Annotated in this window: 52 protein-coding genes and 1 pseudogene (2 of these 53 running past the window's edge); 21 read left to right on the top strand and 32 right to left on the bottom strand. The window is 71.8% G+C overall.

Features of this window, described 5'->3' with window-relative positions; translation table 11 throughout:
• Both ASD48_RS20480 and ASD48_RS20475 read left to right on the top strand, forming a co-directional pair.
• Window positions 1–1,212 carry the 3' portion of an aldehyde dehydrogenase family protein gene (locus ASD48_RS20480; protein WP_057603074.1) on the top strand. 240 nt of this gene lie to the left of the window's left edge, so only the last 1,212 of its 1,452 coding nucleotides appear in the window; the start codon falls outside the window, past its left edge; the stop codon is at window positions 1,210–1,212.
• Window positions 1,202–2,116, top strand: coding sequence for an aldehyde dehydrogenase family protein (locus ASD48_RS20475; protein ID WP_057603073.1), 915 nt, complete (start codon window positions 1,202–1,204; stop codon window positions 2,114–2,116). The genes ASD48_RS20480 and ASD48_RS20475 overlap by 11 nt, the downstream gene beginning before the upstream one ends.
• An 84-nt stretch (window positions 2,117–2,200) precedes the next feature.
• Here ASD48_RS20475 and ASD48_RS20470 read toward each other — a convergent pair whose 3' ends face one another.
• Window positions 2,201–2,608 (bottom strand): hypothetical protein, encoded by a 408-nt coding sequence (locus ASD48_RS20470; protein ID WP_057603072.1) that lies wholly within the window; start codon window positions 2,606–2,608, stop codon window positions 2,201–2,203.
• A gap of 56 nt (window positions 2,609–2,664) precedes the next feature.
• Between ASD48_RS20470 and ASD48_RS20465 the strand changes: the two genes are divergently transcribed.
• The gene (locus ASD48_RS20465; RefSeq protein ID WP_079073874.1) at window positions 2,665–3,372 is read left to right on the top strand and encodes a uridine kinase; all 708 of its coding nucleotides are present in this window, start codon (window positions 2,665–2,667) and stop codon (window positions 3,370–3,372) included.
• Window positions 3,373–3,643: 271 nt separating this feature from the next.
• On the opposite strand, the gene ASD48_RS20460 is transcribed toward ASD48_RS20465, so the two are convergent.
• A complete protein-coding gene (locus ASD48_RS20460; RefSeq protein ID WP_020130995.1) occupies window positions 3,644–4,387 on the bottom strand; it encodes a SigE family RNA polymerase sigma factor in 744 nt (247 codons plus the stop codon).
• 430 nt (window positions 4,388–4,817) lie between these two features.
• Here ASD48_RS20460 and ASD48_RS45335 point away from each other — a divergent pair.
• The 6 genes and pseudogenes from ASD48_RS45335 to ASD48_RS20435 form a co-directional block, all read left to right on the top strand.
• Window positions 4,818–5,206, top strand: a pseudogene (locus tag ASD48_RS45335) (methyltransferase); the annotation flags it as partial.
• A 4-nt stretch (window positions 5,207–5,210) separates the two neighbouring features.
• Window positions 5,211–5,888, top strand: a complete 678-nt coding sequence (gene afsQ1, locus ASD48_RS20455) for a two-component system response regulator AfsQ1 (protein ID WP_028807033.1) — start codon at window positions 5,211–5,213, stop codon at window positions 5,886–5,888.
• Entirely contained in the window at window positions 5,885–7,528 is a 1,644-nt protein-coding gene (locus ASD48_RS20450; RefSeq protein WP_057603070.1) for a HAMP domain-containing sensor histidine kinase, read from the top strand. Before afsQ1 ends, ASD48_RS20450 begins: the two co-directional genes overlap by 4 nt.
• A 5-nt stretch (window positions 7,529–7,533) precedes the next feature.
• Complete coding sequence (locus ASD48_RS20445) at window positions 7,534–8,160, top strand: hypothetical protein (RefSeq protein WP_057603548.1); 627 nt, start codon at window positions 7,534–7,536, stop codon at window positions 8,158–8,160.
• Between the two features lie 176 nt (window positions 8,161–8,336).
• Window positions 8,337–8,888: a VanZ family protein gene (locus ASD48_RS20440; RefSeq protein WP_057603069.1), complete on the top strand. Its 552-nt coding sequence runs from the start codon at window positions 8,337–8,339 to the stop codon at window positions 8,886–8,888.
• A gap of 95 nt (window positions 8,889–8,983) precedes the next feature.
• The gene (locus tag ASD48_RS20435) at window positions 8,984–9,187 is read left to right on the top strand and encodes a PspC domain-containing protein (protein WP_020131001.1); all 204 of its coding nucleotides are present in this window, start codon (window positions 8,984–8,986) and stop codon (window positions 9,185–9,187) included.
• A gap of 85 nt (window positions 9,188–9,272) precedes the next feature.
• Here ASD48_RS20435 and ASD48_RS20430 read toward each other — a convergent pair whose 3' ends face one another.
• On the bottom strand, window positions 9,273–9,626 hold the full coding sequence (locus ASD48_RS20430) for a hypothetical protein (protein WP_057603068.1): 354 nt from the start codon (window positions 9,624–9,626) through the stop codon (window positions 9,273–9,275).
• 138 nt (window positions 9,627–9,764) lie between these two features.
• Window positions 9,765–10,928 (bottom strand): adenosine deaminase, encoded by a 1,164-nt coding sequence (locus ASD48_RS20425; RefSeq protein ID WP_057603067.1) that lies wholly within the window; start codon window positions 10,926–10,928, stop codon window positions 9,765–9,767.
• Window positions 10,929–11,041: 113 nt separating this feature from the next.
• Between ASD48_RS20425 and ASD48_RS20420 the strand changes: the two genes are divergently transcribed.
• Window positions 11,042–11,815 carry a prolyl oligopeptidase family serine peptidase gene (locus tag ASD48_RS20420; RefSeq protein ID WP_057603066.1) on the top strand — a complete coding sequence of 258 codons (774 nt, stop codon included), beginning with the start codon at window positions 11,042–11,044 and terminating at the stop codon, window positions 11,813–11,815.
• A gap of 36 nt (window positions 11,816–11,851) precedes the next feature.
• On the opposite strand, the gene ASD48_RS20415 is transcribed toward ASD48_RS20420, so the two are convergent.
• Window positions 11,852–12,826 (bottom strand): LysR family transcriptional regulator, encoded by a 975-nt coding sequence (locus tag ASD48_RS20415; RefSeq protein ID WP_057603065.1) that lies wholly within the window; start codon window positions 12,824–12,826, stop codon window positions 11,852–11,854.
• A 63-nt stretch (window positions 12,827–12,889) separates the two neighbouring features.
• Between ASD48_RS20415 and ASD48_RS20410 the strand changes: the two genes are divergently transcribed.
• Both ASD48_RS20410 and ASD48_RS20405 read left to right on the top strand, forming a co-directional pair.
• Window positions 12,890–14,176 carry an MFS transporter gene (locus ASD48_RS20410; protein WP_057603064.1) on the top strand — a complete coding sequence of 429 codons (1,287 nt, stop codon included), beginning with the start codon at window positions 12,890–12,892 and terminating at the stop codon, window positions 14,174–14,176.
• Window positions 14,177–14,551: 375 nt separating this feature from the next.
• Window positions 14,552–15,568 carry a sigma-70 family RNA polymerase sigma factor gene (locus ASD48_RS20405; protein ID WP_057603063.1) on the top strand — a complete coding sequence of 339 codons (1,017 nt, stop codon included), beginning with the start codon at window positions 14,552–14,554 and terminating at the stop codon, window positions 15,566–15,568.
• Here ASD48_RS20405 and ASD48_RS42140 read toward each other — a convergent pair.
• From ASD48_RS42140 to ASD48_RS20365, 9 genes are all read right to left on the bottom strand, one after another.
• Complete coding sequence (locus ASD48_RS42140; protein WP_157880658.1) at window positions 15,452–15,838, bottom strand: STAS domain-containing protein; 387 nt, start codon at window positions 15,836–15,838, stop codon at window positions 15,452–15,454. The genes ASD48_RS20405 and ASD48_RS42140 overlap by 117 nt on opposite strands.
• A 62-nt stretch (window positions 15,839–15,900) precedes the next feature.
• Window positions 15,901–17,184, bottom strand: coding sequence for a thymidine phosphorylase (locus ASD48_RS20400; RefSeq protein WP_057603547.1), 1,284 nt, complete (start codon window positions 17,182–17,184; stop codon window positions 15,901–15,903).
• Between the two features lie 115 nt (window positions 17,185–17,299).
• Window positions 17,300–17,716 (bottom strand): cytidine deaminase, encoded by a 417-nt coding sequence (locus ASD48_RS20395; RefSeq protein ID WP_078889945.1) that lies wholly within the window; start codon window positions 17,714–17,716, stop codon window positions 17,300–17,302.
• A complete protein-coding gene (locus tag ASD48_RS20390; protein ID WP_057603062.1) occupies window positions 17,713–18,975 on the bottom strand; it encodes an ABC transporter permease in 1,263 nt (420 codons plus the stop codon). The genes ASD48_RS20395 and ASD48_RS20390 overlap by 4 nt, the downstream gene beginning before the upstream one ends.
• Complete coding sequence (locus ASD48_RS20385; RefSeq protein ID WP_057603061.1) at window positions 18,975–20,093, bottom strand: ABC transporter permease; 1,119 nt, start codon at window positions 20,091–20,093, stop codon at window positions 18,975–18,977. The genes ASD48_RS20390 and ASD48_RS20385 overlap by 1 nt, the downstream gene beginning before the upstream one ends.
• A complete protein-coding gene (locus ASD48_RS20380; protein ID WP_057603060.1) occupies window positions 20,090–21,751 on the bottom strand; it encodes an ABC transporter ATP-binding protein in 1,662 nt (553 codons plus the stop codon). The genes ASD48_RS20385 and ASD48_RS20380 overlap by 4 nt, the downstream gene beginning before the upstream one ends.
• 286 nt (window positions 21,752–22,037) lie before the next feature.
• Window positions 22,038–23,090 (bottom strand): BMP family ABC transporter substrate-binding protein, encoded by a 1,053-nt coding sequence (locus ASD48_RS20375; RefSeq protein ID WP_057603059.1) that lies wholly within the window; start codon window positions 23,088–23,090, stop codon window positions 22,038–22,040.
• Window positions 23,091–23,321: 231 nt separating this feature from the next.
• Window positions 23,322–24,398 (bottom strand): BMP family ABC transporter substrate-binding protein, encoded by a 1,077-nt coding sequence (locus ASD48_RS20370; protein ID WP_057603058.1) that lies wholly within the window; start codon window positions 24,396–24,398, stop codon window positions 23,322–23,324.
• 290 nt (window positions 24,399–24,688) lie between these two features.
• Window positions 24,689–25,981 (bottom strand): amidohydrolase, encoded by a 1,293-nt coding sequence (locus ASD48_RS20365; RefSeq protein ID WP_057603057.1) that lies wholly within the window; start codon window positions 25,979–25,981, stop codon window positions 24,689–24,691.
• Window positions 25,982–26,289: 308 nt separating this feature from the next.
• Here ASD48_RS20365 and ASD48_RS20360 point away from each other — a divergent pair, with 308 nt between their 5' ends.
• On the top strand, window positions 26,290–26,541 hold the full coding sequence (locus ASD48_RS20360; RefSeq protein ID WP_057603056.1) for a hypothetical protein: 252 nt from the start codon (window positions 26,290–26,292) through the stop codon (window positions 26,539–26,541).
• Between the two features lie 51 nt (window positions 26,542–26,592).
• Here the strand turns inward: ASD48_RS20360 and ASD48_RS20355 are convergent, their stop codons facing one another.
• The 4 genes from ASD48_RS20355 to ASD48_RS20340 are packed head-to-tail and all read right to left on the bottom strand — an operon-like array spanning window position 26,593 to window position 31,288.
• The gene (locus ASD48_RS20355) at window positions 26,593–27,684 is read right to left on the bottom strand and encodes a hypothetical protein (protein WP_057603055.1); all 1,092 of its coding nucleotides are present in this window, start codon (window positions 27,682–27,684) and stop codon (window positions 26,593–26,595) included.
• 43 nt (window positions 27,685–27,727) lie between these two features.
• Window positions 27,728–28,666 (bottom strand): N-acetylneuraminate synthase family protein, encoded by a 939-nt coding sequence (locus ASD48_RS20350; RefSeq protein ID WP_057603054.1) that lies wholly within the window; start codon window positions 28,664–28,666, stop codon window positions 27,728–27,730.
• 13 nt (window positions 28,667–28,679) lie between these two features.
• Complete coding sequence (locus ASD48_RS20345; RefSeq protein ID WP_057603052.1) at window positions 28,680–29,927, bottom strand: N-acylneuraminate cytidylyltransferase; 1,248 nt, start codon at window positions 29,925–29,927, stop codon at window positions 28,680–28,682.
• A gap of 20 nt (window positions 29,928–29,947) precedes the next feature.
• A complete protein-coding gene (locus ASD48_RS20340; protein ID WP_079073872.1) occupies window positions 29,948–31,288 on the bottom strand; it encodes a DUF6716 putative glycosyltransferase in 1,341 nt (446 codons plus the stop codon).
• 198 nt (window positions 31,289–31,486) lie between these two features.
• Here ASD48_RS20340 and ASD48_RS20335 point away from each other — a divergent pair, with 198 nt between their 5' ends.
• The 3 genes from ASD48_RS20335 (at window position 31,487) to ASD48_RS20325 (ending at window position 35,358) form a co-directional block, all read left to right on the top strand.
• Window positions 31,487–32,467 carry a glycosyltransferase family 2 protein gene (locus ASD48_RS20335; RefSeq protein ID WP_057603048.1) on the top strand — a complete coding sequence of 327 codons (981 nt, stop codon included), beginning with the start codon at window positions 31,487–31,489 and terminating at the stop codon, window positions 32,465–32,467.
• A complete protein-coding gene (locus tag ASD48_RS20330) occupies window positions 32,467–33,819 on the top strand; it encodes a polysialyltransferase family glycosyltransferase (protein WP_057603046.1) in 1,353 nt (450 codons plus the stop codon). The genes ASD48_RS20335 and ASD48_RS20330 overlap by 1 nt, the downstream gene beginning before the upstream one ends.
• A 390-nt stretch (window positions 33,820–34,209) precedes the next feature.
• Window positions 34,210–35,358, top strand: a complete 1,149-nt coding sequence (locus tag ASD48_RS20325) for an acyltransferase (protein WP_199875881.1) — start codon at window positions 34,210–34,212, stop codon at window positions 35,356–35,358.
• A gap of 93 nt (window positions 35,359–35,451) precedes the next feature.
• On the opposite strand, the gene ASD48_RS20320 is transcribed toward ASD48_RS20325, so the two are convergent.
• Both ASD48_RS20320 and ASD48_RS20315 read right to left on the bottom strand, forming a co-directional pair.
• Entirely contained in the window at window positions 35,452–36,792 is a 1,341-nt protein-coding gene (locus ASD48_RS20320; RefSeq protein WP_057603045.1) for a polysialyltransferase family glycosyltransferase, read from the bottom strand.
• A complete protein-coding gene (locus ASD48_RS20315; protein ID WP_079073871.1) occupies window positions 36,789–37,772 on the bottom strand; it encodes a glycosyltransferase family 2 protein in 984 nt (327 codons plus the stop codon). The genes ASD48_RS20320 and ASD48_RS20315 overlap by 4 nt, the downstream gene beginning before the upstream one ends.
• A gap of 206 nt (window positions 37,773–37,978) precedes the next feature.
• Between ASD48_RS20315 and ASD48_RS20310 the strand changes: the two genes are divergently transcribed.
• On the top strand, window positions 37,979–39,715 hold the full coding sequence (locus tag ASD48_RS20310) for a hypothetical protein (RefSeq protein WP_057603043.1): 1,737 nt from the start codon (window positions 37,979–37,981) through the stop codon (window positions 39,713–39,715).
• Window positions 39,716–39,796: 81 nt separating this feature from the next.
• Here ASD48_RS20310 and ASD48_RS20305 read toward each other — a convergent pair whose 3' ends face one another.
• The 4 genes from ASD48_RS20305 to ASD48_RS20290 all read right to left on the bottom strand — a co-directional run bounded on the left by ASD48_RS20305 (window position 39,797) and on the right by ASD48_RS20290 (window position 43,368).
• Complete coding sequence (locus ASD48_RS20305) at window positions 39,797–41,065, bottom strand: NAD(P)/FAD-dependent oxidoreductase (protein WP_057603041.1); 1,269 nt, start codon at window positions 41,063–41,065, stop codon at window positions 39,797–39,799.
• Window positions 41,062–41,583 carry a GtrA family protein gene (locus ASD48_RS20300; protein WP_242432665.1) on the bottom strand — a complete coding sequence of 174 codons (522 nt, stop codon included), beginning with the start codon at window positions 41,581–41,583 and terminating at the stop codon, window positions 41,062–41,064. The genes ASD48_RS20305 and ASD48_RS20300 overlap by 4 nt, the downstream gene beginning before the upstream one ends.
• Window positions 41,573–42,598: a glycosyltransferase family 2 protein gene (locus ASD48_RS20295; RefSeq protein WP_199875879.1), complete on the bottom strand. Its 1,026-nt coding sequence runs from the start codon at window positions 42,596–42,598 to the stop codon at window positions 41,573–41,575. Before ASD48_RS20295 ends, ASD48_RS20300 begins: the two co-directional genes overlap by 11 nt.
• Before the next feature lie 119 nt (window positions 42,599–42,717).
• Complete coding sequence (locus ASD48_RS20290; protein WP_057603037.1) at window positions 42,718–43,368, bottom strand: TetR/AcrR family transcriptional regulator C-terminal domain-containing protein; 651 nt, start codon at window positions 43,366–43,368, stop codon at window positions 42,718–42,720.
• A gap of 76 nt (window positions 43,369–43,444) precedes the next feature.
• Here ASD48_RS20290 and ASD48_RS20285 point away from each other — a divergent pair, with 76 nt between their 5' ends.
• Entirely contained in the window at window positions 43,445–44,782 is a 1,338-nt protein-coding gene (locus ASD48_RS20285; protein WP_057603035.1) for an FAD-dependent monooxygenase, read from the top strand.
• Between the two features lie 63 nt (window positions 44,783–44,845).
• Here ASD48_RS20285 and ASD48_RS20280 read toward each other — a convergent pair whose 3' ends face one another.
• Window positions 44,846–46,426 (bottom strand): methylmalonyl-CoA mutase family protein, encoded by a 1,581-nt coding sequence (locus tag ASD48_RS20280; protein WP_057603033.1) that lies wholly within the window; start codon window positions 46,424–46,426, stop codon window positions 44,846–44,848.
• Window positions 46,427–46,670: 244 nt separating this feature from the next.
• On the opposite strand from ASD48_RS20280, the gene ASD48_RS20275 reads away from it, so the two are divergent.
• Window positions 46,671–47,501 carry a L,D-transpeptidase family protein gene (locus tag ASD48_RS20275; RefSeq protein ID WP_107104356.1) on the top strand — a complete coding sequence of 277 codons (831 nt, stop codon included), beginning with the start codon at window positions 46,671–46,673 and terminating at the stop codon, window positions 47,499–47,501.
• 215 nt (window positions 47,502–47,716) lie between these two features.
• Here ASD48_RS20275 and ASD48_RS20270 read toward each other — a convergent pair whose 3' ends face one another.
• The 5 genes from ASD48_RS20270 to ASD48_RS20250 form a co-directional block, all read right to left on the bottom strand.
• Entirely contained in the window at window positions 47,717–48,919 is a 1,203-nt protein-coding gene (locus ASD48_RS20270) for a hypothetical protein (protein WP_057603032.1), read from the bottom strand.
• Window positions 48,919–49,578: an RNA polymerase sigma factor gene (locus tag ASD48_RS20265; RefSeq protein ID WP_057603031.1), complete on the bottom strand. Its 660-nt coding sequence runs from the start codon at window positions 49,576–49,578 to the stop codon at window positions 48,919–48,921. The genes ASD48_RS20270 and ASD48_RS20265 overlap by 1 nt, the downstream gene beginning before the upstream one ends.
• Before the next feature lie 292 nt (window positions 49,579–49,870).
• Window positions 49,871–50,716 carry a hypothetical protein gene (locus ASD48_RS20260; protein ID WP_057603030.1) on the bottom strand — a complete coding sequence of 282 codons (846 nt, stop codon included), beginning with the start codon at window positions 50,714–50,716 and terminating at the stop codon, window positions 49,871–49,873.
• A gap of 94 nt (window positions 50,717–50,810) precedes the next feature.
• Window positions 50,811–51,443, bottom strand: coding sequence for an RNA polymerase sigma factor (locus tag ASD48_RS20255; protein WP_057603029.1), 633 nt, complete (start codon window positions 51,441–51,443; stop codon window positions 50,811–50,813).
• Between the two features lie 447 nt (window positions 51,444–51,890).
• Window positions 51,891–52,295 carry a hypothetical protein gene (locus ASD48_RS20250; protein WP_057603028.1) on the bottom strand — a complete coding sequence of 135 codons (405 nt, stop codon included), beginning with the start codon at window positions 52,293–52,295 and terminating at the stop codon, window positions 51,891–51,893.
• Window positions 52,296–52,432: 137 nt separating this feature from the next.
• Between ASD48_RS20250 and ASD48_RS20245 the strand changes: the two genes are divergently transcribed.
• On the top strand, window positions 52,433–52,903 hold the full coding sequence (locus tag ASD48_RS20245) for a hypothetical protein (RefSeq protein WP_057603026.1): 471 nt from the start codon (window positions 52,433–52,435) through the stop codon (window positions 52,901–52,903).
• 9 nt (window positions 52,904–52,912) lie between these two features.
• Here the strand turns inward: ASD48_RS20245 and ASD48_RS20240 are convergent, their stop codons facing one another.
• Both ASD48_RS20240 and ASD48_RS20235 read right to left on the bottom strand, forming a co-directional pair.
• Window positions 52,913–53,467, bottom strand: coding sequence for a hypothetical protein (locus ASD48_RS20240; protein ID WP_057603025.1), 555 nt, complete (start codon window positions 53,465–53,467; stop codon window positions 52,913–52,915).
• Window positions 53,468–53,619: 152 nt separating this feature from the next.
• Window positions 53,620–55,218, bottom strand: a complete 1,599-nt coding sequence (locus ASD48_RS20235; protein ID WP_057603023.1) for a glycoside hydrolase family 20 protein — start codon at window positions 55,216–55,218, stop codon at window positions 53,620–53,622.
• Window positions 55,219–55,467: 249 nt separating this feature from the next.
• Here ASD48_RS20235 and ASD48_RS20230 point away from each other — a divergent pair, with 249 nt between their 5' ends.
• Window positions 55,468–55,793, top strand: partial view of a 2-oxo-4-hydroxy-4-carboxy-5-ureidoimidazoline decarboxylase gene (locus ASD48_RS20230; protein WP_057603021.1) — the 5' portion only. Its footprint extends 214 nt past the window's final position; only the first 326 of its 540 coding nucleotides appear in the window; it begins with the start codon at window positions 55,468–55,470; its stop codon lies off the right edge, out of view.

The raw sequence follows: 55,793 nt of genomic DNA, 5'->3' as shown, positions 1-55,793 counted from the left end.
TCCGCGCTGCCGGGCTCGGAGCGCGCCAAGTACCTGTTCCGCATCGCCCGGATCATCCAGGAGCGCAGCCGCGAACTGGCCGTCCTGGAGACGCTGGACAACGGCAAGCCGATCAAGGAGACGCGCGACGCCGACCTGCCCCTGGTCGCCGCGCACTTCTTCTACTACGCGGGCTGGGCCGACAAGCTCGGCCACGCGGGCTTCGGGGCGGACCCGAAGCCGCTGGGCGTCGCCGGCCAGGTCATCCCCTGGAACTTCCCGCTGCTGATGCTGGCGTGGAAGATCGCCCCGGCGCTCGCCACCGGCAACACGGTCGTCCTGAAGCCGGCCGAGACCACCCCGCTGTCCGCCCTGTTCTTCGCGGACATCTGCCGCCAGGCGGGTCTGCCCAGGGGCGTCGTCAACATCCTCCCCGGCTACGGCGACGCGGGTGCCGCGCTGGTCGCGCACCCGGACGTGAACAAGGTCGCCTTCACCGGCTCCACCGCCGTCGGCAAGGCGATCGCCCGGCAGGTCGCGGGTTCGCACAAGAAGGTCACGCTCGAACTGGGCGGCAAGGGCGCCAACATCGTCTTCGACGACGCGCCGATCGACCAGGCCGTCGAGGGCATCGTCAGCGGCATCTTCTTCAACCAGGGCCAGGTCTGCTGCGCGGGCAGCCGGCTCCTCGTCCAGGAGTCGATCCAGGACGAGCTGCTGGAGTCGCTGAAGCGCCGCCTCGCCACCCTCCGGCTCGGCGATCCGCTCGACAAGAACACCGACATCGGCGCGATCAACTCCGCCGAGCAGCTCTCGCGTATCACCTCGCTCGTCGAGCAGGGCGAGGCGGAGGGCGCCGAACGCTGGTCCCCGGCCTGCGAACTGCCCACCTCCGGCTACTGGTTCGCCCCGACGCTCTTCACGAACGTCACCCAGGCGCACACCGTCGCCCGCGACGAGATCTTCGGCCCGGTGCTGTCGGTCCTCAGCTTCCGCACGCCGGAGGAGGCCGTCGCCAAGGCCAACAACACGCCGTACGGCCTGTCGGCCGGCATCTGGACGGAGAAGGGCTCCCGCATCCTCGCGGTGGCGAGCAAGCTCCGCGCGGGCGTGATCTGGTCCAACACGTTCAACAAGTTCGACCCGACGTCGCCGTTCGGCGGCTACAAGGAGTCGGGCTTCGGCCGCGAGGGCGGCCGCCACGGCCTGGAGGCGTACCTCGATGTCCGATAAGACCGACAAGACCGATCAGCAGCAGCGGCTCAGCGTCTTCAAGACCTACAAGCTGTACGTCGGCGGGAAGTTCCCGCGTTCCGAGAGCGGCCGGGTGTACGAGGTGACCGACGCAAAGGGCAAGTGGCTGGCCAACGCACCGCAGTCCTCCCGCAAGGACGCCCGGGACGCGGTCGTCGCCGCGCGCAAGGCGTTCGGCGGCTGGTCCGGGGCGACGGCGTACAACCGCGGCCAGATCCTCTACCGCGTCGCGGAGATGCTGGAGGGCCGCAAGGGCCAGTTCGTCCACGAGGTCGCCGAGGCCGAGGGCCTGTCGAAGTCCAGGGCCGCCGACCAGGTCGAGGCGACGATCGACCGCTGGGTCTGGTACGCGGGCTGGACGGACAAGATCGCCCAGGTCGTAGGCGGCGGAAACCCCGTCGCGGGCCCGTACTTCAACCTCTCCTCGCCCGAACCGACGGGCGTGGTGGCGGTCCTGGCACCGCAGGAGTCGTCCTTCCTGGGCCTGGTCTCGGTGCTCGCACCGGTGATCGCGACCGGCAACACGGCGGTCGTGATCGCGAGCGAGCGCTCCCCGCTCCCGGCGCTGTCGCTCGGCGAGGTGCTGGCCACCTCCGACGTGCCCGGCGGGGTCGTCAACGTCCTCTCCGGCCGTACGGCGGAGATCGCGGCACCCCTCGCCTCCCACCAGGACGTCAACGCGATCGACCTGGCGGGCGCCGACGACGTGCTGGCGAAGGAGCTGGAGATCGCGGCGGCCGACAACCTGAAGCGCGTCCTTCGTCCACAGCCTGTGGACGACTGGTCGGCCGCTCCGGGCACGGACCGCATGACGGCCTTCCTGGAGACGAAGACGGTCTGGCACCCCACGGGCTCCCTGGGCGCCTCGGGCTCGTCGTACTAGACAGGCCCTCGGGCCCGCGAGACGCGGAAGCCGCGTCGCCCCTCCGTCCGGGGGCGGCGCGGCTTCCGTCCGTGCGGACCGGCCTCAGCCGCCCAGCGCCTTCGTCACGTCTCCCAGCACCGGGACCGTGCCGATGGACTGCGCCTGCGCCACCGGCCCGGTGAGCATCTGGGAGGTCAGCGGCTTGAAGTCGGCGAGCTGGGTGCCGACGCCGTTGTCGAGCGGGTCGACGCCGGTGCCCGCGAGAGGGTTGGGCTTGAGGCCGGTGACGGCGCCGGTGACGTACGTCAGGGAGCCGAGCGCCCCCTGCACGCCCGCCTGCGGGTCGAGCCGACCGGCCGAGCCGGGCTTCGTGCGCACCACGTCGACGGCGGGCTCGCCGGTCGCCGCGGCGGCGGTCCCGGCGCCGGCGCCCAGCGCCACCCCGGCGGTCGCGAGGGCGGCGAGGACGCGCCGGCCGGTGGAGGTCTGGGGGGAAGCGTGTCGGGCCATCGGTGCCGCCTTCTGATGCGCAAGGTGATCAGGTCGACACGAAGGGTAGTTGAGGTGTGACGCGCGCATCAAAGCCGACCCGCGGGGTCGTTGACGGCCCAGGGGATGCCTCACACTGGTGTCCCGTGACGTCCCCTCCGCCCATACCGACGCGAGTCGTGCTGCTCTGCGGCCCTTCCGGCTCCGGCAAGTCCCTGCTCGCGGCCCGCTCCGGCCTCCCCGTGCTGCGGCTCGACGACTTCTACAAGGAAGGCGACGACCCCACGCTGCCGCTGGTCGACGGGAGTTCCGACATCGACTGGGACCACCCCGGCTCGTGGGACGCGGACACGGCCGTCGCCTCGATCGTGGAACTGTGCGGCACGGGCCGTACGAACGTTCCCGTCTACGACATCTCGCTCAGCGCGCGCACCGGCGCGGACGCGATCGACATCGGGCGGACCCCGCTGTTCATCGCGGAGGGCATCTTCGCCGCCGAGATCGTGAACCGGTGCCGCGAACTGGGCGTCCTGGCCGACGCGCTGTGCCTGAGCCGCGGCCCGGTGAAGACCTTCCGCCGCCGCTTCCTGCGCGATCTGAAGGAGGGCCGCAAGTCGGTGCCCTTCCTGCTGCGCCGCGGCTGGCGGCTGATGCGCTCCGAGCGCTCGATCGTCGCCCGGCAGACCGCGCTCGGGGCGCACGCCTGCGACCGCGACGAGGCGTTGGGCCGCCTGGCGGCAGCGGCGACGGGCCACCACGCCCCGACGGCGCGTACGCCCGCCTAGGACGCCCGCACCGGCGCGGAGCGCACACGCCGGAAGCGGACACGCGGAGCGGACACGCAGAAGCGGGACTGGATGGACCCCCCGGCCCTCCAGCCCCGCTTCCTCGGTGCTCCCCCGTGTCCCCCCGGGGTGGTGCTTCCCCCGTGCTTGCGCGGTACCGCTCCGCCGACGTCCCCCGTCGGGCCCCCCGGTACCGCTTCCCCCGTGCTTCCCCCGTGTTCCCCCGTTCACCGGCTCCCCTGAGCGGAGCCGGGCCTTCCCCCGTTCACCCTCAGGCGACAAGCTCCCCGAAGGCGTCTTCCTCGTCACGGCCGAAGCTGAGGACCTCGTCCTCGCGCAGCCGGCGGAGCGACCGCCAGATGCTGGACTTCACCGTGCCGACACTGATGTCGAGGATCTCCGCGATCTCCGGGTCGGTGCGGCCCTCGTAGTAGCGCAGGACCAGCATCGTCCGCTGGAGTTCGGGGAGCCGGGCCAGCGCCTGCCACAGGACCGCGCGCAGCTCGGTGCCGCGCATCGCGTCCGTGTCGCCGGCCGTCTCCGGCAGCTCCTCGGTCGGGTACTCGTTCAGCTTGCGGCGGCGCCACGCGCTGATGTGCAGGTTGGTCATCGTCCGGCGGAGGTATCCGCCGACCGCGGCCTTGTCACTGATCCGGTCCCACGCCCGGTACGTCGAGAACAGCGCGCTCTGGAGCAGGTCCTCGGCCTCGAAGCGGTCGCCGGTGAGGTGGTAGGCGGTTGCGTACAGGGAGGCGCGGCGCTCCTGGACGTAGGCGGTGAACTCCGCCTCGGTCAGCGAGCGACGCTCCCCCGTGTCCTCCCTGTACGCGGCTCCCCCGTGAGCCGCCTGTTCCCCCGTGTCGACCACCGTCATGAAGGTGGTGTGCTGGCGCCCGGTGCCGCGAGCGCACCCCCGCCCGCTCACGGCACCGGACTTCTCGGAACCCCGGTGCACGTCGTGCAGACGCGTGACGACTGCGACTGCGTTGGTGCTCATACCGTGCAGCGTGTTCATCTCGCGCCCCCCGTCGTGGACTTCCGGTGTTCGGTCTCCTGCGCCGGTCCGGCTCCGCTGTGTTTCCGCGTCGCCTTGTCCGTGACCAAAAGATTGCCCGGGGCACTTCATCGCCGTGTCCGCCGACTGTCACAGACCTGTCACAGGGGCCTGTCACGACCACTCCACAGACCGCCCACAGGCTTTCGCGGTACGGCAGTTGACCTGGTCCGCGCAGGTCGCCGCGGGACCCTGCCGGGGTGACCCTCGGCAGGGTGCTGTTCGACTCCGCCTGCGCGCTTCGACGCGGACGCGGCAGCGGCCCCCGGCCCCGCGCCCCGCCCGTACCTGCGCGGCGGTGCCGGCCCGGCGGCTCGGACTGGAGGGGCGGATCGTGGTGGCTCCGGGGCTGTAGCCGGGCGGGGGTGGCGCGGCGGACGGTCCCGCGTCCGGCCGTGCCGATCTCGTGGTCTGCAATCCGCCGTGGCTGCCCGGCCGGCCGGCCTCCGCCCTGGAAACGGGGGTGTACGACGAGGACAGCGCGACGCCGGGCGGGTTCCTGGCGGGTCTCGGCCCGACCTGCGGCCGGGCGGCGAGGGCTGGCTGATCATGTCCGACCTGGCCGAACACCTCGGTCTGCGCACCCGCGAGGAGCTGCTCCGACTCGTCGAAACCGCAGGTCCGCGGGTTGTGGACCGTACCGATGTACGGCCCCGGCACAGGCGTTCGCGGGATGCGTCCGACCCTCTGTACGCGGCCCGCGCCGCGGAAACCATCTCCCTCTGGCGCCTCACCACCTACCCACAGGTCGAACGACAGCCCCCTCATGGGCCAGAATGAGCCCGTGCCTTCCCTGTTGCTGATCGAGGACGACGACGCCATCCGTACGGCCCTGGAGCTCTCACTGACGCGCCAGGGACACCGGGTGGCCACCGCTGCCAGCGGTGAGGACGGTCTGAAGCTGCTGCGCGAGCAGCGGCCGGATCTCATCGTGCTGGACGTGATGCTGCCCGGCATCGACGGATTCGAGGTGTGCCGGCGCATCCGGCGCACCGACCAACTGCCGATCATCTTGCTGACCGCGCGCAGCGACGACATCGACGTGGTCGTCGGGCTGGAGTCCGGCGCCGACGACTACGTCGTCAAACCCGTGCAGGGCCGGGTGCTGGACGCCCGGATCCGGGCCGTGCTGCGGCGCGGGGAGCGCGAGTCGAGCGATTCGGCGACGTTCGGCAGTCTCGTCATCGACCGCGCGGCGATGACGGTGACGAAGAACGGCGAGGATCTCCAGCTCACGCCGACCGAGCTGCGGCTGCTGCTCGAACTGAGCCGGCGGCCGGGGCAGGCGCTGTCCCGGCAGCAGCTGCTGCGGCTGGTGTGGGAGCACGACTACCTGGGCGACTCCCGGCTGGTGGACGCCTGTGTCCAGCGGCTGCGGGCCAAGGTGGAGGACGTGCCGTCCTCCCCGGTCCTCATCCGTACCGTGCGCGGCGTCGGCTACCGCCTGGACGCCCCTCAGTGACTCAGCGGCAAGGGGGGTTCCGCGGCTGGTCCGCGGCGCGCAAGGGAAGACTTTCACGGCTGCGTTTCACCAGCCTGCGGCTGCGGCTCGTCGTCGTCTTCGGGGCGGTGGCGCTGACCGCCGCGGTGTCCGCGTCCGGCATCGCGTACTGGCTCAACCGCGAGGCCGTGCTGACCCGTACCCAGGGTGCGGTGCTGCGGGACTTCGAGCAGGAGATGGAGAACCGGGCGGGTTCGCTGCCCGAGCATCCCTCGCAGGACGAGCTCCAGCACACCGCCGGGCAGATGGCCAACAGCAGTCAGCGCTTCAGTGTGCTGCTGGTGGGCGAGGACGCGAGCGGCAAGACCGTCTACGGCAACTCGGGCGGCCTGAACGGGTTCTCGCTGGACGACGTGCCCGGGGCGCTGCGTACGGCGGTGAACAAGCGGCAGGACGTCACGGGCGGCAACAAGGCGCCGTACCACCTGTACTGGCAGCGGGTCGTCGACCACGGGACGCCGTATCTGGTGGCCGGGACGAAGGTGAACGGGGGCGGGCCGACGGGGTACATGCGCAAGTCGCTGGAGCCGGAGGCCAAGGATCTCAACTCGCTGGGCTGGTCGCTGGGGATCGCCACCGGCCTCGCGCTGATCGGGGCCGCGCTGCTCGCGCAGGCCGCCGGGACGACCGTGCTGAAGCCGGTGCACCGGCTGGGCGTCGCGGCGCGGCGGCTCGGCGAGGGCCGGTTCGACACCCGGCTGCGGGTGTCCGGGACGGACGAACTCGCCGATCTGTCAAGGACGTTCAACCGGGCCGCGGAGTCCCTGGAGAAGCGGGTCGCGGACATGGCCGCGCGCGACAACGCCTCGCGGCGCTTCGTCGCTGACATGTCCCACGAGCTGCGGACTCCGCTGACCGCCATCACCACCGTCGCGGAGGTGCTGGAGGAGGAGCTGGACGCCGAGTCGGGCAGCATCGACCCGATGATCGAGCCCGCGGTGCGGCTGGTCGTCAGCGAGACGCGGCGGCTGAACAACCTCGTCGAGAACCTGATGGAGGTCACCCGCTTCGACGCCGGTACGGCGCGGCTGGTACTGGACGACGTCGACGTCGCCGACCAGATCACCCACTGCATCGACGCGCGCGCCTGGCTGGACGCGGTCGACCTGGACGCCGAGCGCGGCATCCACGCCCTGCTCGACCCGCGCCGGCTGGACGTGATCCTCGCCAATCTGATCGGCAACGCGCTCAAGCACGGCGGTTCGCCGGTGCGGGTGTCGGTGTCGGCGGCGGACGACGCGGTCGTCATCTCGGTGCGCGACCACGGGCCCGGCATCCCCGAGGAGGTGCTGCCGCACGTCTTCGACCGGTTCTACAAGGCGAGCGCCTCCCGGCCGCGCTCCGAGGGCAGCGGGCTGGGCCTGTCCATCGCCCTGGAGAACGCCCACATCCACGGCGGCGAGATCACCGCCGCCAACTCCCCGGAGGGCGGTGCGGTGTTCACGTTGCGGCTGCCCCGGGGAGTCCTGGAGGCGGCGGACCAGGGCGGCGAGGAGGACGAGCGGGCCGTGCGGCCGGGGCGGTCCGTGCCGTCCATGCCCGCGCAGTCCGGGAAGTCCGGCAAGTCGGGGCAGTCCGTGCAGGACAAGGGGGACGCGTAGTGACCATGCGCCGTGCGACGGTACGACGGCTGCTCGCCGTGCCCGTGCTGGTCGGCCTTGCCGGTCTGCTCACCGGCTGCGGGATCCGGGCGACCGAGGTGCCGACCGACTTCGGGCCCGCCCCCTCCCGGGCGCGCTGCTCGCTCACCGAGCCGGACGTGACGTCACAGTCCGCCCGGGCGGGCGTGCCGGTGCAGGTGTTCCTGCTGTGCGGGTCGTCGCTGGTGACCGTCGACCGGTCCGTGCGGGTGCCGGACGGCGCGGCGGACTTCCAGCGGCGGGTGCTGGTGGCCCAGGGCCTGCTCGACCAGCTCGCCGAGTCGCCGTCGGCGGGCGAGAAGGAGGCCGGGTACACGACGGACGTGCGCGGCGGCATGACGGTCGCCGGGCCCCGTGCGCAGGACCCCGACGACGCGCTGCGGCTGAGCACCGCGCCGGGGAACCTGACCTCGTACGCCCTCGCCCAGCTCGTCTGCACGTTCTCCGACTCGGCGGCGGCCGAGGGCGACGGCTCGGTGATCCTCGGCGGCCCCGGCTCCGACCCGCTGCGCCGCTACGAGTGCACCGACGAGGTCCGCTCCCGCCCCGGCAGCGCGGAGCCCCCGTCCTCGGCGGTCACCGGCAGCGGCTGATCCGGACCGGGCGTCCGGCCGGTGTGGCGGACGCCTCACGCGGTGCCCGGCGGCCGTGGTCGTCGCAGGTCACCGTCTGCCGGGAAGCGCGACCGGCCCGGCGGCGCGGGTGACTCGTGCCAGGTGCCGGGGGACGGGCCGGAACCGATCGTGCCGGGGGTCGCGTCTTGGGGGGCGTGCAGCGTCAAGGCTCCATCGGCGACAGCGCCGCTATCCGCATCCGCGCGACCGGGATTCTCCTCCTGGCCGCCCACCTCGTTTTCGTCGCCTGGGTCGCGCTGCGCCCGGTGAACGTCCCCTGGGTGGTGCCGGCCAACCTCCATCCGTTCGACGGGATCCGGGCCGACCTGAGACTGGGCTGGCCCGAGGCGGCGCGGCGGATCGGCGAGGGGCTGGGGCTGCTGGCCCCGCTGGGCTTTCTGCTGCCGCTGGTGCACGGCAGGCTCCGGGTCTCGCCGCTCGCCTCCCTGATCCGTACGGTCACGGCGGGCGCCCTGCTGTCCCTGGGCATCGAGCTGCTGCAGACCGGGGTGCCCGGTCAGGTCGTGGACGTCGATTCGCTGCTGCTGAACACCCTGGGCGTGGCCCTGGCGCACGTCGCGGTGGTGCCGGCGGCGCGCGCGTGGCTGCGCCGCAGGGACGAGCGCCGGGGGCGGGCCGCGGTCCGCCAGGAGGAGGCCGCTCAGGGTCTTACCCCGAGGATTCCCAGGGTCGGGGTCGCCCCGTAGAGCGACGCTTCGTCCCCCTTCGTCACCGTAGCGTGGAAGGCAGATGGAGGGGCCGCGAGGGCCGCCTCCGGCAGACGCTCGCGAAGGAGCCGCAGATGTCCAGCCTCGCTCGCCCCACCAACGGCCGCATGATCGGCGGAGTGTGCGCCGCGCTGGCCCGGCGCTTCGGCACCTCCGCGACCACGATGCGCGTGATCTTCGTGCTCTCCTGCCTGCTGCCCGGCCCGCAGTTCCTGCTGTACATAGCGCTGTGGGTGCTGCTGCCGTCGGAGGACAAGGCGGCGCGCACCGCCTGGTGACGGCCGTCCACAGCGACGCCGTCGGGGCGCGTCCGGTCTTCCGGGTGCGCCCCGACGGCGCGTCCTGCGTGACGGGCGGTGCCGTTCAGCCCAGCGGGATGCCGTTCACCGGGAGGCCGTGCGTGGGCAGGCCCTGGAGCGGCAGACCACCGAGCAGACCGGCGACGGGCGCGGTCGGCCCCTCGGCGAGCAGCTTCTCGGCGACCGGCTGGGCGGCGGCCAGGCTCGTGCCGAGCGCCGGCTGGGCCTGCGTCAGCACCTCACCGGCCGCGGGCAGCGCCGAGGTCAGGTTCTCCGCCGGCAGCGTCCTGGTGACACCGTCCAGGGCCTGCGTGGCGTCCGGAACGGCGGGGGCGGCGTTCGCGGCGCCCGCACCGACGGCGGCGAAGGCGGCACCGAGAGCGGCGACACCGAGGGTCTTGGCAGCAGACTGCTTCATGATGAATGCGTCCTCGAATGGGATACGGGGAACTGAGCGGTTCTCGACCGTAAACACGGAGAGGGGTCGGCGGCAAACATCGAAATGCGGACGGATGGTGAACACCCGCCCGCATTCCGCGCCCCGGAAAAACGCTACTCAGCCTTCCGTACCCGCAGAACCGCTGGTGGAGGCGGTCTGCTGGAACAGCCATTCGGACTTCAGCTCGGAATAACCGGGCTTGATCACGTCACTGATCATGGCAAGTCGTTCATCGAAAGGAATGAATGCTGACTTCATAGCATTGACGGAGAACCACTGGAGATCGTCGAGCGTGTAGCCGAACGCGTCGACAAGGTGCTCGAATTCCCGGCTCATGCTGGTGCCGGACATCAGACGGTTGTCCGTGTTGACGGTGGCCCGGAAGTGGAGCCGGCGCAGCAGGCCGATGGGGTGCTCGGCGTAGGAGGAGGCCGCTCCGGTCTGCAGGTTGGAGCTGGGGCACAGCTCCAGCGGGATGCGCTTGTCACGGACGTAGGAGGCGAGCCGGCCGAGCCGCACACCGCCGTCGGCGGCGATCTCGATGTCGTCGATGATGCGCACCCCGTGGCCGAGCCGGTCGGCGCCGCACCACTGGAGGGCCTGCCAGATCGACGGCAGCCCGAAGGCCTCGCCGGCGTGGATGGTGAAGTGGTTGTTCTCGCGCTTCAGGTACTCGAAGGCGTCGAGGTGCCGGGTGGGCGGGAAGCCCGCCTCCGCGCCCGCGATGTCGAAGCCCACGACCCCCAGGTCCCGGTAGCGGTTGGCGAGTTCGGCGATCTCCAGGGCGCGGGCCGCGTGCCGCATGGCGGTGAGCAGGGCGCCGACGCGGATGCGGTGGCCGTTGCGCCGGGCCGTCCGCTCACCTTCCCGGAAGCCCTCGTTGACGGCCTCGACGACCTCTTCGAGGCTCAGTCCGCCTTCGAGGTGCTGCTCCGGCGCGTAGCGCACCTCGGCGTAGACGACACCGTCCTCGGCGAGGTCCTCGGCGCACTCGCGGGCGACCCGGACGAGCGCGTCGCGGGTCTGCATCACGCCGACGGTGTGCGAGAAGGTCTCCAGGTACCGTTCCAGCGAGCCCGAGTCGGCGGCCTCCCGGAACCAGATGCCGAGCTTGTCTGGGTCGGTTTCCGGGAGTTGGGCGTACCCGGAGTTCCGGGCGAGGTCGACGATCGTGCCGGGACGCAGCCCGCCGTCGAGATGGTCGTGCAGCAGAACCTTGGGTGCCCGCCGGATCTGGTCCGAGCTCGGGGTGTTGCCCGCCTGGGTGCTCTGGCTCGTCATTTCCGCACTCTAACTCCTACGCGCGTAGACGGCGCGCTGTACAACTCCGCCGATACGTAACGGTGACCGCCCGGACAGGTGGAGTACAACAGCGCTTCTGACACTGTTCTGTCATGGCACAGGATGTGACGCCGGTTCGGACGGTCCGGCTGGGGAAGACGCTCGGCCCGGCGCCGACGGCGGTGAGCGGGGTGGTGCTGCTGCTCCCGGGAGGCGAGGAGGTGTCCAGCCGGAAACCGTCCGCCGTGTGGGCGGCCGCCTCCGTACGGGGGTTGGGGCGCAGGCTGGCCCGCGCGGGACGTGCGGAGGGCCTCGCCGTGCACGCCGTGCACTACCGCTACCGCGGCTGGAACGGCAGCGAGGCGCATCTCGCGGCCGACGCGGCCTGGGCCGCCGACGAGGCCGTACGGCGTTACGGAGACGTCCCCGTGTGTCTGACCGGCGTCGACATGGGCGCGCGGGCCGCGCTGCGGGCGGGCGGTCACGAGGCCGTCAACTCCGTGCTGGCGATCGCTCCCTGGCTGCCGGAGGAGGACATGGCCGCCCCACCCGAACCGGTGAAGCAGCTGGCCGGGCGGCGGGTGCTGATCGTGCACGGCACGAACGACGAGCGCTGCGACCCCGAGCTGTCGTTCCGGCTCGCGGCACGGGCGAAGAAGGCGAACCGGGACGTGTGCCGGTTCGAGGTGCACTCCGACGGCCACGGACTGCACCAGTACCGCGGTGAAGTCCTCGCGCTCGCCGAGGACTTCGTCATGGGCGCGCTGTTCGGCCGGGCGCTCTCCCGGCCGGTGGAGGACGCGCTCGCCGCCCCGCCGCCACTGGGACTGCGCATGCCGTTGGCCGTCGGGTTCGGCAGCTCGTTACGGCGCCCGGGCCGTCCCTGAGGCGCGGCACCTCAGTGCGGCAGCAGGTTGCCCCTCTCAGTGCGGCAGCAGGTTGCCCCTCCTCGACAGCAGGAACTTCTTGAAGGCCGCCACCGGCGGGGTGTCCGGATGGCCGTCCAGCCAGGCCACGCCGATCTCACGGGCGGCCCTCGGGGCCGTGACCGTCAGTTCCACCACTCCCGGGCGGGCCACGGCGGGCGGTGGCAGCAGTGCCACCCCGAGCCCCGCCGCCACCAGGCCGCGCAGGGTCTCGGCCTCCTCGCCCTCGAAGGCGATCCGGGGCCGGAACCCGGCCTCCTTGCAGAGGTCGTCGGTGATCCGGCGCAGGCCGTAGCCCGGTTCCAGGGTCACGAAGGTCTCGTCGGCGGCCTCGGCGAGGCGGACCCTGCGGCGGGCGGCGAGACGGTGGTCGGCGGGGACGACCAGGCGCAGCTTCTGCTCGTCGAGGCGGCGGGCCACCAGGTCGGGGGCGTCCGGGACGGGGGAGGTCAGACAGAGGTCCAGCTCCCCCGCCCGCAGCCGCTCGAGCATCGCCTCGCCGTAGTTCTGGACCAGGCTGAAGCGGACGCGCGGGTGATCGGCGCGGAAGGCGTGGATCAGCCCGGGGACGGTCTCCGCACCCATGGTGTGCAGGAAGCCGAAGGCGACCTTGCCGGTGGCCGCGTCGGCGTCCGCCCGGACCTCGTCGGCGGCCCGCTCGATCTCGCCGAGGGCGCGCTCGACGGAGGCGAGGAAGGTGCGCCCGGCGGGGGTGAGGGAGACCGTGCGGCCGTGCCGGGCGAACAGGTCGACGCCCAGGTCCTGTTCGAGGCGGACCATGGCCCGGGACAGCGTCGACTGCGGGACCTGCATCTCCTGCGCGGCGCGCGTGACGTGCTCGGTACGGGCGACCCCGGCGAAGTACGCGAGCCTGGGGGCCAGCGTCCTCGCCATGTCCGCCGTGTCGGCCGCCATGTCTTCTGTGTCACCGGACGGTGACAGGCGAGCCCCTGACCTCTGCTGATGCACCATGGGAACGATTATGTCGATTCCATGCATTGGACGGATGAGCGGGGGCCTACGTAACTTCGAGGCATGTCTCCCGCCAGTACCGGGGCGTCCACGATCGTGGGCGCCGCGTCCTCCGCTTCCGTCCCCTCCGCTCCCCTCTCCGCCGACTCCCGTCTGGCCCCCGGCGGCCCCGGCTACCGCCGGATGAGCTTCGCGCTCTTCCTCGCCGGTGTGGCCACCTTCGCCCTGCTGTACTCCACGCAGGCGCTCCTGCCGCTGATCTCCGGTGACTTCGGGGTGGCGGCGAGTCAGGCGAGCTGGACGGTGGCGGCGGCGACCGGCGGACTGGCGCTGTTCGTGCTCCCGATGAGCGCCCTGTCGGAGCGCTACGGCCGCCGTACGGTCATGACGGCCTCACTGGGCGTCGCGGTCGGCGTGGGCCTGCTGGTCCCGTTCGCGCCCTCCCTGGGCACGCTGGTCGTGCTGCGGGCGGTGCAGGGCGCGGCGCTGGCCGGTCTCCCGGCGTCGGCGACCGCGTATCTCGCCGAGGAGGTCCGGCCGAAGGCGCTCGTCACGGCGATCGGCCTGTTCGTGGCGGGCAACAGCGTCGGCGGGATGAGCGGGCGGGTCATCACCGGCTGGGTCGCGCAGGAGTGGGGCTGGCGGGTGGCCGTCGGCGTGATCGGCGCCCTCGCGGTGGCCTGCGCGATCGCCTTCCGTCTGCTGCTGCCGGCGCCCCGGCACTTCAAGGCGGGTTCACTGGCGCCGCGCGTGCTGATCGGCACGGTCCGAGAGCACCTCGCCAACCCGCTGCTGTGCCGCCTGTACGCGATCGGCGCGCTGTTCATGACGGTCTTCGGCGGCGTGTACACGGTGATCGGCTACCGGCTGACGGAGGCGCCGTTCTCCCTCCCCCAGGGCATCGTCGGCTCGATCTTCCTGGTGTACCTGGTGGGCACGGTGTCGGCGTCGACGGCGGGCCGGCTGGTCGGCCGGCTCGGCCGGCGCGGCGCACTGTACCTGGCGGGTGGCACCACGGCCACCGGACTGCTGCTGTCGCTGGCGGACTCCCTGGTTCTGGTCCTGCTCGGTCTGGTGCTGATCACGGCGGGCTTCTTCGCGGGGCACGCGGTGGCCTCCTCGGCGGTCAGCAAGACGGCGACGACCGGCCGCGCCCAGGCCTCCGCCCTCTACCAGTCCGCGTACTACATCGGCTCCAGCGCCGGTTCCACGGTCGGCGCGCTGGCCTTCCACTCGGGCGGCTGGGCCGGCACGGTCGGCGTGGGTGTCCTGGCGGTGCTCGGCGTCGTGACCATCACGGTGTTCGGGACCCGCGCGGCCCGCCGGGAGACGCTGGTCGCCGCTCACTGAACGTCCCGCGGTCTGCCCGCGGTCTCCCCTGCCCGGGGTCCTCCCCCTGCCCGGGGCCGGTGGTCGGCGGTGGCGCACAGCCTCCGCGCGACGACCGGTCCGCGCAGGGGGTTTTCGATGGAGTTCCGGATCGCTCGCGGTGACCTCGCCCAGGCGATTGCCCGGGCGGCACGCGCGCCGCCCGCCCGTACGCCCGTGCCCTTGCTTGCTGATGGCCGTGGAGCAGTTGGTCCGAGAGCGCCTTGCATGTGCCGTCCGCACGCCTTCCACCTGGGCTTTTGCCGACTCGGCGGGCCATTGTCAGTGGGCTGCGGTAGCTTCCGAAGTGCTGGGCGCGAAGACGCGTGACAGAACGGCCACAGGGGTGGGTGGACGATGGGCGACAGCACGGCGACGACGACCGACATCGACGTCGCACTGGAGAAGCACCGGACGGAACTGACCGGCTACTGCTACCGCATGCTCGGCTCCTCCTTCGAGGCCGAGGACGCGGTGCAGGACACGCTGGTCCGCGCCTGGCGGAGCTACGCGAAGTTCGAGGGCCGCTCCAGTCTGCGCTCGTGGCTGTACCGGATCGCGACGAACGTCTGCCTGGACATGCTGACGGCCGGCAACAAGCGGGCCCGGCCGATGGACCTCTCCGAGCCCACCCCGCTCGCCCGGGCGGCGCTCTCGCCCCGCCCCGACAACACCTGGCTGGAGCCGATGCCGGACGCTCGTGTGCTGCCGACCGTGGAGGACCCGGCCGAGGCGGCGGTCGCCAAGGAGTCGGTGCGCCTCGCGTTCATGGCCGCGCTGCAGCAGCTCCCGCCGAAGCAGCGGGCGGTGCTGATCCTGCGGGAGGTGCTGGCCTGGAAGGCGAGCGAGGTCGCCGAGCTGCTCGACACCTCGGTCGCCTCGGTCAACAGCGCGCTCCAGCGGGCGCGGGCGACCCTGTCCGAGCGGGAGACGGCCGGCGCCGACGCGGCGGTGTCCGACCCGTTGGACGAGGAGCAGCAGAAACTGCTCGACCGGTATGTGGCGGCCTTCGAGGGCTACGACATGACAGCGCTGACGGCCCTCCTCCACGAGGACGCCATCATGACGATGCCGCCGTTCGACCTGTGGCTGACCGGCCACGACGACATCACCGGCTTCATGACCACGCTCGGCTCCGCGTGCGAGGGCTCGCGCCTGCTGCCGGTCCAGGTCAACGGCCTGCCGGGCTTCGCCCAGTACAAGCCCGACCCCGACAAGGGCGGATTCACCCCGTGGGCGATCCAGGTCCTGGAGATCTCAGACGGCCGCCTCACCGGGTTCCACTTCTACCTCGACACCCAGCGCTGGTTCCCCCTCTTCGACCTCCCCCTCCACCTCGAAGCGGAGACCGACGAGGTCGAGCAGGGCGCGTAGCGCCGGGTCGGGGGCGCGCAGCCGGATGCGTCCCCCGGCCCGCCGTGCGGCCAGCTGGAGCCGCGCCAGCAGGTCGACGGCGGTGAGGCCCGGCGGCCCTATCCCGGCGACGTCACAGACGACGACGGCGGCGCCGGTGGCCTCCATCAGCGCCCGCGCGTCGTCGACGAGCCCGGTCACCCGGGGGCGGGTGACGGGGCCGGTCAGGGTGAACACGGGCGGTGTCGTCGATTCCACGATCGGTAGACCGGCGCGGGGCGCCCAACTCATCGGAGCGGGTGATCCGCAGTCGGGTGCTCGGCCGTCGGGTGATCCGCCGGAGGGGGATCGGTTCAGGCGATGCGCTCCAGCACCACCGGGGACGCGGTGAACCCGGCGTCGGCCGCGCCGATGTCGTACGAGCCCGTCACCGCCTCGAGTGCGTACGCGAAGCGCTCCGGGGTGTCCGTGTGCAGGGTCAGCAGGGGCTGGCCCTCCTTGACCGTGTCGCCGGGCTTGGCGTGGAGTTCGACGCCCGCGCCCGCCTGCACCGGGTCCTCCTTGCGGGCCCGGCCCGCGCCGAGGCGCCAGGCGGCGATGCCGATGTCGTAGGCGTCGAGGCGGGTCAGGACGCCCGAGGCGCCCGCCGTCACCACGTGCGTCTCCCTCGCCGTGGGAAGCGGGGCGTCGGGGTCGCCGCCCTGGGCCGCGATCATGCGGCGCCAGACGTCCATCGCCGAGCCGTCGGCCAGCGCCTTCGCCGGGTCCGCGTCCTTCACGCCGGCCGCGTCGAGCATCTCGCGGGCGAGCGCGATGGTCAGTTCCACGACGTCCGCCGGGCCGCCGCCGGCCAGCACCTCGACCGACTCGCGGACCTCGAGGGCGTTGCCGGCCGTGAGACCGAGGGGGGTGGACATGTCTGTCAGCAGGGCGACCGTCTTCACGCCGTGGTCGGTGCCGAGGCCGACCATCGTCGAGGCCAGCTCGCGCGCGTCCTCGATGGTCTTCATGAAGGCGCCGGTGCCGACCTTCACGTCGAGGACCAGGGAGCCGGTGCCCTCCGCGATCTTCTTCGACATGATCGACGAGGCGATCAGCGGGATCGCCTCCACCGTGCCCGTGACGTCCCGCAGCGCGTACAGCTTCTTGTCGGCCGGGGCCAGGCCGTCGCCCGCCGCGCAGATCACCGCGCCGGTCGTGTCGAGGACGTGCAGCATCTCCTCGTTCGACAGCAGCGCGCGCCAGCCCGGGATCGACTCCAGCTTGTCCAGGGTGCCGCCGGTGTGGCCGAGGCCCCGGCCGGAGAGCTGGGGGACCGCCGCGCCGCAGGCCGCGACCAGCGGGGCCAGCGGGAGCGTGATCTTGTCGCCGACGCCGCCCGTGGAGTGCTTGTCGGCCGTCGGGCGGGACAGCGCGGAGAAGTCCATGCGCTCACCGGAAGCGATCATCGCGGCCGTCCAGCGGGCGATCTCGCGGCGGTTCATGCCGTTGAGCAGGATGGCCATGTTGAGGGCGGCCATCTGGTAGTCGGCGACCTCGCCGCCGGTGTACGCGTCGATGACCCAGTCGATCTGCGCGTCGCTGAGCTCACCGCGGTCCCGCTTGGTGCGGATGACGGACACGGCGTCCATCGACAACTGCGTCATGGCTTTCCTTCCGGTGGTGCACCGTGGTGCGGGTGCACGGCGGTGCGGCAAGACGTTCCAGAAACCGCGCGGCCCCTCTGCGCCAGTCAGAGGGGCCGCGCGGGACTTACTTGGTGAGGTGGCCCGGCCCGAAGGCCTGCGGGAGCATCTCCGCCAGCGGCAGGATTCCCGCCGGCGTCTCCAGCAGCAGTTCCGGGCCGCCGAACTCGTAGAGCAGCTGACGGCAGCGGCCGCACGGGACGAGGATCTCGCCACGGCCGTCCACACAGGTGAAGTGGGTGAGCCGGCCGCCGCCGGTGTTCTGGAGCTCCGAGACCAGCCCGCACTCGGCGCACAGGCCGAGCCCGTAGGAGGCGTTCTCGACGTTGCAGCCGGACACGGTCCGGCCGTCGTCGACCAGGGCCGCCACGCCGACCGGGTAGCCGGAGTACGGGGCGTACGCCCGGGACATGGCGTCCCTGGCCACCGTACGCAGCTTCTCCCAGTCGACCGTGTCGGCGGATCCGGCGGCGGGCGGGGTCACTTGCCCTGCCCCTTCCGGTACGGCATGCCGTCCGCCTTGGGCATCCTGAGGGACTGGGCGGAGAGCGAGAGCACCAGCAGGGTGACGACGTACGGCGCGGCCGTCACGACCTGACGCGGGACCTCGTCCGTGCCGAGGTACCAGACGAACATCAGGGCCGAGACCAGCGCGGTGACGACGGCGGGGACGTACTTCTTCTTCCACGCCAGGTAGGCCGCGCCGAACACGAGCACGATCGCGAGCAGCAGGATCAGCGCGTGCACGTTGGTGGTGCCGCCGCGCAGGTTGAGGCTGTCGGTGTAGCCGAACAGGCCCGCGCCGAGGGCGAGGCCGCCCGGCATCCAGTTGCCGAAGATCATCGCGGCGAGACCGATGTAGCCGCGGCCCGCGGTCTGGCCGTCGAGGTAGACGTTCGAGGCCACGATGGACAGGAACGCGCCGCCGAGACCGGCGAAGCCACCGCTGATGATCACGGCGATGTACTTGTACTTGTAGACGTTGACGCCGAGGGACTCGGCGGCCACCGGGTTCTCGCCGCAGGACCGCAGCCGCAGACCGAAGGCCGTCCGCCACAGCACCCACCAGGTGACCGGGACGAGGGCGACGGCGACGACGGTGAGCGGTGACAGGTCGGTGATCAGACCCCCGACCAGTCCCGCGATGTCCGAGATCAGGAACCAGTGCTTCTCGTTGAGCGTGTCCAGCCAGCCGGACAGGCCGGGGACGTCGAAGGTGCCCAGCGAGTCGATCGGCGGGGACTGCTTGGAGGAGCCCTGCGGGGCGCCCTCGAAGGTGAACTTCGACAGGTAGCGGGTGGTGCCGAGGGCCAGGATGTTGATGGCCACACCCGAGACGATGTGGTTCACGTTGAAGGTGACGGTCGCGACGGCGTGCAGGACGGCGCCGAGCGCGCCGCCGATGATGCCGAAGGCGACGCCCGTCCACGGACCCCACTGGTAGCCGGCCCAGGCGCCGAACCAGGTGCCGAGGATCATCATGCCCTCGAGGCCGATGTTGACGACGCCCGCGCGTTCGGCCCACAGACCGCCGAGGCCGGCGAGTCCGATCGGGACGGCCAGGCGCAGGGCCGTGGACATCTGGCCGGTGGAGGTGATGCCGTCCGCGCCGGTGATGAGGCGGACGACCGAGGTCAGCACCAGAACGCCCGCGATGATCAGCAGGAGGACCGGGAGCGAGATCTTGCGGCCGCCCTTGCCGGGCTGCTTCGCCTGCGGCTTGGCGATGGTCGTGGTGCTCATCAGACCGTCACCTCCTTCTTGGTGTTCTGGGCGGCGGCGGCGAGCTCGGCGCCGACCCGCTTCTGCTGACGGCGCAGACCCCACTGGCGTACGGCCTCGTACGAGATGACGACCGCGAAGACGATGAGGCCCTGCATGATCGTGGCGATCTCCTTCTCGTACGCCACCGGGGTCGCGTAGTCGAGGGCGGGAGAGGCCTTGTCGAGGAAGGCGATCAGGAGCGCGGCGAAGGCGATGCCCACCGGGTTGTTGCGGCCGAGCAGGGCGATGGTGATGCCGGTGAAGCCGAGACCCGTGGGGAAGCTCAGGCTGTAGGTGTGGGCGTCGCCGAGCAGCAGCGGCAGGCCGGAGAGGCCCGCGATGCCGCCGGAGATGAGCATCGCGGTGAGGACCATCTTCTTGGCGTCGACGCCGGAGGCCGCGGCGGCGGTCTCCGACTCGCCGGTGGCGCGCAGGTCGAAGCCGAAGCGGGTGCGGTTGAGGACGACCCAGTAGACGATGCCGAGCGCGATGGCGAGGAAGACCAGGCCGTAGATCTCGCCGACGTCCGCGCCGAGGTCGATGCCGGGCACCCAGCCGGAGTCCTTCATGATGCCGGTGGTGTTGTTGTTGCCGACCTGCACGCCCCAGATGTTGTCGAGGGTGAGGTAGCCGATCAGGCTGGTGGCGATCGCGTTCAGCATGATCGTCGCGACGACCTCGCTGACCCCGCGGGTGACCTTCAGGACGCCCGCGATGCCGGCCCAGAAGGCGCCGGTGAGGACGCCGACCAGGAGCAGCAGCGGGATCTGCAGGAAGGACGGCAGGGCGATGTTCGCGCCGACCACGGCGGTCATCATCGCGGCGAGACGGTACTGGCCGTCGACGCCGATGTTGAACAGGTTCATGCGGAAGCCGATGGCGACCGCGAGGGCGGCGACGTAGTACATCGAGGCCTGGTTGACGATCAGGACCTGGACGTCGGAGTAGCCGGCCTGCTCCAGCATGAGCGTGTACGGCTCGATCGGGCTCTTGCCCGAGGCGATCAGCACGACCGAGGTCAGCAGGATCGCCGCGACGAGCGCGATGACCGGGCCGGCCACCGCGAGGAGCACGCGCTCCTTGTCGAACTTCTTCATCGGGCCTCGTCCTCCGGACCGGCAGCTTCCTCGGTGGTTTCCGCGTCGTCCACGTGTTCTTCGTCCACGTGTTCAAGGTGACCGGTCGCGGCGCCGGTCATGGCGGAGCCGAGCTCCTCCGGGGTGATGGTGGCGGGGTCGGCGTCCGCGACCAGCGTGCCGTTGTAGATCACGCGCAGGGTGTCCGACAGGCCGATGAGCTCGTCGAGGTCGGCGGAGATCAGCAGCACGGCGAGGCCCTCGCGGCGGGCCTCGCGGATGCGGTCCCAGATCTGGGCCTGGGCGCCGACGTCCACACCCCGGGTGGGGTGGGCGGCGATCAGGAACTTCGGGCTGTGGCTCATCTCGCGGCCGACGATCAGCTTCTGCTGGTTGCCGCCGGACAGCGATGCGGCGGTGACGTCGATGCCGGGGGTGCGGACGTCGTACTCCTCGACGATCCGGCGGGTGTCGGCCTGGGCGCCCTTGATGTTCAGCCAGAAGCCCTTGGCGTTGGGCGCCTCGGTGACATGGCCGAGGATGCGGTTCTCCCAGAGGGGCGCCTCCAGGAGCAGGCCCTGGCGGTGGCGGTCCTCGGGGATGTAGCCGACACCGGACTCGCGCCGCTTGCGCGTGTTCCAGGGGGTGATGTCCTCGCCGAGGAAGGCGATGGTGCCGGAGTCGGCGTTCTTGGTGCCGATCAGCGCGTCGATCAGCTCGGTCTGGCCGTTGCCCTCGACACCGGCGATGCCCATGACCTCACCGGCGTGGATGGTGAAGCTGACGTCGTCGAGGGCCTTCTTGACCTCGCCGCCGACAGCGACCTCGGGCGCGATCATGCCGCTGACCCCGCCGGTCGTGGGCTCCGCCTCGACGCCCAGGGAGGCGCCGCCGCTGGCGTACACGGTGAGGTTCGCGACCTGGATGACGGGCTTGTCGGTGACCGTGGACTCGGCGGTCTCCGGGGTGGGCAGCTCGCTGCCGACCATCATCTCGGCGAGCTGGCGCGGGGTCGTCTCGGCGGGGACGGCCGTGCCGACGGTCGTGCCGCGCCGGATGACCGTGATCTCGTCGGCGACGGACAGCACCTCGCCCAGCTTGTGGGAGATGAAGATGACGGACAGGCCCTCGGACTTCAGCTCGCGCAGGTTGTCGAAGAGCGCGTCGACCTCCTGCGGGACGAGCACGGCGGTCGGCTCGTCGAGGATGAGGGTCTTGGCGCCGCGGAAGAGGACCTTGAGGATCTCGACGCGCTGGCGGTCGGCGACACCGAGGTCCTCGACCAGGGAGTCGGGGCGCACACCGAGCCCGTAGCGGTCGGAGATCTCCTTGATCTTCTTACGGGCGTTGCCACCGATGCCGTACAGCTTCTCGCTGCCCAGCACCACGTTCTCCAGCACGGTCAGGTTGTCGGCCAGCATGAAGTGCTGGTGGACCATGCCGATGCCGCGTGCGATGGCGTCGGCGGGGCTGGAGAAGCTCACCTGGTCGCCGTCGATCGCGATGGTGCCCTCGTCCGGCTTCTGCATGCCGTAGAGGATCTTCATCAGGGTCGACTTGCCGGCGCCGTTCTCGCCGACGAGGGCGTGCACGGTGCCTTTGCGGACGGCGAGATGGATGTCGTGGTTGGCGACGACACCGGGGAAGCGCTTGGTGATCCCCGCCAGCTCTACCGCGATCGTCGACTGTGCGGTGAGCGGAGGGCTGCTGGACGCGTCGATGGCGCACTCTCCTTGGGAAAGGGGCCGCTCTACGCGCGTAGCGCCCCTGCTTTAAATAGTGCCCGGATCAGGTCGAACTTGAATGATCTTGATAGCCGCTGAGGGCATCCCGATCAGGGCTCGATCCGTTCCGAGCATTCTGCCGCGCGAACGGGGCGCGGGGAGGACATCCTTCCCGCGCCCGGTTCCGTGGCCGTAACGCTGCCATTACAGCGCTCCATTGGCCAAGGCCTCTGACGGAAGGTCAGGAGGTCTTCACCGTGATGGTGCCGTTCTTGATGCCCTCTTCGGCCTTCTTGATCGCGTCCTGGATCGCGGTGTTGCCGGCGAAGGCCGGGTTCGAGTCCGACACGCTCACGCCGCCGTTCTCGAGGCTGCCGCGGACGACACCGGTGGCCGGCTTGCCGTCCTCGACGGACTTGGCCAGCGTGTAGACGGCGCCCTCGACGTTCTTCATGGCCGAGGTGAGGATCGAGTCCTTGTACGCCTTCAGCGCGTCCTGCTTGTACTGGTCGGAGTCGACGCCGATGGCCCAGACCTTGTGGGCGTTGGCGGCCTTGATGACACCCTGACCGGACAGGCCGGCGGCGGCGTAGACGACGTCCGCACCGGCGTCGATCTGGCCCTCGGCGGCGCTCTCACCCTTGTCGGGGCTGGAGAAGCCACCCTCGGCGGCGGTCTCGGTCAGGTACTGCGACTTGACCGTGACGCCCTTCTTGGTGTCCTGGACGCCCTGCTTGAAGCCGGCCTCGAACTTGTGGATCAGCGGAACGTCCACGCCGCCGACGAAGCCGACGGTGTTGGTCTTGGTGGCCTTGGCGGCGGCGACACCGGCGAGGTAGGAGGCCTGCTCCTCGTGGAAGACGAGGTCGGCGACGTTGTCGGCCTTGATCTGCTCGTCGTCGACGATGCCGAAGGTGGTCTTCGGGTACTTGGCCGCGACCTCCTTGACGGCCGGCGCGTAGGCGAAGCCGACACCGATCACCGGGTTGTAGCCCTGCTTGGCGAGGCTCTCCAGGCGCTGCACCTTGTCGGCGTCGGACTCGCCGTCCTGCGGCTCGACCGCGGTGGACTTGTAGCCGAACTCCTTGTCGGCCTTGTCCAGGCCGGCCGTGGCGGCGTCGTTGAAGGACTGGTCGCCCTTGCCACCGACGTCGTACGCGAGCGCGAGGCCCAGGTTCTTGTCACTGCTGTCGGAGGAGGACGACGACGTGGAGGAGCTTCCGCAAGCGGAAACGGTCACGGCGAGAGCTGCGGTGGCAACACCCGCAACCGCGATTCGGGACACCCGGCGCATGGAACTTGACTCCTTTGTGCAAGCGCCCAAACCAGGCGCTGGTTCCGCCGCAGCGTAACGCGCGTAGACCAGACGGAAAAACCCTTCTGTCCGGTCCGTTACCGAGCTGTGGCCGCAGTCGCGGTCAAGGTTACGGACAGCAGTACGCCCCTTGCGGGAGGCAAGGGGCGTATGGGCTGCAAGGACGCTCGGAAGGGCGTAGCCGGAGCCCGCCGGAACGGGTTTCGGCCGTTACTTGGTGTTAACCGTGATCTTGCCGTCGATGATGTCCTGCTTGGCCTTGTCGACGGCCGCGACGACGTCCGTCATCGCCTTGTACTTCGGGTTGGTGTCGGCGAATCCGACACCGTCGTTGGAGAGGCTGCCGCGGACCACACCGGACAGCGGCTTGCCCGCGTGGACGGACTTCACGAGGTCGTAGACGGCACCGCCGACGTTCTTCAGCGCCGAGCCGAGGATGTAGTCCTTGTAGGCCGCCAGCGCGCTCTGGCTGTACTGGTCGGAGTCGACGCCGATGGCCCACACCTTCTTGGCCGCGGCCTCGGTGATCACGCCCTGGCCGGAGAGACCGGCCGCGTGGTAGATGACGTCGGCGCCCGCCTCGATCTGACCGCTCGCCGCGTCCTTGCCCTTGTCGGGGCTGGAGAAGCCGCCTTCCTGGGCGGTCTCGGTCAGGTACTGCGACTCGACCTTGATGTTCGGGTTGACCGACTTGGCGCCCTGGACGTAACCGGCCTCGAACTTGTGGATCAGCGGGATGTCCACGCCGCCGATGAAGCCGATGTGCGCCTTCTTGCTGGCCTTGGCGGCGGCGACACCGGCCAGGTACGAGGCCTGCTCCTCGTGGAAGACCATGTCGGCGACGTTCTTCGCCTGGATCTGCTCGTCGTCGATGATCCCGAAGGTGATCTTCGGGAACTTGGCGGCGACCGCCTTGACGGCCGGCGCGTAGGCGAAGCCGACGCCGATCACCGGGTTGTAGCCGGCCTGGGCGAGCTGGGTCAGCCGCTGCACCTTGTCCGCGTCGGACTCGCCGTCCTGCGGCTCGATGTCCTGGCCGCCGATCTTGAATTCCTTCTCGGCCTTCTGGAAGCCGGCGTAGGCGGCGTCGTTGAAGGACTGGTCGCCCTTGCCGCCGATGTCGTAGGCGAGGCCGATGCCCTTGCCCGAGTAGCCGCTGCCGCTGGATTCCGAGTCGCTCGACTTGGAGTCGGTGCTGGACTTGCCGCAGCCGGCGGCGGCGAGCGCGACGACCGCGACGGTCACCGCGGCCCGGGAGAATCTCGTCCTCCGAGATATCAGACGCATAGCAAGCACCCCTTCATCCCCACGGCGCCGTCACCGGCCCGCTTCCCCTTGGTGGCGCCGTTCAGGAGGGGCTCCCCAACAAGCCTTTTCCCGGTGGCGATTCCGGCGCACAGTAACGCGCGTAGAAGCGGAGGGGAACGGGGTTTCTCCGGGCCGTTATCGATTCGTGCCGACCCGGGGTTACAAGCGGGTCCCCGGGGTTACGGGTGGGTGACACAAGAGGACGAAGGGGCACCTTTCCGGCACCCCTTCGCCCGGGTTCCCCGCCGGCTTCCCGCGCCGGGATTCCCTCAGTGACCGCGGGTCGCCGCGTCCAGCAGCGCGGCCGCCGTGAAGAGCTCCACGCCGACGGTGATCGCCGACTCGTCCGCGTCGAAGTCGCCCTGGTGCAGATCGCGCACCGTGCGCTCGCCGGGCGGGCGGACGCCGAGCCGGGCCATCGCGCCGGGCACCCGCTCGAGGTACCAGGAGAAGTCCTCGCCGCCGAGGCTCTGCTCGGTGCTCTCCACGGCCGTCTCGCCGCGCCGGGCGACCATGGCGTCCCGCAGCAGCCCGGCGACGTCACCGTCGTTGACGACGGGCGGGACACCCCGCACGTAGTTGATCTCCGACTTGGCGCGGTGCAGGTTGGCGACCTCGTCGATCGCCGCGACGACGATGTCCGGGGCCTGCCGCCATGCCTCGATGTCCAGGCAGCGGACGGTCCCGGACAGCTCGGCGTGCTGCGGGATCACGTTCGGCGCGTGTCCGCTCTCGATCCGGCCCCAGGTGACGGCCAGCCCGGCCCGCGTGTCGACGCGACGGCCGACCAGCGCGGGCACGTCGGTGACGACCCGGGCGACGGCGGTCACGAGGTCCGTGGTGAGGTGCGGGCGCGCGGTGTGGCCGCCCGGCCCGTCCAGCGAGATCTCCAGCCGGTCGCAGGCGGAGGTGATGGCACCCTCGCGCAGCCCGACCTTGCCCGCGTCGACCCGCGGGTCGCAGTGCACGGCGATGATCCGCCCGACCCCGTCCAGCGCCCCGCCCGCGATGGCGTCGGCGGCACCGCCGGGCAGCACCTCCTCGGCCGGCTGGAAGATCAGCCGCACGGGCCGCGGGAGCCGGCCCTGCCGGTGCAGCTCGGCGAGGACGAGTCCCGCGCCCAGGACGACGGTGGTGTGCACGTCGTGCCCGCAGGCGTGCGCGCGGTCCGGCACCGTCGAGCGGTAGGCGCACTCGGTCTTCGTGTCCGGGATGGGCAGCGCGTCGATGTCGGCGCGCATCGCGAGGACCGGCACCCCGTCGGCCCCGGCGCCCGCCACGCCGCCTCCGCCCACGGTCCCGATGTCACAGATGAGGCCGGTCCCTACGGCGAGTACGCGCGGCTCGAGGCCCGCCTTCTCGAGGCGGGCCTTGATCGCGGCCGTCGTGCGGAACTCCTGGTTGCCGAGCTCGGGGTGCATGTGCATGTCGCGGCGGAAGGCCACGAGCTCTGCGCGCAGCGCCTCCGGCAAGGTGCCGGGAAGGGCGTCGGGCAGCGCACCCTGAAGTGCGAAGGGGAGCACGTCTTCCCCTGACGGATCGGCCTCGGACTCTCGGGACATCAGTTGCTTCACCCTCTGAAGGGTAGGACGCCGGGGCGGTCAACTGACCCGATCAACAAAATTTCAACCCGTTAGGCGAAGAAAAGTTGGCCGCGTGGCGCATGGCTGCTGTGGTGGATGGGTAAACTTGCCGGCTTTTCGGTCGGCACTCACACTTATTCATTCCTTTCACGGATACCACGGACGGCTCGAGGAACGCTGGGTTTGTCCACGTACCGGGACCCCGGAGGATCCCGGAATCATCACCTCCGTGCAGCGGTTGCGCCACGTCGGGCGACGACGCGGGACCGGCCGGACAGGGTGCCCTCATGGAGACGATGACGTGCGGGTGCGGCGAGGACCGGATTCCCGGGGTCCTCGCGAGGGGCATCCTGACGCTGGCGCTGACCGGGCCGGCTGTGATGGCCCTCACGGCCTGTGTGCTCGGGGGTGTGCTGTGGGCGGTCACCCGGTGGCGCGACAGGGCGCGCCCGGAGCCCGAGGAAAGCTTCTTCGACGGGTTCGGCCGTTGGGAGGAGGAACAGGCGGAGCCGCCGCTCCCACGGGGCGGCGGCTCGTAGTCACCCTGGTCACGGCCCGTGCTCACGGCCCTCCTCGGACCACGGCCCTCCTCAGATCACGCTCACCGCTGCCAGCCGGTGCACGTCCTTGGCCGTGCCCGTGACCCCGGACAGGAACCCCTGGGCTCTGGGCGAGGCGTGGTCCGTCAGCCAGGCCGGGTCGATGTCGCAGACCGCGACCCGCACGTCCGTGCCGGACAGGGCCAGCGGCAGGGTGTGGACGACCGTGGAGGGGAAGCTGAGGACGGTCCGGCCGATGGGGCCGCGGCGGGCGATCAGTTCCAGCGGGAGGTCGGGGCGGACCACCTCCAGGCCCGTCTCGACGGCCAGCCGGTGGAGTTTCTCCGTGCTCTCCCGGCGGTGGGCGAAGTAGCGGGTCGCGCCGTGGGCCCCGGCCAGCGTCCGGACCGCCTCCACGTAGCGGTCGGTGTCCACGACGCCGGTCTCCACCAGCGAGGTGCCGACCAGGTCCGCGCTCTTCGTCACCCGCGGCGGGCCGAAGCGGTCGCGGGTCCAGGCGAAGGCGTTGGACGTGATCGTGACGCCGTCGGGTGCGTCCTTGATCGGCATGGAGGAGAAGACCTCGACCCCGCGGTCCGTGCCGGGGGTCAGCCGGCGGCGGGCCGCGGCGGACACCGGGGCGAAGAGCACGTCGCGGGGGCCCGTGCGGCCGCCCTTGCGGTGCCAGCGGACGAGACGTTCGCCGCGGGCCAGCTGGCCCACGAACTCCATCGTCGCCGTCCCGTCGTCCACCACGACCAGCTCGCTCGCCGTGGTGATGGTCAGCAGCAGCTGGACGTAGCGGGAGAAGGGGTCGCCCATCACCATCCGTTCCGCGCGCCGCAGCAGCGGGGTGAGGCCGCCGATGGTGCGGAAGGGCGCCGTGGTGCCGCCGCGGGCCTCCTCCCAGCGGACCGTGTGCCCTTCCCGGCGGGCCAGCTCGGCCATGCGGCGCAGCTGGCCGCGGGTCATCGGGTCGGTCGGGGACAGGACGACGAGGGTCATCCCCGCGCCGGGCTCCTCCCGGGGGTGGAGTTCGCGGGCGTGCGCCCACTCCAGGACGTTCAGGAGCTGCACCGGACTCTCGACGAAGGCGAGGGTGTGGGGGGTGTGGCCGGTGTTCTTCCCGGCGTGAGGACTCATCGTCGGACGACCATCCCGTAAGGCACTCGGAGGGGTATTCAGGTCACACCGCGACCGGTTCGCCCGCCGCCGCCGCGATCTCCGCCTCCGCGACGACGCCCGACACGCGGCGCAGCTTCTTCATGGGGCCGAGCTCCGAGTCGTAGACCTTCTTGACGCCGTCGCCGAGGGAGGCCTCGATGGTGCGGATGTCACGGACGAGGCGGGTCAGGCCGCCCGGCTCGACGGAGGCGGCCTGGTCAGAGCCCCACATGGCGCGGTCCAGGGTGATGTGGCGCTCGACGAAGGCGGCGCCCAGGGCGACCGCGGCGAGGGTGGTCTGCAGGCCGGTCTCGTGGCCGGAATAGCCGATCGGGACGTTCGGGTACTCCTTCTCCAGCGTGTTGATCACGCGGAGGTTGAGCTCCTCGGCCTTCGCCGGGTAGGTCGAGGTGGCGTGGCACATGAGGATGTTGTCGCTGCCGAGGACCTCGACCGCGTGGCGGATCTGGCGCGGCGTCGACATGCCGGTGGAGAGGATGACGGCGCGGTTGGTGGAGCGCAGGGCGCGCAGCAGTTCGTCGTCCGTCAGCGAGGCGGACGCCACCTTGTGCGCGGGGACGTCGAACTTCTCCAGGAAGGCGACCGCCTCGGTGTCCCACGGGGACGCGAACCAGGCGATGCCCTTCTCCTTGCAGTACTCGTCGATCTGCCGGTACTCGTCCTCGCCGAACTCGACGCGGTGGCGGTAGTCGATGTAGGTCATCCGGCCCCAGGGCGTGTCGCGCTCGATGTCCCACTGGTCGCGCGGGGTGCAGATCTCGGGGGTGCGCTTCTGGAACTTCACGGCGTCGCAGCCGGCCTCGGCGGCCGCGTCGATCAGCTTGAACGCGTTCTCGAGCTCGCCGTTGTGGTTGATGCCGATCTCGCCGCAGATGTAGACGGGCCTGCCGGGACCGACCTCGCGGGAACCGAAGGCGCGCAGACGGGAGTTGGTGCTCATGGCGCAGATGTCCTTACGTGGTGGGGGTGTCGAGAGAGGGTCCGAGGATCCAGCCGGCGATCTCCCGGATCGCGCCGTCGCCACCGGGGAGGGTGGTGACCGCGCGGGCGGCGCCGCGGACGACGTCGTGGGCGCTCGCGACCGCCACCGGCCAGCCCACGAGGGCGAAGCAGGGGAGGTCGTTGACGTCGTTGCCGACGTAGAGCACGCGCTCCGGCGCGATGCCCTGTTCCTCGCACCACTGCTTGAGCGCGAGGTCCTTGCGGTCGATGCCGTGCAGGACCGGAAGCCTCAGCTTCCGGGCCCGCGCGGCGACGACCGGGTTCCGTTCGGTCGAGAGGATCAGCATCCGCAGGCCCGACCTGCGCAGGGCGGCGATGCCGAGGCCGTCGCCGCGGTGCACGGAGACGAACTCCCGTCCGTCGGAGTCGATCAGCACCCGGTCGTCGGTCTGGGTGCCGTCGAAGTCGAGGACGACGGCGTCGATGTCGGCGGCCGTGGGCAGGGAGCCGGGCCGGTTCGTGTCGAAGAGGGGCACCAGTGCCCGGGCCCGGGCCAGGTCGTGCGGGTCGTCGATCTCCAGGACCCGGGCGGCGTCGGTGCGGACGAGTTCCGTGCGGCCGAAGAAACGGTGGCCGTGCGCGCGGAAGCCGTCGGCCCGCATGGCGTAGGCGGCGCCGGTCTCCAGGAGGTCCTGGGGCCGGTCCTGGCGGCGGGGGCGGACGGCCTTGTCGTGGTTGACGCCGAAGCCGCCGGCCGGGCCGGTGCCCCCGTCGGCGTCCGCGCCCTCTGCGGTGTCCCCGTCGCGCCAGACGAAGCCGTGGAACGGGGCGACCGTCACCGCGGTGTCGGCGCCCTCCTCGACGACGGCCGCGGCGACCCCGTCGATGTCGTCGCGGACGAGGAAGGGGCTGGTGCACTGCACGAGCAGGACGGCGTCGACCGGCGAGCCGTGCAGCGCCTCGTGGGCGTCCAGGGCGTGCAGGACGGCCGCCTCGGAGGTCGCGGTGTCGCCGGCGATGGCGGCAGGCCGCTGCACGACCTCCGCGCCCGCCTCGCGCGCCGCCGCCGCGATGGCGTGGTCGTCGGTGGAGACGACGACGTCCGTCACGAGACGGGTCGCCCGGCACTCGCGGACCGCGCGGGTGACGAGCGGTACGCCGCCCACCGGTGCGAGGTTCTTCGCGGGCACGCCCTTGGAGCCGCCGCGCGCGGGGATCACCGCGAGCACCCGGCGCACCCCGGCTGGTGGTTCGGACATGGGTTTCTCTCCTTGACGGGTCACAGCTCCCCCATCCGCCGGATGACCGGGGCCACCCGCTGCACGCCGTGCCGGTAGGCGCCGCGCGCCGCCCGGCGCGCGATCTGCCGGACCGGGCCCGGCTCCCGGTCGGCGGCCGGCGCGCCGGGCAGCGGGCTGCCGTCGGGGCCGAGGTGGTGGCGGGCGAGGATGCCGGGCAGATAGCCGGGCGCGGTGGCGGGCGTGTAGTAGGGGGCGAGGGGCGGAAGGCGGCCGGGGCCGCCGAGTGCTTTGCCGATCCGCTCACGTGCCGCGTCGAAGGCCGTAGCGTACGAGCCGTCCGCCGCGACGCCCTGGCGGGCCACCCACTCCTCGTCGGGGGCGGGCCGGTGCCCGGCGTCGAGCTGGTCCCAGGAGGCGAGGCAGCCGGAGCCGACGAAGTGGTGGTTGCCGAGCGCCTCGCGCACCCCGAGGTCGGTGAGGACGGCCGTGGGGACCCGACGGTGCAGGGACTCCAGGGCGGCCGTCGAACTGACCGTGACCATGAGGTCGGTGCGGTCGAGGACTTCGCCCATGTTTCCGTACACCAGACGGAAGTTGGGTGGCGGATCGAGCTTCTGCGCCAGCTTCTGGTAGGGCAGCTCCTCGATGTGGGTGGTGTGCTCGCCCGGCTTGGAGCGGAGCTTCAGCAGCACCTCCCGCTCCGGGTGCAGCCGCGCGTGGCGCACCAGCCGGTCGAGCAGGTACGTACGGTCCCTGCGGTTCTCCGGCACGGAGGGCTGTGCGGCGAAGACGACGGTGTAGGGGTCGTGTTCACCCGTGTAGGGGGAACCGCCCAGGAACGGCAGGGCCACTTCGGTCACGGAGGAGGCGTCGGCGCCCACGCCCTCGTACACGGCGCGGAAACGCTCGGCGTCCTGGCGGGAGTTGGCGAGGACGAGGTCGGCGCCGTGCCGCAGCAGCAGGCCGTCGGCGAGCTTCTCGTAGACGACGCCGACGTAGCCGGTGACGACGACGGGACGCTCGGTCCGTCCCTCCCAGATCCGCTTCAGGCCGTGCAGGATCGCCTGGACGCCGCCGCCGACCAGGGCGAGGACGAGGACGTCGTACGGGGTCCGCGTCATGGCGCGCAGGAACTCGAGCGCGGTGACCTCGCTCAGCGAGTCGGCGTGCACGCCGACCTCGGCCAGCTGGCGGGGGGTCGGGGTGGCCCGGCCGCGCAGCAGGAATCCGTCCAGGACGGGGGCGACTTGCGCCCCGCTCCCGGCTCCGGCTTCCATGGAGGGCGCGATCCGCGTCGCGGTCAGCGCACCCCATTTCCATCGGGTGTCGGAGTCCGCGAGGACGGCGATCCGTGGGGGGTTGGCAGTACTTACTGGCACAGCCCAGACGCTAGAAAGCAAAAGCCAGGCTTTGCCCAATCACCCCTCAACAAAAAGTTAACAGCGGGCCACCGAACGCCCAACCGGCCCGCCGATGAAACCAAAGCGCGGGGGGTGCACCATTCCGACACATCGAGTTCACCCCCCGTCTCCACACCGGCAAGTTCTGCCGCCGGGTGTCCTTCTAGGGTTTCGCGGGTGCCCAAGCTTTCCGTGATCGTGCCGTTCTACAACGTTCAGCAATACGCGCCCGACACCCTGACGAGCCTGCGTTCGAACGCACGCGAGGATTTCGAGTTCATCCTGGTCGACGACTGTTCGACCGACACGACCTCGGAAATCCTCACGCGTGCGGAACGAGAACTGCCGGGCGCGGTGTTGGTCAGACACGAAAAGAACGGAGGGCTGGCGACCGCGAGAAACACCGGCATCGACAAGGCGCGCGGCGACTATCTGACTTTCCTGGACGGCGACGACTGGCTCGCGCCCGGATACTTTCCCCGGCTTCTCGCCTCCATCGAGCAGCTGGGGTGCGACTTCGTCCGCACCGACCATGTGCAGTGCACCGCGCGGGCCCGGAGCATCCACCGCGTGCCGCACGGCCGGCGCGGGACGGTGATGAACCCGCGGGAGGCGATCCTGCCCGCGGACCGGTCGACGTCGGTGGACTACGCCTACGCCTGGGCCGGGATCTACCACCGCCGTCTCGTCGACCGCGGGCTGCTGCACTTCACCGACGGGCTGCGGACGGCCGAGGACCGGCCCTGGATCTGGAGGCTCCACCGGGAGGCCGACACCTTCGCCGTGGTGGGGCTGCTGGGCGTCCACTACCGGCGCGGGGTGGCCTCTTCCCTCACCCAGATCGGCGATGTGCGGCAACTGGACTTCATCCGCGCCTTCGACCAGGTGATCGAGGAGACGGCGCGGGACGCCGAGGGCGGGAAACTGCTGCCCAAGGCGGTGCGCACCTATTGCGCGATCATGACGCATCACCTCGGCTCGATCGAGAGGTTCGAACCCGCCGTGGCACGGAAACTGCGCTCCCTGTGCGCCGCCGCCCTGAAGCGCATGCCGCAGGACGTGCTGGCGGAGGTCATGGACTCGATGGACGTACGGCGGGCGAGTGCGCTGCGGCGGGTGCGGCGCAGGCCGGTGGCGGCACGGACGGTGGCCCTCTGATGCCGCGTACGACCCGGATCTTCTGCGTCTCGACCCTGTACGGCGCCGCGACCCTGGCCGCGGCCCTCGACGCCGGGCTCTTCGAACCGACCGACCGGCGGCTGCTGCTCGTCACCAACAACGCGGTCAACCCGGAGATCACGCCGTCCGTGGACGCCATGCCGGGTTTCGCCCGGATCCGTGAGCGCTTCGACGAGGTGCTGTCCTGGAACGAGACCATCGCCCCCTTCCACCCCGGCGGCTGGGGCCCCCGCAGGGACGACATCCCGATGTGGGAGCGGTACGTACGGCTGCTGTGGGACCTCGGTGACGACGAGGTCCACCTGGCCGTGGAGTCCATCCAGGTCAATCCGGCGCTGGCGCTGTGCCAGTTGTTCACCGGCGCGCCCGTCGACGCCTACGCCGACGGTCTGATGAGCTACGGCCCCACGCGCGACAAGATCGACCCGCTGGTCGGGACCCGGGTCGGCCGGCTGCTGCACCTCGATCTGGTGCCGGGCCTCACCCCCCTGCTGCTCACCGAGTTCGGCGTGCCGCCGGCGCTGGTTCCGTCCGAGGCGTTCCTCAAGGTGCTGGGCGAACTGGCGGAGGAGGAAACCGGGTTGCCCGGCGCCGAGGAGCAACCGGTCCTGCTGCTCGGGCAGTACCTGTCGGCGCTCGGCATTCTCGACGACGCCGAGGAGGAGGAGCTGCATCTGGGCATGGTGCGCGGCGCCGTGGCGCTCGGGCACCGCAGGCTCGTCTTCAAGCCGCACCCCGTGGCACCCGCCCGCTGGTCCCGGCTGCTGGAGGACGAGGCGAGGAAGCTGGGCGCCGAACTCTGCGTTCTCGACCGGCCCGTCCTCGCGGAGGTCGCCTACCAACGGCTGCGGCCCGCCCTGGTCGTCGGCTGCTTCTCCACCGCGCTGCTCACCGCCGCCGGTCTGTACGGTCTCCCGGTCGCCCGGGTCGGCACCGGCACCGTGCTGGCCGGGCTCGCGCCCTACCAGAACAGCAACCGGGTGCCGCTCACCATCGTCGACGCGCTGCTGCCGGACCTGGCGGACGGGCCCGCGGTGCAGGCGTGGGCCATGCCGCGGGCGGCGCGGGTGGCGGAGCTGGCCGCGCTCCTCAAGGCCGTCGGCTTCGCGATGCAGCCCAAGATCTACCCGGGGCTGCGGGCCGAGGCGGAGCGCTACCTCTCCGCGCACCTCGGCCCGCGCACCTGGCGCTACTTCACGCGCCGGCGGCTGGTCTCACTGGCCCTTCCCGGTGCCGTCCCGGGCCGCCTCGCCTTCATTCCGCGCAACGCCACCGTCCGCCGCCTGGCGCGCCGGGCGCGGGCCTTGAAGCGGGCGACCGGCAAACGGTAGCGGCCGCGTCTGCGGACGCCGGACGGGTCCCCGGGTGCCGGACGGGTCTGCGGACGCCGGACGCGTCCCCGGGTGCCGGCCGCGTCTGCGGACGCCGGACGCGTCCCCGGGTGCCGGTCGCGTCTCCGGACCGCCGGTCACCCCCGCGACGGGGCGGGCGCTCCTCCGGTCTCGCGGGCGCTCCTCCGGCGGGGCCGCCACTCGGCGACCGGAAACACGACATACCGGGACAGGTGTTCATCCGATGGTCATTCTTGCGCCGCCGGTGAGTCAGCCGTCACTCATCCCGGACTTGTCGGAGCTGCATAGCGTGCCGTCGTCGAGTCGACGGCCATGGCCGTCGTCCCGCACGACGGAACACCCCTCACGACCCCCACGGAAGGTCCCAGGATGAGCGCGGCTGACCAGGCGGCGGCACCGGCCCCGACACCGGCACTCCGGCTGAACCTTCTCGGCCCCGACCGGGCGCCGCTCCGGCCCCGGGCGGAGAGCCGGCTGCGGGCCCTGGACGGGCTGCGCCTGCTGGCGGCCCTGATGGTCTGCTTCTACCACTACGCCGGCAAGAACGGCGAGGTCGCCCAGTCCTGGCACCAGTCCCCCGGCCAGAAGTTCCCGACGCTGTCGCAGTTCGCCACCTACGGCAGCCTGGGCGTGCAGTTCTTCTTCCTGATCAGCGGGTTCGTGATCTGTATGAGCAGCTGGGGCCGGAGCACGGGGGACTTCTTCCGCTCCCGGGTGGCCCGGCTGTACCCGGCGTACTGGGCGGCGATCGTCCTGGTCACCGCCGCGGGCCTGATCCTGCCGGTGGTGGCCTCGCCGCTGCGCTCGGACGAGATCCTCACCAACCTCACCATGCTTCAGCAGCCGATGGGCGTGCCCCGGGTGCTGGGCGTGGACTGGACGCTCTGGGTGGAGGTGCGTTTCTACGCCCTGTTCGCGCTGTTCGTGGTCTGGCGGGGCGTCACCTACCGCAGGGTCGTGGTGTTCTGCTGCCTGTGGACGCTGGCCGGTGTCTTCGCCCGGGTCGCCGACAACCCGCTGACCGACGAGCTGGTGATGCGTGACCACGCCCCGTACTTCATCGGCGGCCTGGCCTTCTACCTGATCCACCGCTTCGGCAACGACCTGCTGCTGTGGGGGATCGTCGGCTTCAGCTTCCTGCTCGGCCAGCGCTACTCGGTCACGGCCCTGTGGCACCCCGGCCCGCAGGGCCAGTTCCACCGCAGTCCGTACGTCATCCAGCTGATCGTCCTCGTCGCCTTCGTCGCCGTCGCCGCGGTGGCCCTGGGCTGGACGAGCCGGGCGAACTGGCGCTGGCTGACGGTGGCCGGGGCGCTGACGTACCCCTTCTACCTGATCCACGAGCACCTGGGCTGGTTCTTCATCCGGGTGCTGCACCGCGACCTCGGTCTGAACGCGTGGCTGACGTTCGGCACGACGATCGTGTCCATGCTGGGCATCGCCTGGCTCCTCCACCGTTTCGTGGAGAGGCCGGTCGGGCCCCGGCTGAAGCGGGCACTCGCCGTGCGGCGGGCTTGAGCGGCCGGGCGGCGCCGCGGTGGGCCGTAAGGCGTCCGCGGCACCGAAGTAGCCGGTCGCGCGGTTCCCCGCGCCCCTGTGGGACGCGGGGTCCTACGCCCGCAGCCGGCGCACCGCGCGGCGTACCGCCGGGTGGCGGCGCAGCGCCTCGGCCCGGATCGGGTCGCCGCCGGGGAGGCGGAGGCTGGTGAGGCGGCGGCGCTTGAAGTAGCGCTGGTACGGGGACCCTTCGGCGAGATTCGCGGCGAGCCAGGTGACCGCCTCGGCGCGCAGGCCGTGGTACTTGCGGGACTGCATGCAGTAGCCCACGGCCCGGATCAGCGGCGTCAGTTCCCCGGCCGCCCCCGCGAGTTCGAGCGGGGCGCCGAGCTCCGCGTGTTCCGCGTCGGGCAACGCCCTGTCGATGACGGTCAGCGGGACGCGGTTGCTGTTCTCGTACGGGGTGATGCGTTCCAGGAGCAGCTCCGTGCCGACCCGGGCGACGGGAATGCCGTAGAAGGCGGCGGCGGTCATCAGCGCCGTGGAGAAGCAGCCGATGACGAGCTCGGGCTTCAGGAAGGCGAAGACCGTTTCGGCGAGGATCGGTTCGTCCAGGACGGTGAGCCGCACGCCGAGTTCGCCGGCGGCCGCCTCCAGGGACCGGCTGTAGACGGCGGGCGCGCTCGGGTGCGGTTTGAACAGCACGTCCCGGTGGCCCGCGCGGGCGGCGGCCCGCAGCATGCGGACGTGCAGCCGCTCCTCCTCGTCCTGGGTGATCAGATCGATCGCGGAGAGGTACTGGCCGAGGAGCACGGCGGTGGCCCGGTGACCGGCCGGGAGCCGGTCGGCGAGGACGGCGGCACCGGACTCGCCGATCTGCGCGAGGACGTCGACCATCGCCTCGCCCGGCACCGCCTCGGGCCGGACGCCGTACTCGGACAGGAGCATCGGCCGCAGTCCGGGCACCAGGTCGAGGTGGAGCACGCGGGTGATGCGGCTGCTCATGCCGTGCGGGATGCGGTTGCGGGTCGGGCCGTAGCTCATCAGCCCGTCCGCGTACACGTGGATCGGGCTGTCCGCGAAGATGTCGGCGATCGCGCGGGAGGGGTTGGCCTGGAGGGACTCGCAGGCGATCTCGACCGGTTCGTCGCCCAGCTCCCAGGCGAGGCGTACGGCCTTCTCCCAGAGCCCGGTGTCCTGGGCGCGCGGCGACCAGCCGGCCGGGTGGTGCGGGGAGATGAACTCGTTCCAGGAGTACACCTGGTCGAACACGGGGCGCAGCTTCTCGAAGCCGGCCATCCGGTCCAGCGGGGTGCCGACCTCGGGCGCGGCGGCGGTGTTGCTGACGACGAGGATGCGGCGGACGCCCTCGCGCGGGCCGAACAGGCCGGCCCGGATCGCGGCGGTGACGGTCGCGGCCGCGTACTGGGTGGCCGAGCAGAACATCTGGATCATGCCGCCACCCCCTGCATACCGCCGCGGACCCGGCGCAGCACCTGTACACGTTCCTCGCCCATCCCCACCACGGCCTCGCTCAGTTCCTCCTCGCTCATCGCGCCCAGCGCCTCGGCGGCGAGCCGCTTCAGCTTCGCGGCGACACTGCGCTCGAACCGGCGCCGGTCGATCAGCTGGTGGGCGATGACGACGCAGAAGTTGCGCAGCGCCTTCCCGCGCAGCCGGTCGGCCTCGGGATCGCCGGCGAGTTCGGCGAGGACGAGGTCGAAGGAGCGGAAGAAGTCCAGCTGGCGCACGTCGCCGATCTGGGTGAGCGAACTGGCGATGCCCCGGCGGTAGAAGACCCCGTGCAGGCTGGCGACGACGTAGGACTCCGCCCTGCGGTGCAGGTCCCAGATCCACGGCCGGTCCTCGGCGGTGCGCAGCCCGTCGTGGAAGCGGAGCATCCCCCGGTCGAGGAGGCGGCGGTGGTAGACGCCGGCCCAGGCGTACGGATAGTCGACCATCGTGGTGTCGTCGACGGGCAGGATCGAGGTACGCGGGTCGAGCGGGGTGTGGCGGCGGCCCTCGGGCGCCCGGTGAACGGCGCGCTCGACACCGGTGACCTGCACATGGTCCGTGCGTACGAAGTCGACGTCGAACCGCTCGGCGACGTCCACCAGTCGGGCCAGATGGCCGGGTGCCAGCCAGTCGTCGCCGTCGAGGAAGGTGAGGTAGCGGCCTTCGGCGACGTCGATGCCGGTGTTGCGCGCGGTGGCCAGTCCGCCGTTGTGCTCGTGTCGGATCACCCGGCTGTTCCCCAGCCGCTCCGTCAGGGCGAGGAGCGCTTCGTAGGTCCTGTCCTTGGTGGATCTGTCCTCGACGAAGATGAACTCGAAGTCGTCCCGCGCGTTGTTGACCAGACTGGTCACCGTCTCGGGCAGATATGACTCGATGTTGTAGCAGGGGACGACGACGGACAGGGTCGGTGTGTTGGCCACGTGTGCGCACCTGGATTCTCAGCGGAAAGTCAAGTGATCCTAAGAAAGCAGGATCACCTTCCGCGTGTCCCGTCGCCGACTCCCCGGTGAATTCGGCGTGACATCCGGACCGGGTGGGGAAATGGCGGATGAAGAACGGGTGAGCCCGGCGCCTCCCCTTTTCATCACCCCGTGTTCTCGCGGAATTCGATGCTACGTTCGCGCACGTGACCGACATATCCACCGCACCTCCGCCCGCCGCGCGGCGCGGGCGGAGTCCGCACGGACCGGCATCGCGTCGGCTGCGCCTCGCCTCTCCCGCGGGGTGGACCACCGCCCTCACCACCGTCGCGCTGCTGATCTACACGACCCTCACCGCCGGTGTCTTTCTCGACATCCGCTATGTGCTCGCCGCCCTGCGGACGACCGGGGCGAGCGGGCTCTCCCCGTCCGAGATATTCGCCCACCGGCCCTTTTTCTACCGGTGGCTGCTCGACGGTCTGGACTCCGTGACCGGCGGCCCGGACGCGGTGCGCGAGGCCCTTCTGCGGCTCATCGGCCTCGCCCTGTGCGCGACCGCCGGTCTGCTGCTGCACCGGACGCTGCGCCGCCGTATGCCCGAGCGGGACGCGCTGCTCGTCTCGGGCCTGACCGCCCTCACCCTGGCCTTCGCGCCCGTCATCGACTACCTGCAGCCGGAGTGGTTCGCGCTCGTCTTCGCGACGGCCGGCGTCGCCGCCGCGCTCGGCGTCCGCGGCCGCTGGCAGGCCGCCGCGCTCGGCGCGCTGCCGTTCGGTCTCGCCGTGCTGATGAAGTTCTCCACCGCCGGCACCGCCGCGATGGCGCTCCTCGTGGTCTTCGCCGTGGACCGGGTCCGGGGCCTGCTGCTCGCCGCCGCGACCGCCGTCGGCACCGGGCTGCTGTTCGCGGTCAGCGCCTGGTCGGGCTCGCGCGAGCTCCAGTGGCTGCGCGACATGCCGCACATCAACGCGCACGCGCTGGGCAAGGACCCGATCGTCGTCCCGGATCTGCTTCTGCGGACCGCCGACTACCTGGGCGACCGGATCGCGTTGACGCCGGTGCTCGCCCTGCTGCCCGGTGCGCTGCTGCTGTTCGCCGCCACCCTGCCGTCGCGCCGGCAGCGCGTCGAGGCCGTGTTCGTCACGCTGCTGCTCCTGGTCGTCGGCCTGGCCGTCGTGGTCTACCAGGGCAACTGGTTCGCCTACCACGGCGAGAGCCTGCCGGTGGTGGCCGCGGCCCTGACCGCGCTCGCGATCGGCCGCTGGTACGGCGCCCACGGCAGGCCTCCGCTGTGCCTCACCGTGCTCGCCCTTCTGTACGGGGCGCTGGCCCCGCTCCTCGCCCTCGTCCGTGCCGACGTCGACACGGACGTCGTCGCGTGGCTCGCGTCGGCGGCGGCTCTGCTCGCCGGGGTGGTGGACCTGCTGCGGGCGCGGGCACCGCGTCCGCGCGCCCTCCGTGTCCCGGTCGCCCTGCCGGTCCTCGCGCTCGTCGTGTGCCTGGCCGCGACCGTGTGGCCGCTGTCCGGGGTGCGGGTGATCGAGGGGCGGATCGTCACGACCAACGCGGAGCTCAAGGAACAGGCGCGGTCGGCCGCGGCGGCGGCCCGGCAGGTGGACGCCGAACTCCCGGACGGTGTGCCGGTCCTGTATCTGACCTTCGGTCAGCAGGCCTACTACATCGGCCACCCGACCGCCTGCCGGTACCCCTTCCCCACCTTCTTCAATGTGCCCGAGCAGCTCACCGAGGTGCCCTCGCTGGAGTCGACCCGGGAGAACGTCCGCTGCGTCACGCAGGAGCACCCGGCCGCCTACGCCGTCTACCAGCCCAGCTGGCTGTCGCTGGGCATCATCGACCCGCGGATCGCCGCCGACATCCGCAGGGCGTACCAGTGCCCCAGGCCGGAGGGGCGGCAGCTCGTGGTGTGCACCGCGCGCCGCTGAGGCGGGTACCGCGCGCAGGGACGGCCCCGGCGGCGAACTCCCCGCCGGGGCCGTCCCTGTGCGCTGCGGGCGGCGGGCCGGTCAGGCGACGCCCGCGATCCGCGCCGCCTTGTGCCCCAGCTCCACCGAGTAGCTCTGCCCCCGGTCCTGCGGGTAGATCTGCGCCATCGTCGCGAGTGTCACCCCGCCGAGATGGGTCTCGTGGCCGGGGATCAGCGCCTTGTACTCGGGCGTGACCACGGGCTGGGCGAAGGGCGCCCGCGAGAAGTGCCAGTCCTGGATCCAGGAGCGGTCGAACTCCGGGTTCACCCGCTTGAGCCACGGCAGGAACCGCTCCAGCAGCTCGGCCGGCTCGGTGGTGAAACGCCAGTCGTCGCGCTCGACGTAGTTGCCCACGTAGAGGATGTGCCGCCCCCCGTACCGCGCCGGGTCGATCATCTGCGTGTGCTCGACGACGGCCAGGAAGGGGAAGTCGGGCTCGTTGATGTTGAGCCAGTAGTACGGGATGGCGCTGCGGTCCAGCTCCAGGACGAAGCAGGTGGCGCCCAGGTACTGGTTGCGCCAGACGGCGTCGTCGGCCGGGGCGTCGGCGGCCTTGGCGAAGGCGGGCTGCGGAGTGGTGACGATCAGGTGGTCGAAGGCGTACGAGGAGCCGTCGGCGGTGCGCACGGTGACCTGCCCGTCGCCGCCGTCCCGGCGGATCGTCTCCATCCGCCTGCCGAACTCGACCTTGCCGCCGCGTTCCGCGATCCGGTCCGCGAGCGCCGCGTACACGCGCTCGAACCCGCCGTCCAGGTAGCCGAGTTCGAAGGTGCGGCAGTGGACCCGCGCCCACAGCCAGGCCATCGACACCCGGTCGGCGCGGTCACCGAACTTCCCGCGCAGCAGGGGCTCCCAGACGGCCTCGGTGGCGCGCCGCCCGGCCCACTTGCGCAGCCAGCTCAGGGCCGTGCGGTCGGTGAACCGCTCCCCGTCGCGCACGACCTTCAGCCACGCCGACGACAGACCGAAGCGGACACCGGCGGGCAGGCCGTACAGCGGGGAGGTCAGCATCTCCAGCGGCGTGCTGAACGGGTGGATCCGGCCGCCCCGGAAGACGCCGGTGGTGGTCTTGTGGAAGCGCAGGTCGCCCCCCAGACCCAGCTCCTCGATCAGCTCGATCATCTGGCGGTCGCTGCGGAAGATGTGGTGGTAGTAGCGCTCCAGCGGCACTCCCCCGACGGGGAGGGACGCGGCGAGCCCGCCGAGTTCGTCGGCGGCCTCCAGGACGGTGACCGCGTGGCCCTGCTTGACCGCGTCGTACGCGGCGGTGAGGCCGGTCGCTCCCGCGCCGATGACGCCGAGGTTCATGCGAAACTCCACTTTCTGTTGAGCGCGAACTGGAAGCCCAGCACCAACGGCAGCGAGCCGGCCTTCACCAGGTTCGGATCGACGCCGAGCCCCCGGGAGAACACCGCGAGCAGGACGAACGTCAGGGCGATTCCGGTCAGGCCGACGGCGTAGAAGCGCAGATAGCGCAGCAGCAGACGGTCCCGCTTGCCGAAGGTGAACAGGGCGTTAAGGACGAAGTTGTTGGTGATGCCGAGGCTGGTGGAGAGCACGTTGGCGACCTGCTCGTGCAGGCCGGCCACGTTGTAGAGCAGCAGGAACGCGCCCAGGTCGAGGAGGACGCCGCTGCCGCCGACCAGCGCGTAGGTGATCAGCTGCCGGAGGTCGCGGGTGCGGGGGCGGGCGCGGGCGCGAGGGCGGGTACGGGTGCCGGTGTCGGTGCCCTGCGGGGTGTCGGTGCCCTGCGGGGTGTCGCCGCCGGCCGGGGCACCGGTGCCGGTGCGGGCACCGGCCGCCCGCACCACGTCCTCAGTGGCCATGGCCGGTGCCGACACCGCCGGCCTCCGAGTGGTGCGAGATGACCTGCCGCACGGTGTACAGGGGCCGCCCCTGCACCTCGTTGTACGTCCGTCCGATGTAGCTGCCCAGCACGCCGAGGGACAGCATCTGCACACCGCCCATGAACAGCACGACGACCATCAGCATCGTCCAGCCGGAGACCGTGATCTCGGGCCGCAGCACCTTCATGCCGAGCGCGTAGCAGATGCCGACGAGGGAGAGCGCGAGCACCGCGAAACCCAGCTTGGTGATCATCCGCAGGGGCGCGGTGGAGAAGCCTGTCAGGCCGTCGACGGCGAGCCGCGCCATCTTGCGCAGCGGGTACTTCGTCTCGCCGGCGAACCGCTCGTCGCGGTCGAAGTGGACCTCGCTCTGCCGGAAGCCCATCGAGGCGACCATGCCGCGCACGAACCGGCTGCGCTCCCGGAAGCGTCGCAGCTCTTCGGCGGCGCGTCGGTCCATCAGCCGGAAGTCGCCGGTGTCCAGCGGGATGTCCACCTCGGTGGAGGACCGCAGCAGACGGTAGTAGGCGTGCGCGGTGGCCCGCTTGAAGAGCGTGTCCTGACGGCTGCGCCGACGGGCGTGCACGATCTCCGCGCCGTCCCGCCAGGCGTCGATCAGCCGGAGGCTGACCTTCGGCGGATCCTGGAGGTCGGTGTCCATGACGATCACGGCGTCGCCGCGCGCCTCGTCGATACCGGCCGTGATGGCCATCTGGTGGCCGAAGTTGCGCGCGAAGTCGACGACCCGGACGCGCCGGTCGTTCTTCGCGATGTCTTCCAGGATGAGCGAGGTGCCGTCGGTGGAGCCGTCGTCGACGTACACCAACTCGAAGGTGTACTCGGGGCGTTCGCGCAGTGCCGCCACGAGCTCCTCGTGGAAGTGGCGGATCCCGTCCTGTTCGTTGAAGACGGGCAGTACATAAGAGACGAGTGCGGCGCCACCCCGCTGACGGGGCACGCGGGACTCCTGCACCCGGCTGGATATGTCAGGCATTCGGCGAAACTAGGTGCGCGATGTGAACGCGGTGAGAACGCGCGATGAGTGGCGCAATGCGGTGAACCGACGGACGGATCCGGCGCGCGGGCTACGGCCGACGGGCCTTGGAACGGGGCCTACCGCACGCCGTACCGGGCGGCGATTCCGGCCACGATGATCTCCAGCCCCTCCTCGAACTGCCGGTCGTAGTCCTGGAAGAGCTCCGCGCCCGCCTTCGCCGACAGCGGGAACTCGGCGAGCAGCCGGGCGCGTTCCGCCACGTCGAACCCCTCGCGCCGCTCGTCCGGCCGCGGGTACACGCCCTGTTCCTCGATGACGAATCCGACGGTGTACGCGTACGCGGTCGAGGAGGCCCGTACGGCGTCGGCGAGGGTGAAGCCGGCCGCCGTGAACAGGCGCAGGTTCTCCTCCATCTGCACCGCGTGGTCGGTGCCGGTGAACCGGGAGCCGCTGAAGACCCGCGCGCCGTCGCGGTAGGCGAGCAGCGCCGCGCGCAGCCCGTGGTGGGCCTTGCGCGTCCGGTCCTGCCAGGTGTCGGCGGGGTCGAGCGCCGTGCCCGCGACCATCCGCCGGAACATCTCGGTCGCCATCTCGTCCAGCAGGGCCTGTTTGTCCTTGAAGTGCCAGTACAGGGCGGGTGCCTTGACATCCAGCTCCCGGGCGATGGCGCGCAGGGTCAGCCCGTCGAGACCGGCCTCGTCGAGCAGTCTGAGCGCGGTGTCCGCCACCCGCTTGCGGTCGAGGGGGGCGCGTCGTTCGGTACTCACACTTGACAGCTTAACGCCGTTAAGGCCATCCTCGTCAACGACGGCACTTAACAGCGTTAAGGAGACTTGCGTGGATATGAACGTGGACGTCCTGGTCATTGGCGCGGGCCCCACCGGCCTCGCCCTCGGCATCGACCTGGCCCGGCGCGGAGTGCGCGCGCTGGTGGCGGAACGCGGCGAGACCCTCGCCCCCGGCTCCCGCGGCAAGGGCCTCCAGCCGCGCACGATGGAGGTCTACGAGGATCTCGGCGTCCTCGACGAGATCCTCGCCGCCGGTGGCGCGTACCCGGTGGGCATGGTCTGGGCGGCCGGCGAGCAGGTCGGCGAGCACGCGATGTTCGACCCGATGGAGGACGGCGAGGAGGGCTGCCGCTTCACCACCCCATGGATGGTCCCCCAGTGGCGCAACCAGGAGATCCTGCTGGGACGGCTGACGGAGCTGGGCGGAACCGTGGCCTTCGGCCGTGAGGTGGTGCGGCTCGACCAGGACGGCGAGGGCGTGACGGCGCACTTCGCGTCCGGCGAGCCGGTCCGCGCCCGGTACGCCGTCGCCGCGGACGGCGGCCGCTCGGCGGTGCGCCGCGCGCTGGGCATCGAGATGCGGGGCGAGACCCTCGACCCGGACGCGGCCCTGGTGGCGGACGTGCGGATCCCGGATCTGGACCGGACGTGGTGGCATCTGTTCCCGCCGAGCGGGCCGGACTCGGGCTTCCTCGCACTGTGCCCGCTGGCCGGGACGGACCACTTCCAGCTGGTGGCGCGGCTCCCCGGCGGGACGGCTCCGGATCTGTCCCCGGAGGGCGTCCGCAAGCTGGTCTCGGAGCGCACCCACCTCGCGCCCGGGGCGGTGACGGAGCTCTTGTGGGCGTCCGACTTCCGCCCGCGCGCCGCCCTGGCGGACCGCTTCCGCGAGGGACGGATCTTCCTGGCCGGGGACGCGGCGCACGTCCACTCCCCGGCCGGCGGCCAGGGTCTGAACACCAGCGTCCAGGACGCGTACAACCTGGGCTGGAAGCTGGGCGCCGTGCTGGGCGGGCGGGCGCCGGAAGCCCTGCTGGACACCTACGAGGAGGAGCGCCGCCCGGTCGCCGAGCATGTGCTCGGCCTCTCCACCGCGATCCATCGGGACGAGGCGAGGCGCGGTGCGTCGACCCGGCAACTGGGCCTGAACTACCGGCACTCGTCACTCAGCGAGGAGACCCGGGAGAACCCCGGTCCGCTGTCCGCCGGCGACCGCGTACCGGACCTGACGGTCGACGGCGTCCGTCTCTTCGACCGGCTCAGGGGCCCGGACTGGACCCTGCTGACCCTGCCGGACGGCGTGTTCCTGGTCCGCCCGGACGGCTATGTGGGCTGGGCGGGCGCCACGGAGGACGGCCTCGCCTCCTACCGCGCACGGGTCGGCCTCGGCTAGTCGCCGCCGAGGCCGTCGAGGAGCGGGTCGGGGTATTGCCGTCGAGCAAGGGAATTGCCCGGCTCAGAACGCGTCCGAGGGCACGTACGTCCCCCAGACCCCCCGGAGGGCGTCGCACACCTCGCCGACCGTCGCCCGGGCGCGCAGCGCGTCCTTCATCGGGTACAGGACGTTGTCCTCGCCCTCGGCGGCCTTCTTCAGGGCGTCCAGGGCCGCGTCCACCGCCGCCTGGTCGCGCTCGGCCCGCAGCTTCGCGAGCCGCTCGGCCTGCTGGGCCTCGATGGCCGGGTCGACGCGGAGCGGCTCGTAGGGCTCCTCCGTGTCGAGCTGGTAGCGGTTGACGCCGACCACGACCCGCTCGCCGGAGTCGGTCTCCTGCGCGATCCGGTAGGCGGAGCGTTCGATCTCGGACTTCTGGAAGCCGTGCTCGATGGCGGCGACCGCGCCGCCGAGGTCCTCGACCTTCTTCATCAGCTCGACGGCCGCCGCCTCCACGTCGTCGGTCATCTTCTCGACGACGTAGGAGCCCGCGAAGGGGTCGACGGTCGCGGTCACGTCCGTCTCGTAGGCGAGCACCTGCTGGGTGCGCAGGGCGAGACGCGCGCTCTTGTCCGTGGGCAGCGCGATCGCCTCGTCGAAGGAGTTCGTGTGCAGGGACTGGGTGCCGCCGAGGACCGCCGCCAGGCCCTGGACGGCGACCCGGACCAGGTTCACCTCCGGCTGCTGGGCCGTCAGCTGGACGCCGGCCGTCTGCGTGTGGAAGCGGAGCATCAGCGACTTGGGGTTCTTCGCGCCGAACTCCTCCCGCATCACCCGCGCCCAGATCCGGCGCGCGGCCCGGAACTTCGCGACCTCTTCGAGGATCGTCGTGCGGGCCACGAAGAAGAAGGACAGGCGGGGCGCGAAGTCGTCCACGTCCATCCCCGCCGCCACCGCCGTACGCACGTACTCGATGCCGTCCGCCAGGGTGAAGGCGATCTCCTGCGCCGGGGACGCGCCCGCCTCCGCCATGTGGTAGCCGGAGATCGAGATCGTGTTCCACTTCGGGATCTCGGCCTTGCAGTACTTGAAGATGTCGGCGATCAGCCGGAGCGAGGGCTTGGGCGGGAAGATGTACGTGCCGCGCGCGATGTACTCCTTCAGCACGTCGTTCTGGATCGTGCCGGTGAGCCGGTCGGCCGGGACGCCCTGCTCCTCGCCGACCAGCTGGTACATGAGGAGCAGCAGGGCCGCGGGGGCGTTGATCGTCATCGAGGTCGACACCTTGTCCAGCGGGATCCCGCCGAACAGCACCCGCATGTCCTCGACCGAGTCGATGGCCACGCCCACCTTGCCGACCTCGCCGCTCGCGATCGGCGCGTCGGAGTCGTGGCCCATCTGCGTGGGCAGGTCGAAGGCGACCGACAGGCCCATCGTGCCGTTGGCGATCAGCTGCTGGTAGCGGGCGTTGGACTCCACGGCCGTGCCGAAGCCCGCGTACTGGCGCATGGTCCAGGGGCGGCCGGTGTACATCGACGGGTAGACGCCCCGGGTGAAGGGGTACTTGCCCGGCTCGCCCAGTTGCCCGGCCGGGTCCCAGCCCGCCAGGTCCTCCGGCCCGTACACCGGCTCGATGGGCAGTCCGGACTCCGACTCACGCGTCATGGGTGTGATGCCTCCCGCTGAGCAATACCCGCTGCTTCGACCACTCGGGTCACCTACCGGTCACCTGTCCGACCGGCCCGCAGGTTACCCGCCAGTACGGTCCGATCGTCCGACGGACTGTATCGGCACGCGCGCAGCCGGTGCAGGGGACCACGCTGGGACCTTCCTCACAGACTGTTCGCGGTGCCGGTCACCACAATGCCGGTCCGTTCGCGGGGCGTCATCCCGGGGGAACATCTCAGGCATGCGGATGCGGAGATCGATCGCCGTCCTGACCGGCACGGCGGCTCTGGTGACGGTGTGCGGCTGTAGCGTGCAGGCCCCCGACCGGGACGGAACGGCTCGGGCGCCCGTGCCCTCCGACGTCGGCCGGACGGCCTCGGCGCCGGCGAGGACCACCACCGACGACAGGCCGAGCGCCCCGGCCACCGGCGCCCCGCCTCCCGCTGTCCTGTGGTCGCGCGGCGACAAGGGACGCGACGTCCGCGAGCTCCAGGCCCGGCTGCGCCAGATCGCCTGGCTCTTCGAGGGGCCGACGGGAACGTACGGCGAGGTCACCGAGGAGGCAGTGAAGGGCTTCCAGGGCAAGCGCGGGCTGCCGGTGACGGGGCGGACGGACACCGTCACCTGGCAGCGGCTGCTGAGGATGACCCGTGAACCCGGGCAGTGGGAGCTGTACGCGATGGGCGGCCAGCCGGCCGCCGCGCCCGATCCCCGCTGCCTGTCCGGACGGGTGCTGTGCATCGACAAGACGACCAGGACCCTGCGCTGGATGGTCGACGGCCGGACCCTGACGACGGTGTCGGTCCGCTTCGGCTCGCAGTACACGCCCACCCGGGAGGGCGTGTTCCACGTCTACTGGAAGTCCCGCGACCATGTGTCCACGCTCTACCACTCGCCGATGCCGTACGCGATGTTCTTCAGCGGCGGGCAGGCGGTGCACTACTCGTCCGACTTCGCCGCCCGCGGCTACGCGGGGGCCTCGCACGGATGCGTCAACGTGCGGGACGAGACGGCGATCGCGAGTCTCTTCGCGCAGGTCAGGAACGGCGACAAGGTCGTCGTGTCCTGGTGAGCGCGGCGGCGCGAGCGAGATGTGAGGTGTTTGGGGCGCGAGCGGGACCGGGGGAACGTGTCCCGCCCGCGCCGAGCGCACGAGCCGGAAGTACGGGGGGAACCCCGGCTCTGTGCAAGGGCCGATGACCAGTCGGCTCACTTCTTACTGCGCTCCGGCCGCCGAAAACGTCACACCCGTCGCGAAGAAACTTCGGCGATTCGCGAAACCGCAGGTCAACGGTGGTGAGATGACGAGCTTCCGCCGGAGCGGCCGGAGCCGCCGCCGTCACGACGCTCACCGCTTCCGTCACTGTGGCGGCCACCGCCGCCGTGACCCTCGCCGCCCTGACCCTCGCCGCGCACCCCACGACCACGGCCCCGGTCGCGATCGTCGTCGCGGTCGCGGTCGCGATCACGGCCCCCGTCGCCGTCGCCGTCGTCGTCGGAACCGCTCTTGTCACCCGAACCGGACCTGTCGCCCGTGGCGCCGCCGCGGCCTTCGCGGTCGCCCTGGTTCTTTCCGGTGTCCCGGCCGGTGGTGCCGTTCGGAGAACGGTCGTCGCCCCGGGGGTTTCCGGCGGCCGTGCCGTCGAGGACGGCCGCGCAGTACTTGGAGACGCGTGCCGGGCCGCCCGCGAGATGCTCCAGGCTCTGGCGGCGCCCGGTGTCCAGGGTGCGGCCGGCACTCAGGTCGCGGCAGGCCGAGGCCGCACCGGTCGGCCAGGTGCCGCGGGGGTCCGGGGTGGCCGAGGGGGCGCCGTCCGCCTTCCCGTTCCCGGCGTCCTCGCGGCCGGTGGCGCCCGTGCCGCCGTCCGGTGTCGCCGGGTCCTCGTCGCTGCCCGGGGCATCCGGCGTGGGCGGTACGAGCGCGCCCTCGTCCGGGACCACGGGGGCCGGGACGGACGCCGCGGGACGGGCGGGTTCGGCGCCGTCGAACGGGGTCGGCAGGACACCGGTCCCGGCCGCGATCCCGCCCACCATCCCGGCGGCGAGCGCGGCGGCCAGCCCCAGCCGTACGGGCCGGCTCCACCGGGCCGGACGACCGGCCGCTTCCGGGACGCGACCGCCGATGCGCACCAGCCCCGCGTCGGCGGCGTGCGTGCCCCGGAGCCGACCGGTGCCGGCGGCCGTCGTCCCACCGTCGAGCCCGGCGGAACCCGTGGCGAGGCCGGCGGGAGCGGCCCGTCCCGCGAGGTCGGCGCGGTCCGCGTGGGCCTTGCGGAAGGCGGCCAGGGCCGCGGCCTCACCGGGGAGTTCCTCGTCGGCGGGCAGGGGCTCGGCAGCATGCGCGGCGAGCGCGCCGAGGGTCCGGGCGAGCCGCTCGGCCTCTTCCCGGGCCACGGCATCGAGGGCGTCGACAGCGTTGTCCGGTGACTCACCGCGCAGCAGACGCTCCGCCGTTTCGCGATCGAGCCACCTGTCCTGCTTGTCGGCCATCACATGTCCTTCTGCGTCCGCGCGCACGTATGCGTCACACCGGCGGACGTCACCGCGCGCGAGCGCGGTTCTCGCTGGGACGGCAGTGCGTCGAGCGCACCGGCCGTCTCCGCATCCTCGCCGAGCAGTTCGGCGAGCTTCTTCAGACCGCGGTGCGCGGCCGTACGCACGGCACCGGGCCGTTTGCCGAGCGTCTCGGCGGCCGTCTTGGCGTCCAGGCCCATGACGACCCGCAGCACGACGGCCTCGGCCTGGTCCTGCGGCAGCCGGGCTATGAGGCCCAGGGCGTGGCCGGTGGCGAGCGCCTCCATGGCCTCGCCCGCGGTGTCGGACTCGGCGGGCCGGGCCGTCAGTTCGGTCTCGTCGGCGACCGTCGCCGGGCGCCGGCCGCGCATGCGTATGTGGTCCAGCGCGCGGTTGCGGGCGATCCGGGCGGCCCAGCCGCGGAAGCGGTCCGCGTCGCCGCTGAACCGCTCCAGGTCCCGGGCTATCTGCAGCCAGGCCTCGGAGGACACGTCCTCGGCTTCGTGGTCGCCGACGAGCGTGCGTACGTACCCGAGCAGCCGCGGGTGCACCGTGCGGTACACAGTCCGGAACGCGGTCTCGTCCCCGTTCTGTGCCGCGAGCACCGCGGCTGTCAGCTCCGCGTCGTCCCCCACGTCGTGGTTCCTCGGTCGATGGTTCGCGGTTTTCTGGACCGCAGGTCGTTGCGGTGGTCTTCCGCTTGGCCGTCCGGCGCGAAAGGCACGTTACGACCTGAAACCGCCGCACGTCCATGTCCGTAGAACATGCAACTAACTCGTGACGCGAGCGGGCGCGCGCGGGGTGTGACAGAAAACGCACTCATGGCGCTGTAGGAAGTACGGGCCGCCGCGCGGCCCGTGCCGCGCGACGGCCGGGGCCTCTCCTGTGGGGGGTGGCGGCCTCGGCCGTTGCTTTGGCGGCAACCGGTTACCGACCCTCGGCCCCGCTCGGAGCGGCCTTCTCGCCCGTGGCGGTCTCGTCGGTGCCTGCGGCCTTGCCGGCACCCGCACTCTCCTCGGCCCTCGCCGCCTTCCGGCTCTGCTCCGCCTCCGGGGTCCTGCCCGTCTTCGGGGTCGCGCCGGCCCCGGGGGTCTTGCCGGCCCCGGGCGTCCTGCCGGCCTTGGCCGGCTTGCCGGTCCCCAGCGCGTCCTGCTCGGCGCAGTACGCCGCGACGTCGCCCTCGCCGCCCGCCGCCGTCACGAGCCGCTGCCAGGCGGTGGCGTCCATCGCCTGGCCGCGCCCTTGGACCTTGTCGTAGGCACGGCACTGCGCCTCGGTGTCCTCGGCGCTCGCCGGACGGTCCCGGTGCGCCGAGGCGCCCGGCCGCGGGCTCGCGGAAGCGGCGGCGGACCGGACCCCGGACGCGGTCGCCGACGGTTCGGGGCGACCCGCGCCGTCGGCCCCTGCGTGCGGGGAGGACCCGACGGCGGCGTATGCGACCCCGCCCAACGCGAGTCCGGCGACCAGCACGGAGAGCGTGACCCGCAGCGGGCGCGGCGTGTGCCGCCGCGCCCGGGGCCGCCAGTCGTCCCGGCGCCGGGTACGGGTCCGGTGCGCGCCCGCGTCCCGGGCGGCCCGGAAGGCCGCGACGGCCCGCCGCTCGCCGTCGCTGCCCACGTCCGGCACGAGGTCCGGGCGGCCGTCGGAACCGCGCAGGGCCTGGCCGAGCAGCGCCTCCAGCGCGGGTGGCGCAGTCCATGACGCGTCGTCGGCGGCGTTCTCGGGGTGTGCGCGCCGACGGCTGTGGCCCGCGCCGTTCAGCCGTTCACCCATGTCCGTTCCCGCCTCTGTCCCGTCCATCCGAGCAGGCCGTTCGGCCTGGTGGCCGGGCCCGCCACTGATCCATACGGATCGCGGCCCTCGCCGTTCATGTCGACTCCCCCAGCGTTCGGGGGCCACCATCCGTCACACCTTCACCCGCACCCGCGGCGTCGAGCTGGCGGGCCAGCCGCTTCAGGCCCCGGTGCGCGGCCGTACGGACGGCGCCGGGGCGCTTGCCGAGGACGCGGGCCGCGGCGGGCCCGTCCAGCCCCACGACGACCCGCAGCAGCACCGCCTCGGCCTGGTCGCGCGGCAGCCCGCGGACCAGTTCGAGGGCGTGCTCGGTGGAGAGCGACTCCAGCGCCTCGTCGGGCGTGCTGTGCGGGCCGGCCAGGTCGAGGACGACGTCCTGGTCCAGCGCCGCCGACCGGGGCCGCACCCGCAGTCGGCGCAGATGGTCGAGGGCCCGGTGCCGGGCGATGGTCGCGGTCCAGCCGCGGAACCCGGCGCCGTCACCCTTGAACCGCCCCAGGTCCCGGGCTATCTCCAGCCAGGCGTCGGAGGCCACGTCCTCGGCGTCGTCTCCGACGATCCCCCGCAGGTAGCCGAGCAGCCCGGGCTGCACGATCCGGTACGCCACGGCGAACGCGTCCTCGTCGCCCTCCTGAGCCCGCGTCACGGCCGCGCCCAGTTCCCCGTCGTACGCCTGCGCGCGCCGGGGTTTTCCTCCCTGGCCCAAGACTGTCCTCGTTCGTGCGGAGTTCGTTCCGGCGCGCGACTCCCCCGCCGGACTCCGGGTCCGATCACGGCCACGCCCCCCACGGTCATCAGCGCCGGGCCGCACAGAAGTGTCACAGGGGACGAATGCGCCACCGGTCCACCCGACCGGCGCGGCCGCTCCCCGGCCGCGGCCGACTCGCAGCACACGAACCTGCCGCGGTTGCCGAATCCGGACATCGGCTGCCGGTGACGGAGGTCCGGGCAGGCCCGGACGACGGCGAGTCCGCGCCCCGGCCTCCGCGTCGGCCGGTTCCCCGAACCTCGCGGGCGGTTCGGGCGGCTGCGGGTCCGCCTCCCACGCCCCCGATCACCTGATCCCGGCGGCGGCACCGCGCATCAGGGTCGGCGGCCGCCCGGTGGCGCGGGCCCAAACTCTCCCGCGTCCTGGAACGCGGACCGGGTGCGGCTACCGCCGCCCCCGCATCGCGTCCCGGCACAGCAGCCGCAGGGAGCCGTGGCCGCCGAAGCAGCGGCGGGCCTCGTCCAGGGGCTCCCAGAGACGGCCGTCGGGGGTGCGGACCCAGTGGTCGCCGCCGGAGCCCCACCACTCGGCGCCGGTCTGCCGGACGATCACCTCACCGGCGTACGCGCCGAGCCCGCGCAGCACATGCTCGACGGCGGTGTACGGCGAGCCCTCCCGCCGCAGCTCCTCGATCAACCGGTCGACGCGCCACAGGCTCTGCGCGGAGTGGTCGAGCCGGGGCCGTACGCCGTCGGGCGCGGCGGCAACCGCCTCCGCCGCCCACCGCACCGGTTTGGCGGCGGCGGAGGGCCGGGCCGCCTGCTGACTCTGTTGCGTCGTCCACGTCACACAGGGAAGAGCGCCACCGGGCCGTGATCCGTCACCCGGATCCGGTGCCTTCGCGAGACCGGCGCAGGACCGACCCACCGCCACCCCGGGACGGGCACAGGAGTGATACTTCAGGCCCCCGGTGCGCTCCTTGAGTGATGAACGCGTACCTCCAGCTCCGCGCCGTGCCTCCTTCGGCTCTGCGCAACAGCGCGACCTGGCTGCGGAAGCTGTTCGACGATGACGATCTCGCCGGTGACGCCGTGCGGGACCGGATGAACCGGCACCGCGCGCGGAATCTCGACGGCCACTACGGCGACCACCAGTTGCTCTACGCCGACGCGCAGGTGGTGCTCGGCGGCGAGCGGGTGTACCCGGCCGGTTCCAAGGAGCCGCCCTTCGTGGTCCTGACCGTGGCCCAGGCCACACGGGTCGCCACGTTCCTGACCGGGAGCGACTTCGACGACCTGTGGCGGCCGGCCCGTGCCGAACTGCTGCCCCGGTACGGCGGCGCCGCCGAGGAGACCCGCACGCGGGCCGCCTTCGCCTCGGCGCACCGGGAGCTGACGGCCTTCTACACCGCAACCGCGCGGCACCGGAACGCGGTCGTCAAGTGGCTGGTGCCGTGAGGGCGGTACTCACCTACGTCCACGGGCCCGCCGCGAGACCACCGCGCGCAGCACCCGGCGGCCCTCCGTGGACACCTCCAGGGCTCGGCGCAGTCCGCCCGCGCCATGACCGGCCAGCACTTCCAGGACGGTGACCTGGCGGCGCAGCTCGGCGGCGACGAGGGGCGACATGCCCTCCGTACGGCCCTCCCGGCGGGAGTCGACCGGGGAGGCGTCCTCGGCCGGGTCGAGGAGGCGGTGGATCTGGAGCGAGGCGACGGAGCAGGCGTCGGCCCAGAGCCGCACCTCGGCGGCGGAGCGTTCGTCGGGTGCGGCGGCCAGCATCCGGCGGGCCAGGAGCTCGGCCTCGTCGCCCTCCTCCGCGGCCGACGCCAGTTTGCCGCGCGCCTGTTCCAGCAGCTCGCCCCAGCCGGCGGTGTCGGAGTCCTCGGTGAGGGCCCCCCACAGCGGCCGCAGGATCTCGTCGTCACCCCCGAGCAGGGGTATGCACCGATCCAAACAAGCCAGCCCGCTGGCAGCCAGTCCGCGTTCGTCGGCCTGAGCGATCAGTTCCACCAGGCTCATCCACGCCTCCCTCGCCAGGGCACCGACCTTACGGAGCCCGCACTTCCCCTTACTGCGTGCGACGGGCCAGGAGTGTCACAGGAGGGTTTTTCGGCCAAGCGCGAGGAGCCGGGCCCGAGCCGACGAGGCGGGCACCTTGCCGCCCGGCGCGCTCAGCCGAGCCGGTTCGCCAGGGCCGTGAACTGTGTCCAGGTCAGCGGTGGCGTTCCGGCGTCCCACAGCTTCTGCGAGGTGGCCCGGAGCGGCATCCGGATCCCGGCCGCGATCTGGTCCTGGGTCTGCGAGTTCGCGAGGTCGCACCACACCGAGAAGGAACCGCCGAGTATCTGGGCGTCGTACTTCGCGGGGACCGGCGTCGTGCCGCGCAGCACCCGCGGGGTCCACTGCTCGTAGATCCGCTTCCCGGTCGGGTAGGCGAAGTCGTTCGGTTCGCCGAGGACGTAGTACAGGTACTCGTCGTTGTAGTTGAGCACCTTGCGCCCGGCGCTCAGATACTCGACCGGCGGCCGCGCCCCGATCTCCTTGCCCGTCCAGTAGGCGACCACGAGGTCGGAGGCGGGCTTGACCGACGTGCCGCGGAAGAAGCCGTCGTTCCACACACGCATGGTGCGGTCGTGGGCGCGGACGGTGTCGGCGCGGTCGTTGAGCCAGCCGGTGGTGAGGTCGGCGACGCCCGCGCCGGAGCCGTACCGGGCCGCCGCGGCGGCGGCCAGCTGCGGGTAGGAGGCGGCCGGACTGGAGACGGTCAGGGCCTGGTACTCGTCGCCGCCGAGGTGCCAGTAGGCGCCGGGGAAGACGTCGGCGTACTCGTCGAGGAGGTCGTCGAGGAGGTCCGCGGAGTCGTCCTTGGAGATGTCGATCGCGCCGCGGGTCGCCACCCCGCTCGCGTTGCGCAGCTGGAGCTCGGGGTGGGCGGCGAGGACGGCGCCGAGGTGTCCGGGTGAGTCGATCTCGGGCACGACGGTGATGTGCCGGCTCGCCGCGAGGTCGACGATCTTCTTCACCTCGGCCTTGGTGAGGTGCGGGTTCGAGACGATCTCCGGGTGGCTGTCGGACTCGATCCGAAAGGCCTGGTCGTCGGAGAAGTGCAGGCCGAGCTGGTTGTACTTGAGGTCGCCGAGCTCGCGCACCCGGTCCTCGATCCAGCCGGCGGTGAAGTGCTTGCGCGCGATGTCCAGCGTGAACCCGCGCTGCGGCTTGGCCGGCTGGTCCCGTACGACGCCCTCCGGCGCCGTACCGCCGGCGTGCACCTCCTGCTTGAGGGTGCGGGTGCCGTAGAAGACGCCCGCGTCGGAGGGCGCGCTGATGGTGACCCGCCCGCCGCGCACGGTCATGGTGTACGACTCCGGGTTCGCGCCCTCGTCGTCGTTGAGCGCCAGCCGCAGGTCCCCGGCGCGCACGTCGTCCTTCTCCCCGGCGTACGTCAGCCCCAGCTCACCGGCTACCAGCCGTCCCTCGTCGGCGAGCCCGGCGTCGCTCACCACCACCCGGCGGGTGGACTGCGGCTTCCAGCCGGGGCCGCGCGCCGGGGTGTGCGCGCTGACGGCGGGAATGGTGCGGGGGGTGGTGGAGAGGGCGTAGGAGCGGGTGGGCGTCGGGGTCGGGGCCTGGGCGGCGGCCGCGCCGGTGTCCCCGGGCGTCCGCGCGGCCTGCCGGGAGGCGGCCGATCCGGCGGGTGCCGTGCCGTCGTCGTCCGACGAGGCCCACACGCCGAGCCCGACACCGAGCGCGGCGACCAGCCCGCCCGCCATCACTGCCCGCGCCGCGACCCGCTGGTGCGGCTTCCTCTGCGGCGCCCGGCGCCGATGCCTGTGCCTGCTCACTCCGCCCACCGTACGACTCCCGGCCGCCCGAAGCGCGCCGAGTCCGGAGTGACGGAGTCCACGACACATTCCGAAACTCTCTCGTTCGGGTGAAATTCAGGCATCGGTCAGACACGTCCTGACCGCTCTCGATAACGTGTCGACACACCTTTCACTGCATCCCCTGCCACATCACACGTGACGCGAGGATCCACGCTGCCTGCGCACCGTCTTTCCCCTCTCTCCGGCTGCCTCGCCATACCGGCGCAGACCCGGACCTCACCCACACCTCGGCTGGACGGTTTCAACACCGCCACCACCCCCGAGGCGCACCGCACCCTCCTCGCCTGCCTCCGCAGCCTCCGCTGGGCCCGCCGGATCGCCGACCACCGGCCGTATCCGACGCTCGACGCCCTGCTGGCCGCGTCCGACGAGGCCGCGTACGACCTGAGCCCGGGCGATCTGGCGGAGGCCCTGGCGGCGGAGTCCCTGCCGGGCCTGCCCGCGGACGCGTACGGAGCGGC

This window comes from Streptomyces sp. Root1310 (assembly GCF_001426425.1).
Classification (GTDB): Bacteria; Actinomycetota; Actinomycetes; order Streptomycetales; family Streptomycetaceae; genus Streptomyces.
Note: the sequence above shows the minus strand (reverse complement) of the source record. Positions and strands in the feature narration are given on the sequence as shown.

Coding starts and splice junctions, on each gene's coding strand:
- ASD48_RS20365 (WP_057603057.1), bottom strand. CDS start 25,981: ATGTCCCGAGAGTCCGAGGCCGATCCGTCAGGGGAAGACGTGCTCCCC.
- ASD48_RS20330 (WP_057603046.1), top strand. CDS start 32,467: ATGCCGCGTACGACCCGGATCTTCTGCGTCTCGACCCTGTACGGCGCC.
- ASD48_RS20245 (WP_057603026.1), top strand. CDS start 52,433: ATGAACGCGTACCTCCAGCTCCGCGCCGTGCCTCCTTCGGCTCTGCGC.
- ASD48_RS20285 (WP_057603035.1), top strand. CDS start 43,445: ATGAACGTGGACGTCCTGGTCATTGGCGCGGGCCCCACCGGCCTCGCC.
- ASD48_RS20385 (WP_057603061.1), bottom strand. CDS start 20,093: ATGAAGAAGTTCGACAAGGAGCGCGTGCTCCTCGCGGTGGCCGGCCCG.
- ASD48_RS20280 (WP_057603033.1), bottom strand. CDS start 46,426: ATGACGCGTGAGTCGGAGTCCGGACTGCCCATCGAGCCGGTGTACGGG.
- ASD48_RS20430 (WP_057603068.1), bottom strand. CDS start 9,626: ATGAAGCAGTCTGCTGCCAAGACCCTCGGTGTCGCCGCTCTCGGTGCC.
- ASD48_RS20390 (WP_057603062.1), bottom strand. CDS start 18,975: ATGAGCACCACGACCATCGCCAAGCCGCAGGCGAAGCAGCCCGGCAAG.
- ASD48_RS20295 (WP_199875879.1), bottom strand. CDS start 42,598: ATGCCTGACATATCCAGCCGGGTGCAGGAGTCCCGCGTGCCCCGTCAG.
- ASD48_RS20350 (WP_057603054.1), bottom strand. CDS start 28,666: ATGAGCACCAACTCCCGTCTGCGCGCCTTCGGTTCCCGCGAGGTCGGT.
- ASD48_RS20435 (WP_020131001.1), top strand. CDS start 8,984: ATGTCCAGCCTCGCTCGCCCCACCAACGGCCGCATGATCGGCGGAGTG.
- ASD48_RS20425 (WP_057603067.1), bottom strand. CDS start 10,928: ATGACGAGCCAGAGCACCCAGGCGGGCAACACCCCGAGCTCGGACCAG.
- ASD48_RS20445 (WP_057603548.1), top strand. CDS start 7,534: ATGCGCCGTGCGACGGTACGACGGCTGCTCGCCGTGCCCGTGCTGGTC.
- ASD48_RS20410 (WP_057603064.1), top strand. CDS start 12,890: ATGTCTCCCGCCAGTACCGGGGCGTCCACGATCGTGGGCGCCGCGTCC.
- ASD48_RS42140 (WP_157880658.1), bottom strand. CDS start 15,838: ATGAGTTGGGCGCCCCGCGCCGGTCTACCGATCGTGGAATCGACGACA.
- ASD48_RS20375 (WP_057603059.1), bottom strand. CDS start 23,090: ATGCGCCGGGTGTCCCGAATCGCGGTTGCGGGTGTTGCCACCGCAGCT.
- ASD48_RS20260 (WP_057603030.1), bottom strand. CDS start 50,716: ATGGGTGAACGGCTGAACGGCGCGGGCCACAGCCGTCGGCGCGCACAC.
- ASD48_RS20320 (WP_057603045.1), bottom strand. CDS start 36,792: ATGATCCAGATGTTCTGCTCGGCCACCCAGTACGCGGCCGCGACCGTC.
- ASD48_RS20470 (WP_057603072.1), bottom strand. CDS start 2,608: ATGGCCCGACACGCTTCCCCCCAGACCTCCACCGGCCGGCGCGTCCTC.
- ASD48_RS20405 (WP_057603063.1), top strand. CDS start 14,552: ATGGGCGACAGCACGGCGACGACGACCGACATCGACGTCGCACTGGAG.
- ASD48_RS20360 (WP_057603056.1), top strand. CDS start 26,290: ATGGAGACGATGACGTGCGGGTGCGGCGAGGACCGGATTCCCGGGGTC.
- ASD48_RS20235 (WP_057603023.1), bottom strand. CDS start 55,218: ATGGCGGGCGGGCTGGTCGCCGCGCTCGGTGTCGGGCTCGGCGTGTGG.
- ASD48_RS20270 (WP_057603032.1), bottom strand. CDS start 48,919: ATGGCCGACAAGCAGGACAGGTGGCTCGATCGCGAAACGGCGGAGCGT.
- ASD48_RS20370 (WP_057603058.1), bottom strand. CDS start 24,398: ATGCGTCTGATATCTCGGAGGACGAGATTCTCCCGGGCCGCGGTGACC.
- ASD48_RS20325 (WP_199875881.1), top strand. CDS start 34,210: ATGAGCGCGGCTGACCAGGCGGCGGCACCGGCCCCGACACCGGCACTC.
- ASD48_RS20460 (WP_020130995.1), bottom strand. CDS start 4,387: ATGAACACGCTGCACGGTATGAGCACCAACGCAGTCGCAGTCGTCACG.
- ASD48_RS20355 (WP_057603055.1), bottom strand. CDS start 27,684: ATGAGTCCTCACGCCGGGAAGAACACCGGCCACACCCCCCACACCCTC.
- ASD48_RS20305 (WP_057603041.1), bottom strand. CDS start 41,065: ATGAACCTCGGCGTCATCGGCGCGGGAGCGACCGGCCTCACCGCCGCG.
- ASD48_RS20300 (WP_242432665.1), bottom strand. CDS start 41,583: ATGGCCACTGAGGACGTGGTGCGGGCGGCCGGTGCCCGCACCGGCACC.
- ASD48_RS20415 (WP_057603065.1), bottom strand. CDS start 12,826: ATGGTGCATCAGCAGAGGTCAGGGGCTCGCCTGTCACCGTCCGGTGAC.
- ASD48_RS20275 (WP_107104356.1), top strand. CDS start 46,671: ATGCGGATGCGGAGATCGATCGCCGTCCTGACCGGCACGGCGGCTCTG.
- ASD48_RS20420 (WP_057603066.1), top strand. CDS start 11,042: ATGGCACAGGATGTGACGCCGGTTCGGACGGTCCGGCTGGGGAAGACG.
- ASD48_RS20345 (WP_057603052.1), bottom strand. CDS start 29,927: ATGTCCGAACCACCAGCCGGGGTGCGCCGGGTGCTCGCGGTGATCCCC.
- ASD48_RS20475 (WP_057603073.1), top strand. CDS start 1,202: ATGTCCGATAAGACCGACAAGACCGATCAGCAGCAGCGGCTCAGCGTC.
- ASD48_RS20240 (WP_057603025.1), bottom strand. CDS start 53,467: ATGAGCCTGGTGGAACTGATCGCTCAGGCCGACGAACGCGGACTGGCT.